53 protein-coding genes and 3 pseudogenes (1 of these 56 cut by a window edge) are annotated in these 56,506 nt (G+C 68.7%); 35 read left to right on the forward strand and 21 right to left on the reverse strand.

All coding sequences use genetic code 11. The features are described from left to right. The first annotated feature begins 57 nt into the window (after positions 1–57). From BM314_RS25115 to BM314_RS25150, 9 genes are all read left to right on the forward strand, one after another. On the forward strand, positions 58–1,278 hold the full coding sequence (locus tag BM314_RS25115) for an IS256 family transposase (RefSeq protein ID WP_091980982.1): 1,221 nt from the start codon (positions 58–60) through the stop codon (positions 1,276–1,278). Positions 1,279–1,434: 156 nt separating this feature from the next. Then, on the forward strand, positions 1,435–2,844 hold the full coding sequence (locus BM314_RS25120; protein WP_244540030.1) for a putative bifunctional diguanylate cyclase/phosphodiesterase: 1,410 nt from the start codon (positions 1,435–1,437) through the stop codon (positions 2,842–2,844). A gap of 143 nt (positions 2,845–2,987) precedes the next feature. After that, complete coding sequence (locus BM314_RS25125; RefSeq protein WP_091928006.1) at positions 2,988–4,685, forward strand: methyl-accepting chemotaxis protein; 1,698 nt, start codon at positions 2,988–2,990, stop codon at positions 4,683–4,685. A 138-nt stretch (positions 4,686–4,823) separates the two neighbouring features. Further along, entirely contained in the window at positions 4,824–5,144 is a 321-nt protein-coding gene (locus tag BM314_RS25130; protein ID WP_091980984.1) for a hypothetical protein, read from the forward strand. 440 nt (positions 5,145–5,584) lie between these two features. Next, positions 5,585–7,045, forward strand: coding sequence for a methyl-accepting chemotaxis protein (locus BM314_RS25135; RefSeq protein ID WP_091980986.1), 1,461 nt, complete (start codon positions 5,585–5,587; stop codon positions 7,043–7,045). 279 nt (positions 7,046–7,324) lie between these two features. After that, on the forward strand, positions 7,325–7,711 hold the full coding sequence (locus BM314_RS30275) for a hypothetical protein (RefSeq protein WP_139237877.1): 387 nt from the start codon (positions 7,325–7,327) through the stop codon (positions 7,709–7,711). 980 nt (positions 7,712–8,691) lie between these two features. Further along, positions 8,692–9,060, forward strand: a complete 369-nt coding sequence (locus BM314_RS25140) for an SPW repeat protein (protein WP_091980988.1) — start codon at positions 8,692–8,694, stop codon at positions 9,058–9,060. Between the two features lie 91 nt (positions 9,061–9,151). After that, on the forward strand, positions 9,152–9,373 hold the full coding sequence (locus BM314_RS25145) for a hypothetical protein (RefSeq protein WP_091980991.1): 222 nt from the start codon (positions 9,152–9,154) through the stop codon (positions 9,371–9,373). 121 nt (positions 9,374–9,494) lie between these two features. Then, entirely contained in the window at positions 9,495–10,187 is a 693-nt protein-coding gene (locus BM314_RS25150; RefSeq protein WP_091980994.1) for a helix-turn-helix domain-containing protein, read from the forward strand. Here BM314_RS25150 and BM314_RS25155 read toward each other — a convergent pair. Continuing rightward, a complete protein-coding gene (locus BM314_RS25155) occupies positions 10,144–11,091 on the reverse strand; it encodes a LysR substrate-binding domain-containing protein (protein ID WP_244540031.1) in 948 nt (315 codons plus the stop codon). The genes BM314_RS25150 and BM314_RS25155 overlap by 44 nt on opposite strands. A 336-nt stretch (positions 11,092–11,427) precedes the next feature. Here BM314_RS25155 and BM314_RS25160 point away from each other — a divergent pair, with 336 nt between their 5' ends. The 3 genes from BM314_RS25160 (at position 11,428) to BM314_RS25170 (ending at position 14,736) form a co-directional block, all read left to right on the forward strand. Then, entirely contained in the window at positions 11,428–11,706 is a 279-nt protein-coding gene (locus tag BM314_RS25160) for a hypothetical protein (RefSeq protein WP_091682933.1), read from the forward strand. 323 nt (positions 11,707–12,029) lie between these two features. Continuing rightward, a complete protein-coding gene (locus tag BM314_RS25165; RefSeq protein ID WP_091980996.1) occupies positions 12,030–13,730 on the forward strand; it encodes an ABC transporter transmembrane domain-containing protein in 1,701 nt (566 codons plus the stop codon). Continuing rightward, a complete protein-coding gene (locus BM314_RS25170; RefSeq protein WP_091980998.1) occupies positions 13,714–14,736 on the forward strand; it encodes an efflux RND transporter periplasmic adaptor subunit in 1,023 nt (340 codons plus the stop codon). The genes BM314_RS25165 and BM314_RS25170 overlap by 17 nt, the downstream gene beginning before the upstream one ends. Before the next feature lie 219 nt (positions 14,737–14,955). Here BM314_RS25170 and BM314_RS25175 read toward each other — a convergent pair. The 4 genes and pseudogenes from BM314_RS25175 to BM314_RS25190 all read right to left on the reverse strand — a co-directional run bounded on the left by BM314_RS25175 (position 14,956) and on the right by BM314_RS25190 (position 19,327). After that, positions 14,956–15,752 (reverse strand): annotated as a pseudogene (locus BM314_RS25175) (universal stress protein). Between the two features lie 115 nt (positions 15,753–15,867). After that, entirely contained in the window at positions 15,868–16,164 is a 297-nt protein-coding gene (locus tag BM314_RS25180) for a hypothetical protein (RefSeq protein WP_091682926.1), read from the reverse strand. Between the two features lie 51 nt (positions 16,165–16,215). Then, positions 16,216–18,840: a cation-translocating P-type ATPase gene (locus BM314_RS25185; RefSeq protein ID WP_091981096.1), complete on the reverse strand. Its 2,625-nt coding sequence runs from the start codon at positions 18,838–18,840 to the stop codon at positions 16,216–16,218. An 85-nt stretch (positions 18,841–18,925) separates the two neighbouring features. Further along, complete coding sequence (locus BM314_RS25190; RefSeq protein ID WP_091981000.1) at positions 18,926–19,327, reverse strand: DUF6455 family protein; 402 nt, start codon at positions 19,325–19,327, stop codon at positions 18,926–18,928. A 216-nt stretch (positions 19,328–19,543) separates the two neighbouring features. Here BM314_RS25190 and BM314_RS25195 point away from each other — a divergent pair, with 216 nt between their 5' ends. From BM314_RS25195 to BM314_RS25235, 9 genes are all read left to right on the forward strand, one after another. Next, complete coding sequence (locus BM314_RS25195) at positions 19,544–21,070, forward strand: bifunctional aminoglycoside phosphotransferase/ATP-binding protein (RefSeq protein WP_091981002.1); 1,527 nt, start codon at positions 19,544–19,546, stop codon at positions 21,068–21,070. A gap of 224 nt (positions 21,071–21,294) precedes the next feature. Further along, complete coding sequence (locus tag BM314_RS25200) at positions 21,295–22,584, forward strand: S41 family peptidase (RefSeq protein WP_244540032.1); 1,290 nt, start codon at positions 21,295–21,297, stop codon at positions 22,582–22,584. A gap of 38 nt (positions 22,585–22,622) precedes the next feature. Continuing rightward, entirely contained in the window at positions 22,623–25,226 is a 2,604-nt protein-coding gene (gene mgtA, locus BM314_RS25205; RefSeq protein WP_091981006.1) for a magnesium-translocating P-type ATPase, read from the forward strand. A gap of 89 nt (positions 25,227–25,315) precedes the next feature. Further along, positions 25,316–25,663 carry a DUF1476 domain-containing protein gene (locus BM314_RS25210; protein ID WP_091927979.1) on the forward strand — a complete coding sequence of 116 codons (348 nt, stop codon included), beginning with the start codon at positions 25,316–25,318 and terminating at the stop codon, positions 25,661–25,663. Positions 25,664–25,734: 71 nt separating this feature from the next. After that, positions 25,735–26,385 (forward strand): BON domain-containing protein, encoded by a 651-nt coding sequence (locus BM314_RS25215; RefSeq protein ID WP_091981098.1) that lies wholly within the window; start codon positions 25,735–25,737, stop codon positions 26,383–26,385. 11 nt (positions 26,386–26,396) lie between these two features. Then, positions 26,397–26,711 (forward strand): hypothetical protein, encoded by a 315-nt coding sequence (locus tag BM314_RS25220; RefSeq protein ID WP_091981008.1) that lies wholly within the window; start codon positions 26,397–26,399, stop codon positions 26,709–26,711. A gap of 112 nt (positions 26,712–26,823) precedes the next feature. Further along, entirely contained in the window at positions 26,824–27,300 is a 477-nt protein-coding gene (locus BM314_RS25225; RefSeq protein WP_170868180.1) for a hypothetical protein, read from the forward strand. Continuing rightward, a complete protein-coding gene (locus tag BM314_RS25230; RefSeq protein WP_091981010.1) occupies positions 27,297–27,539 on the forward strand; it encodes a hypothetical protein in 243 nt (80 codons plus the stop codon). The genes BM314_RS25225 and BM314_RS25230 overlap by 4 nt, the downstream gene beginning before the upstream one ends. 448 nt (positions 27,540–27,987) lie before the next feature. After that, a complete protein-coding gene (locus BM314_RS25235; protein ID WP_170868181.1) occupies positions 27,988–28,698 on the forward strand; it encodes a Crp/Fnr family transcriptional regulator in 711 nt (236 codons plus the stop codon). A 46-nt stretch (positions 28,699–28,744) separates the two neighbouring features. On the opposite strand, the gene BM314_RS25240 is transcribed toward BM314_RS25235, so the two are convergent. Both BM314_RS25240 and BM314_RS25245 read right to left on the reverse strand, forming a co-directional pair. Beyond that, positions 28,745–29,860 carry an acetate/propionate family kinase gene (locus tag BM314_RS25240; RefSeq protein WP_091981014.1) on the reverse strand — a complete coding sequence of 372 codons (1,116 nt, stop codon included), beginning with the start codon at positions 29,858–29,860 and terminating at the stop codon, positions 28,745–28,747. Positions 29,861–29,869: 9 nt separating this feature from the next. Next, positions 29,870–32,425: a phosphoketolase family protein gene (locus BM314_RS25245; protein WP_107353646.1), complete on the reverse strand. Its 2,556-nt coding sequence runs from the start codon at positions 32,423–32,425 to the stop codon at positions 29,870–29,872. A gap of 127 nt (positions 32,426–32,552) precedes the next feature. Between BM314_RS25245 and BM314_RS25250 the strand changes: the two genes are divergently transcribed. From BM314_RS25250 to BM314_RS25275, 6 genes are all read left to right on the forward strand, one after another. Beyond that, entirely contained in the window at positions 32,553–32,753 is a 201-nt protein-coding gene (locus BM314_RS25250) for a hypothetical protein (RefSeq protein WP_091981017.1), read from the forward strand. A 31-nt stretch (positions 32,754–32,784) separates the two neighbouring features. Next, positions 32,785–33,429: a BON domain-containing protein gene (locus BM314_RS25255; RefSeq protein ID WP_091981019.1), complete on the forward strand. Its 645-nt coding sequence runs from the start codon at positions 32,785–32,787 to the stop codon at positions 33,427–33,429. Between the two features lie 13 nt (positions 33,430–33,442). Beyond that, positions 33,443–34,426, forward strand: coding sequence for a zinc-dependent alcohol dehydrogenase family protein (locus BM314_RS25260; RefSeq protein ID WP_091981021.1), 984 nt, complete (start codon positions 33,443–33,445; stop codon positions 34,424–34,426). Positions 34,427–34,549: 123 nt separating this feature from the next. After that, positions 34,550–35,365 carry a universal stress protein gene (locus BM314_RS25265; RefSeq protein ID WP_091981023.1) on the forward strand — a complete coding sequence of 272 codons (816 nt, stop codon included), beginning with the start codon at positions 34,550–34,552 and terminating at the stop codon, positions 35,363–35,365. Beyond that, positions 35,365–35,700, forward strand: coding sequence for a c-type cytochrome (locus BM314_RS25270; protein ID WP_091981025.1), 336 nt, complete (start codon positions 35,365–35,367; stop codon positions 35,698–35,700). Before BM314_RS25265 ends, BM314_RS25270 begins: the two co-directional genes overlap by 1 nt. Positions 35,701–35,712: 12 nt before the next feature. After that, a complete protein-coding gene (locus BM314_RS25275) occupies positions 35,713–36,600 on the forward strand; it encodes a universal stress protein (protein WP_091981027.1) in 888 nt (295 codons plus the stop codon). Positions 36,601–36,665: 65 nt separating this feature from the next. Here BM314_RS25275 and BM314_RS31070 read toward each other — a convergent pair whose 3' ends face one another. From BM314_RS31070 to BM314_RS25315, 8 genes and pseudogenes are all read right to left on the reverse strand, one after another. Beyond that, complete coding sequence (locus BM314_RS31070) at positions 36,666–36,929, reverse strand: hypothetical protein (protein ID WP_091981104.1); 264 nt, start codon at positions 36,927–36,929, stop codon at positions 36,666–36,668. 11 nt (positions 36,930–36,940) lie between these two features. Continuing rightward, positions 36,941–37,750 carry a universal stress protein gene (locus BM314_RS25285; RefSeq protein ID WP_091981029.1) on the reverse strand — a complete coding sequence of 270 codons (810 nt, stop codon included), beginning with the start codon at positions 37,748–37,750 and terminating at the stop codon, positions 36,941–36,943. Positions 37,751–37,822: 72 nt separating this feature from the next. Further along, on the reverse strand, positions 37,823–38,470 hold the full coding sequence (locus BM314_RS25290) for a BON domain-containing protein (RefSeq protein WP_091981031.1): 648 nt from the start codon (positions 38,468–38,470) through the stop codon (positions 37,823–37,825). Positions 38,471–38,518: 48 nt separating this feature from the next. Next, positions 38,519–38,971, reverse strand: coding sequence for a response regulator (locus BM314_RS25295; RefSeq protein ID WP_091927965.1), 453 nt, complete (start codon positions 38,969–38,971; stop codon positions 38,519–38,521). A gap of 70 nt (positions 38,972–39,041) precedes the next feature. Next, positions 39,042–40,370, reverse strand: a complete 1,329-nt coding sequence (locus BM314_RS25300; RefSeq protein ID WP_091981033.1) for an NRAMP family divalent metal transporter — start codon at positions 40,368–40,370, stop codon at positions 39,042–39,044. Next, positions 40,367–40,618 (reverse strand): annotated as a pseudogene (locus BM314_RS25305) (hypothetical protein). Before BM314_RS25305 ends, BM314_RS25300 begins: the two are co-directional and overlap by 4 nt. Positions 40,619–40,628: 10 nt before the next feature. Next, positions 40,629–40,844, reverse strand: coding sequence for a hypothetical protein (locus tag BM314_RS25310; RefSeq protein ID WP_091981035.1), 216 nt, complete (start codon positions 40,842–40,844; stop codon positions 40,629–40,631). Positions 40,845–40,929: 85 nt separating this feature from the next. Then, on the reverse strand, positions 40,930–41,448 hold the full coding sequence (locus BM314_RS25315) for a potassium channel family protein (RefSeq protein WP_091981038.1): 519 nt from the start codon (positions 41,446–41,448) through the stop codon (positions 40,930–40,932). A 178-nt stretch (positions 41,449–41,626) separates the two neighbouring features. Here BM314_RS25315 and BM314_RS25320 point away from each other — a divergent pair, with 178 nt between their 5' ends. The 8 genes and pseudogenes from BM314_RS25320 to BM314_RS25360 all read left to right on the forward strand — a co-directional run bounded on the left by BM314_RS25320 (position 41,627) and on the right by BM314_RS25360 (position 47,273). After that, positions 41,627–41,866, forward strand: coding sequence for a biotin/lipoyl-containing protein (locus BM314_RS25320; protein WP_091928003.1), 240 nt, complete (start codon positions 41,627–41,629; stop codon positions 41,864–41,866). 17 nt (positions 41,867–41,883) lie between these two features. Further along, entirely contained in the window at positions 41,884–42,255 is a 372-nt protein-coding gene (locus tag BM314_RS25325) for an SPW repeat protein (RefSeq protein ID WP_091981041.1), read from the forward strand. Continuing rightward, positions 42,252–42,626: a c-type cytochrome gene (locus tag BM314_RS25330; RefSeq protein ID WP_091981043.1), complete on the forward strand. Its 375-nt coding sequence runs from the start codon at positions 42,252–42,254 to the stop codon at positions 42,624–42,626. Before BM314_RS25325 ends, BM314_RS25330 begins: the two co-directional genes overlap by 4 nt. A 2-nt stretch (positions 42,627–42,628) precedes the next feature. Then, positions 42,629–43,624 carry a glucokinase gene (locus BM314_RS25335; protein ID WP_091981045.1) on the forward strand — a complete coding sequence of 332 codons (996 nt, stop codon included), beginning with the start codon at positions 42,629–42,631 and terminating at the stop codon, positions 43,622–43,624. 70 nt (positions 43,625–43,694) lie between these two features. Then, positions 43,695–44,513: a universal stress protein gene (locus tag BM314_RS25340; RefSeq protein WP_091981047.1), complete on the forward strand. Its 819-nt coding sequence runs from the start codon at positions 43,695–43,697 to the stop codon at positions 44,511–44,513. Between the two features lie 292 nt (positions 44,514–44,805). Next, positions 44,806–45,485 (forward strand): annotated as a pseudogene (locus tag BM314_RS25350) (DDE-type integrase/transposase/recombinase); the annotation flags it as partial. A gap of 126 nt (positions 45,486–45,611) precedes the next feature. Further along, positions 45,612–46,076, forward strand: a complete 465-nt coding sequence (locus tag BM314_RS25355; RefSeq protein WP_244540033.1) for an MFS transporter — start codon at positions 45,612–45,614, stop codon at positions 46,074–46,076. Between the two features lie 15 nt (positions 46,077–46,091). Continuing rightward, positions 46,092–47,273, forward strand: a complete 1,182-nt coding sequence (locus BM314_RS25360) for an SRPBCC domain-containing protein (protein WP_091981051.1) — start codon at positions 46,092–46,094, stop codon at positions 47,271–47,273. 1,305 nt (positions 47,274–48,578) lie between these two features. Here BM314_RS25360 and BM314_RS25370 read toward each other — a convergent pair. From BM314_RS25370 to BM314_RS25395, 6 genes are all read right to left on the reverse strand, one after another. After that, positions 48,579–49,166, reverse strand: coding sequence for a TetR/AcrR family transcriptional regulator (locus BM314_RS25370; RefSeq protein ID WP_091981055.1), 588 nt, complete (start codon positions 49,164–49,166; stop codon positions 48,579–48,581). Beyond that, positions 49,163–49,627 (reverse strand): nuclear transport factor 2 family protein, encoded by a 465-nt coding sequence (locus BM314_RS25375; protein ID WP_091981057.1) that lies wholly within the window; start codon positions 49,625–49,627, stop codon positions 49,163–49,165. The genes BM314_RS25370 and BM314_RS25375 overlap by 4 nt, the downstream gene beginning before the upstream one ends. Before the next feature lie 244 nt (positions 49,628–49,871). After that, positions 49,872–53,015 carry an efflux RND transporter permease subunit gene (locus BM314_RS25380; protein ID WP_091981059.1) on the reverse strand — a complete coding sequence of 1,048 codons (3,144 nt, stop codon included), beginning with the start codon at positions 53,013–53,015 and terminating at the stop codon, positions 49,872–49,874. An 18-nt stretch (positions 53,016–53,033) separates the two neighbouring features. Then, positions 53,034–54,212, reverse strand: coding sequence for an efflux RND transporter periplasmic adaptor subunit (locus BM314_RS25385; protein WP_091981062.1), 1,179 nt, complete (start codon positions 54,210–54,212; stop codon positions 53,034–53,036). Between the two features lie 26 nt (positions 54,213–54,238). Next, entirely contained in the window at positions 54,239–56,047 is a 1,809-nt protein-coding gene (locus BM314_RS25390) for an ABC transporter ATP-binding protein (protein WP_091981064.1), read from the reverse strand. An 18-nt stretch (positions 56,048–56,065) separates the two neighbouring features. Further along, on the reverse strand, positions 56,066–56,506 hold the 3' portion of the coding sequence (locus BM314_RS25395; protein ID WP_020095780.1) for a TetR/AcrR family transcriptional regulator. Its footprint extends 156 nt past the window's final position; 441 of the gene's 597 nt are visible here — the last part of the coding sequence; the start codon falls outside the window, past its right edge; its stop codon occupies positions 56,066–56,068.

The raw sequence follows: 56,506 nt of genomic DNA on the forward strand, positions 1-56,506 counted from the left end.
GGGACTGTCAGGAATTTCGTGTGGGGGCGGCCATAGTGGACCCGAAGGAGGTTCCCGATGGCACGACGCAAAGCACCCCGCATCCCTGACGCGATCCTGGACCAGCTCCTGGCCGGGGCCGATCCGAAGACGGCCTTCGAGGCCGACGGTCTGTTGGACGAGCTGAAGAAGGCCCTGGCCGAGCGGGCGCTCAACGCAGAGATGGACCATCATCTGGCGGGCGAGGACGCCGGCAACACGCGCAACGGCTACGGTCGCAAGACGGTCACGACCGAGACGGGCCGGATCGAACTGGCGATCCCGCGCGATCGGCATGCGACGTTCGACCCGCAGCTGATCGCCCGCTACCAGCGCCGCTTCCCGGGCTTCGACGACAAGATCGTGTCGATGTATGCGCGTGGCATGAGCACCCGAGAGATCGCCGCGCACCTGCGCGAGCTCTACGGGATCGAGGTCTCACCCGACCTGATCAGCGCGGTGACCGACGCGGTCCTGGAGGAGGTCGCCGCCTGGCAAGCCCGGCCGCTGGAGCCGGTCTACCCGATCGTGTTCTTTGACGCCCTGCGGATCAAGGTGCGTGACGAGGGCGTGGTCCGCAACAAGGCCGTCCACATCGCGCTGGGCGTGCGCGCCGACGGCTCCAAGGAGATCCTCGGCCTCTGGCTGGAGCAGAACGAGGGCGCCAAGTTCTGGTTGCGGGTCATGAACGAGCTAAGGAACCGCGGCGTCGAGGACGTGCTGCTTGCCGTGGTCGATGGCCTGAAGGGCTTCCCCGATGCGATCCGGGCGGTGTTCCCCGAGGCGCTGGTCCAAACCTGCATCGTGCACCTGCTACGCCACAGCCTCGACTTCGTGTCCTACAAGGACCGCAAGCTCGTGGCGGGTGCGCTGAAGGACATCTACCGCGCGCTCGATGCCGCGGCTGGCGAGGCGGCGTTGGCGGCCTTCGAGACAAGCGAATGGGGTCGGCGCTACCCAGCCATCGCCCAGAGCTGGCGACGGGCCTGGGGCGAGGTGGTCCCGTTCTATGCCTTCCCCGGCGAGGTGCGCCGGATCCTGTACACGACCAACGCCATCGAGGCCCTGAACGCCACGCTGCGCCGGGCTGTGCGCGCCCGCGGTCACTTCCCGACCGACGAGGCCGCGCTGAAGCTGCTCTACCTGGTCTTGAACCGCTCCGAGAAGGCGTGGAAGATGGGGCCACGTGAGTGGGTCATGGCCAAGGCGCAGTTCGCCGTCATCTTCGGCGAGCGCTTCACACGGGCCATGGCGGCCTGATGTTCAACCCGCCGCCCGCACACGGAATTCCTGACAGTCCCCGCGCCTTTCCGCGATCGCACCATCCGGCTCCGTACCGCGGCCGGCACGCGCTGGATCACGCTCAACGGCAAGCCCGTCTTCGACGCGCAGGGAGCGTTCGCGGGCTATCGCGGCGTGGGCTCGGACGCCACCGAGAGCCGGGAGGCGCAGGCCCGCATCGCCTTCCTTGCGGGTCACGACAGCCTGACCGGACTGCCGAACCGCAGCGGTTTCCAGGACGCGCTGGGGACGCTCTGCCGCACGGTTCGCACGGCGGAGAGACCGAGTGCGCTGTTCTATCTCGACCTCGACGGCTTCAAGGCCGTCAACGACAGTCGCGGCCACCTTGTCGGCGACCGATTGCTGCGCGCGGTCACTGCACGCCTGCTCGCCATCGGTGAACCGCACAGCCTGTTCCGCCTCGGCGGCGACGAATTCGCGATGGTCGTCCGCGATCTCGGTCGGCCCGCGGCCGAGGCCCTCGCCGCCCGCGTGGTGGCCGAGCTGCGCCGCCCGTTCCAGATCGACGAGGCCCGGCTGGAGGTCGGTGTCAGCGTCGGCATCGCCTACATGCCGGACGACGCGATCGAGCCTGCCAGCCTGCTCATGCGCGCCGACCTCGCCCTCTACGCCGCCAAGGCGGACGGCAAGGGCTGCTGGCGGACCTTCGATCCGTCGCTGGAGGAGCGGGTCGTCCGTCAGCGGCAGTTCGACCTGGACATGCGCGCGGCCCTCGCGGCGGACGAGATGGAGCTGCACTACCAGCCCCTGGTGGACATGCGGAGCGGTCGTGTCGCCGGTTTCGAGGCGCTGCTGCGGTGGAACAAGCCCGGGTACGGCTGGGTCTCGCCGGGGGAGATCATCCCCATCGCCGAGGCGACCGGCTTCATCGTCGAGATCGGCCGCTGGGCCCTGCGCCGTGCCTGCACCGACGCCCGCACGTGGTCCGACCTGAAGATCGCGGTGAACATCTCCTCCATCCACGTGCGGATGCCGGGCTTCCACGCCGAGGTCGCGGCCGTTCTCCGCGAGACCGGCCTCGCGCCAGATCGGCTCGAGATCGAGATCACCGAGTCGGTGCTGCTCGACCACGGTCCGGAGGTTCTGGAGAACCTGAAGCGCCTGCGCGCGACGGGCGTGCGCATCGCGCTGGACGACTTCGGCACGGGCTACTCGAGCCTGAGCTACCTGACCGAATTCCCGTTCGACAAGGTGAAGGTCGACCGCTCCTTCGTGCGCGATCTGCAGGGTCGCCCCGAGAAGGTCGCTGTGGTCGAGGCCATCGCCCGAATGGCGCGGGCCCTGTCGATGAGCGTCACGGTGGAGGGCGTGGAGACCCGGCAGCAACTGGACGTCCTCCGGGACAAGCGCTGCGACATCGCGCAGGGCTTCCTCTACAGCCCGGCGCGCCCGGTCCACGAGGTCGCGGCGCTGATCGCGCGCATCGAGGGTGCTGCGCCGCCGCCAAGCGTGAGCGCCAGCGATCCGGACGGGAGCCCGACCGCCGATGCGCGCCCGGTCCTGTCGCTGGCCCGCGCCTCGTAGTTGACGGGCGGCGCATCGCGTCACCGCCGAAAGGCAGAAAATCTCTCTTGTCGCGCTGAGGACGCCCCCCAGAGCGCGATTGCCAAGCAACGCGTCTTTAAATGCGGCGACTTCAAAATTCCGAATTATTGGAGCATCAGTACATGTCGCGCCTGTCCGACCTCAAGATTGTTACTAAGGTGACGATCCCGCTGCTGCTGGTCGCCGCCGTCGCCGGCGGGCTCGTGTATCGCGCGCACGGCGTCTTCGATGAGTTGAACGAGAAGACGCAGCACATCGTCGATGTTCAGTCCGCGCGACTTGAGAATATCCTGACTGTTCGCACGAACGTCCTCGAGGCGACGGTTCAGAATCGGAACATTCTCATCGAGGACCGGCCGCCCGAGCAGGCCACGTACCGATCGCGCTACGACGAGGCCGTGAAACAGGCCTACGTGGCGGTCGACAGGCTGATCGCGCTGTCGAACTCGCCCGAGCGGCGGGCCGTCAATCAGAAGCTGCGAGAGGCCGTCGAGGCCTATTTCCACATCGTCGGGCGCGCGAACGCGGCGGCCCTCGACAGGGACGCCGAGACCGCGCGGACAATCGTGCTTTCCGAAGGTCTCGCGGCCCGCAACAAGGTCCGCGACCTCGTCCAGCCGCGCATCGACAATCTCGCGGCCGAGCTCGCCCAGGCGAAGGCGGAGGCCCAGGCGAGCGCGGAGCGGGCGACGACGGTCCTCGTCACGGCCGCGGTCGCCGGGCTGCTCGCGGCCCTGGCCATCGCGTTCGCCATCGTCCATTTCGGGCTGACGCGGCCCCTGACGCGGCTGGTCGCCGTTCTGCAGCGCATGGCCGAGGGCGATATCGATGCCGACATCGCGGAGGCCGCCCGTCGCGACGAGATCGGCCAGGTCGGCAAGGCCGTTGCGGACATCCGGGCCATGGTCGCGCGGAAGGCCGTCGAGGACACGGAGATGAAGCGCGCCGCCGACGCGGCGGCCGGCGCCGAGCGACGGCGCCTCATGATGGACCTCGCGAACGGCTTCGAGCGGGCCGTCGGAGGCATCGTCGGGATGGTCTCGGCCTCCGCGACGGAGTTGCAGGCCACGGCCGCGACGATGACGGCGACCGCGACCGAGACGGCCACGCAGTCCACGGCCGTGGCTGCGGCGGCCGATCAGGCAGCGTCGAACGTCGGCACCGTGGCGGCGGCCTCCGAGGAGCTCGGGAGCTCGGTTCAGGAGATTGGCCGTCAGGTACAGGGATCGGCATCCCTCGCCCAGGCCGCTGTCGGCGAGGCCGACCGGACGGCGCGGCTCGTCGAGGACCTCACGACGGCCGTCGCGAGAATCGGCGACGTCGTCGCGATGATCTCGGCCATCGCTGGCCAAACCAACCTCCTGGCGCTGAACGCGACCATCGAGGCGGCGCGGGCCGGCGAGGCCGGCAAAGGCTTCGCGGTCGTCGCAGCCGAGGTCAAGGAACTCGCTTCGCAGACGGCCCGGGCGACGGACGAGATCGGCGGCCATATCGGCCGCATCCAGGGCGTGACAGGCGAGGCCGTCTCGGCCATCGGCGCGATCACGGGGCGCATCCGCGAGATCAACACGGTGGCGGCCAGCATTGCCGCCGCCGTGGAGCAGCAGGGCGCGGCGACCCAGGAGATCGTGCGCAACGTCGCCCAGGCGGCGACGGGCACCGCGGAGGTGACCGGCAACATCGCCGGAGTCGCGTCAGCGTCGGAGGCTACCGGCGCGGCGGCGACCCAGGTGCTGGCGTCGTCCGGCGAGCTGTCGCGACACGCCGAGCAGCTAGCAGCGGAGATGACGCGCTTCCTCACCACCGTGCGCGCGGCCTGAGCCGATCCCGATGGCGTGCAGCACAGCCAGCGTCCCGGGCCTCGGGGCCAATCCCACGCTTCGGCCGGGTTGCCGGGGAGATGCCGCGGCGGGGCACCGGCGTTGCGGCCCGTACCGGGTCGGGCAGGCGTGATCGCCATGGCCGACATCATCCCTCTCGGCACCATCCCGGGCGCCGAGAGCGCCCGCGCGATACTTTTGGACCTGCGCCGGCGCCTCGATTCCGGCGAGGACATCGGTCCGCGGATCGCGCAGATCCGTCAGGCCGCGGCGTCGATGCGGGCACTGGCCGGCGGCCTCAGACGGGTCCTCAAAGCGCCGGACGAGAGGCTGGCCGCCGAGCCGGAGATGCTGGCCGCGGCCTGGAAAGTCCTCGCCTTGGCGGAGCGCAACGTCGCGAAGGTCGAGGAATTCCTTCGGCTCTCAGACGAAGAGGACTTGGAGCAGGCTTCGCGGTAGCCTTTGCCATAATCTCGCGAATGCGGGATAGGCGATCCGGATCACGGCTCTGTCCCAGACTGAGCGAGTTCCGTACACCGGACGGACGCTTCGGCGCGGATGAAGGCGCAGGTCAAGCGACCGGAAATACCACGTTCGACCTGACGCGCGGATCATGCCGTCGCCAGCCGTGCCACCGGGCGCAGCAGCTCCCGACGCGCGCGCTCGGACCGGCTCTGGTCATTTGACAACCGCTGTCCGCTCGCCGGCAGCAGCGAAGACTGAAGGCGAGGATCCATCTGACACGGAATAGCTCATGATCCGACCGATATCTGTATCAGGCTCCAAAAATTCCCCGAAATGAAACGTGGCGCTGCACGTTCCAGGCCGGATTCGGAGGTGCTGCTAAGTCCAGCTTATTGTCTCTATGTCACGATATGGCGTCCAATGAAAGTTGCGCCATGTTCCGTAAGTCTGCCTATAATGAAACCCAGGCCACCATCGACGCGCTGACGCGCTCATTGGCCATCATCGAGTTCGGTATGGATGGCACGATCCTGCGCGCCAACCCGAATTTTCTGGCCGTCGTGGGCTACGATCTGGCTTCCCTGCAGGGAAAACACCACCGGATCCTAGTCGGCGAGGAGATGGCCAGTAGTTCGGAATACGACGAATTCTGGTCGAAGCTGCGAGCCGGCGAGTTTGCGTCCGGCGAATTTCCCCGCCGCGCGCGGTCCGGCGCGAAGGTCTGGCTCGAAGCCACCTACAATCCGATCCTGGGCTCCGACGGCAAGCCGTTCAAGGTCATCAAGTTCGCCAGCGACATCACGGCCAAGAAGAGCGAGACCAACCGACTGCTGCGCATGATCGACGAGATGCCGGTCGCGGTCATGACCGCAGACCCGAAGAACGATTTCAAGATCAACTACATCAACAACACCTCGCGCAAGACACTGGAAGCTATCGAACGGTATCTGCCGATCAAGGTCTCCGAGATGATGGGTCAGTCCTTCGACGTGTTCCACAAGAATCCGCATCATCAGCGAAACATGCTGGCTGACGCGCGCCGACTGCCCCACCGCACCAAGATCAAGGTCGGACCCGAGACCCTCGACTTGCAGGTCTCCGCCATCACCGACGCGGATGGAGCCTATGTTGGGCCCATGTTGACTTGGTCGGTCATCACCGCACAGCTCGCCATGGCCGAGGACGTCGCTGGCGTCGTCGAGGCCCTCGGGACCGCAATCGGCGAGATGAAAGATTCGGCGGAGGGCCTGAACCGCTCGGCAGACGCGGCGAGCGAGCGCGCGAACTCCGTGGCGGCGGGATCCGAGGAGATGACCAGCTCGATCCACGAGATCTCGGGCCAGGTCGGGCGGGTCTCCGAACGCACCCAGCAGATCGCCAACCAAGCGACGGCGACGGACGCAACGGTGCGCAATCTCGCGGCCAACGCCGGCGAGGTCGACGCGGTGGTGGGAATGATCAAGTCGATCGCCGACCAGACCAACCTCCTCGCGCTCAACGCCACGATCGAGGCGGCGCGTGCAGGCGCGGCCGGGCGCGGCTTCGCGGTGGTGGCCACAGAGGTCAAGGAACTTGCCGGCCAGACGGCGCGGGCGACCGGCGAGATCACCCACAAGGTTCACGCCATCCAGAAGGCGACCGGCGAGGCCGTGACGGCGATCCGATTGATCACCGACGAGGTGGCCGAGCTCTCGAAACTCACGCTGGCCATGGCGAGCGCCGTCGAGGAGCAGGCCGCCTCGACACAGGAGATGTCGTCCAACATCACTGGTGTCTCGGCCGCGGCCGGAGAGACGGGACAACTCGCAGAGATGGTCCGGCGGATCTCCGACAAGCTCGAGGCGCATTCCGCCGGCCTCGGTGCCAGCATGGAGAAGTACCTCAAGGCGGGTTGATGAGAGGCATCAGGAGGCCAGTCCAGCTTTCCGCTTCAGGCTCCCCAAGGGCGGCCTGAAGCGAACGCTGCTCGATCGACCCTTCGTGAAGGCGCCGGCCCGGGCATGCTTTGCGGCGCGCCAGATTGAGATCGTGCACGGCAGGATGCGGCATTCGTCTCCGCTATTGCCGAGACGAGTCAGCTTCGAGCGAATCAATGACATCGCGGGACGCAGCGTCGTTTCAGATAGAGGGTCAAACGCTCTGTGATGATCAATTGCAGAACGCCTATAATCACTATGAGTGACGGCGAGGCGGTGATCAGACGCTCCGGCGAGCGGAGCGTCGAGGGATTATTGCAGGATCCTGCAACGCGGGAGGTGCGACGATCACATGCCGGCCTCCTTGTTCTCGATTCGGACCACCGGCGCAGACGAACTGGCCAAGCGGTGAGCGATCTATTGAAGAAGACACAAGGCGAGCGCCTCGCTTTGATCGGTGCACGCAACCGCGAGATGGCGGCCGATGATACGAGAAATCTCCTTCTGGAACGTCTGGGTCTTATCCAACGGATCGGAGGTCCGCGCCTGCATCATCTGCGCGGTAATTCCGTTGTTGAGTGGACCATCACAGAAGCAGGCATGACTGCCCTCTCTGAGTTCATGATTGCGATAAATTGGGTCTGACCCACTAGAAACCGAGAAGTTCGCCCAACGTATGCGCTACGGTGGGATCCATGTGCTGCTGGCCGCATCGCTCCCACTTGTGAGGTCAGATTGGGAGGACGTAGATGGCTGCCATGTTCGCTTTAGGCGGGGCACTCCGTATAGGCAATGGATAGAAGCTGACCCGTCGCTTGCAAACGGCGCTTGGAAGAGCTGTTCCGTAAAAGCTAGGTGCTGGTGCTATCCTTGGCGAGAACATTTTGCGTGCCAACAGCGCCTGACAATGATGATCTAATTTAGCCGTCGGTGATGAGCACCGAGGCAAATTAGCACTGCGACCATTTGAAAAGATTGCAACGATCGAGTATCGTGGCACTAAATCAGGTGATTTTATTCAATTTAATGAATACAGTAGGAGATCACTGATTGGCCGTAATGCGCGTATTACTGCCTCAGAGACAGCACTCGATGCGTCCGCTTCTGGGATCGACAAGGTCGCAGTTAATTGACTGTTGTGGGTCGGCAGCAGACCCAGGGTATGGGTTCCATCCATCAGAGTTCGACCACTAGCACGCGCTCGACCTGATCCTCGGGCCGTCTGTGACCATAGCTGGATTGCGCCAGTTCAAGGTCGTTTGGCGGCCTTCACGCCAGCCTGGAAGCCAGCCGGAACAGGGAAGGCACACGGGGTCCCTTCGACGTTGGGCCCTGGGCCGTTCCGCGTAAGCCACCGCGCCCGCGAAGTCCCGCGGCGGGCTGCACGCTTGGGGACCGTCAATCAATCATCTGATCAGGTACGGGCCGGGCCGCCAGCTCCACGCATGCCGAGTGCCTGCGGGCTAAGGCCACGGGAGCTCCTCGCTCATCTTGAGCCACATCAATGCTTCGAAGCGACATGGTCGGATGCTCGATCTCAGGAGGCGGCAGGCCGTCTGCCGCCCCGGGGCCCCGTGTTCAGTGTGTCCGGTCCCGGTTCTCCCCTCTTCCGTAAGGAGGCAACGATGCGAACCATGGAGAACCGAACCGAGGACATGATCCCAAACGCCCTCAATGCCTTGCTCGGCGTCGCTCTGCTCATGATGCCCTGGTACCTGAGCCTCGGAAGCGAGACCGCCGGGGCCCAAATCGCTTTCGTGTGCGGGATGGCCATCGCAATTATCGCGGTGCTCGCCCTCAGCAAGTCTTACGACTGGGAGAAGTACATAAACCTCGCCGTCGGCCTCTGGGTGTCCATTGCCCCGTGGGCGCTCGGCTTCGCGGACTCGGCCGTGCCAACGTGGACACACGTCGTGATCGGGCTCGCGGTCGCCGCCCTGGCCGCATTCGAGCTCTGGCGGCTGTTCGTGTCCCCCCAGGCGCGCTCGGTCTGACCGACCGTCCGTCGCCGAAGCGGCCGCGCCGGTACCTCGCCCGATGCGGCCGTGGTCGATCTCCCCAGAGCCCCCCTTCCCGGAGGCCGTCATGCCACTCGACCCAGTCGCGCTCGCCGACGCGACCTTCACGGCCGGCTGCGCCGGCATCCACGCCCTTCGCCGCCACGCCGACGTCGTCACGCTCGTCCTGAGCGGTCTGACGTACGAGCTCACCACCGCCATCGGCTGGATGCTCGCGGGACGCAGCGGTCTGCTCGGTTTGTCCGATCCCGTTCCCGCTTGGGCGCTCGTGGCGACCGCCAGCATCTGACCGCGGCCAACGACGCTACGTAGTTGCCCTTAAGCGGGCCCGCTTAAGAAGCCGACCGGAATTTCGTCGCTCCACGACCGACGCCAATCTCCTCTCATCGACGCAGGTGAGGAGCGAAGCGATGAGCACCGAGCACACGGCATGGACATCCACGCGGGTGCCGGTCGGCCATTTCGCTCCCGTACCGGACCTCAACGAAAGCGTCCTTTTCGCCGGTTGTCCCGAGGTTATCGGTACGCCTTACTCCTACACCCGCGAGGAGGAGGTCTACGGCGAGGGTGAGGAGGCCGAGTATGTCTACAAGGTCGTCGGCGGCGCGGTGCGCACACACAAGCTGCTGAGCGACGGCCGGCGGCAGATCACCGGCTTCCACTTGCCCGGCGACCTTTTCGGGTTTGAGCAGGGAGAAAGTCATCGCCACACCGCCGAGGCCCTGACCAATACCAAGGTGCTGATCTTCAAGCGCCGGCAGGTCGAGCGCGCCGCTACCGGCAGTGCCGAGGTCGCGTGCCAGCTCTGGGGCATGGCCACGAACGACCTGCGGCACGCCCAGGACCACATGCTGCTGCTCGGGCGCCGCTCGGCGGCGGAGCGCGTGGCGACCTTCCTCATCGAGGTGGACGAGCGCCTTGGCGGCTCCGGGACGTTCGCCTTACCGATGACCCGCCGCGACATCGCCGACTTCCTCGGCCTGACCATCGAGACCGTCTCGCGCACCCTCTCGCAGCTTGAGGAGGACGGCGCCCTGCAACGCGTCGGCGGCCGTCAGGTTAGCCTGAGGCGCGCCCGGCTCCGCCGCGTGGTCGAGGACTGAGCTGGCCTTCGAATAGACTTGCGCTGGGGACGGCGACCCGCCGCTCCAGCGCTGCGATGACCGTCGTCGATAGAAGCTCCGCTGCCGGCGGGACGTGGCCCGGAGCCTGGTAGAGGACGATCTCCGTATCGGGGAGCTTCGGCAACCCGAAGCGGCCCGAGATTGACACCATGTCCGCTGGGATCATCTCCGTCGGCAGCACCGTCACCCCGAGACCGGCCTGCACGGCAGCCTGCAATCCGGCCAGGCTTGGGCTGGTGTAGACGATGCGCCAATCCCGACCCGCGGCATCGAGGGCCGACAGTGCGCGCTTGCGATAGACGTCCGGCGCCGGTGATAGGACGAGCGGGATCGGGCCGCCGTCTCCCGCGACCAGACGCGGTGACGCGACCCAATCGAGCACCTCCCGCCAGACCTTCGTCCCGCCGGCTGGACCTTGCGGCTCTCGCTTGAACAGGATCAGGTCGTACCGGCCCTTTGAGAAGTCATCGAGCAGGTTGACCGTGAAGTCGCAGTTCACTTCGAGCGCGACCTGCGGGTGAGAGCGGGCGAAGCGCGCCAAAACCTCCGACAGGTGCGTGGTCGCGAAATCCTCTGGCGTTCCTAGCCTGACCACCCCCGTGAGTTCCGGAGTGACGATCCGCGAAAGGGCCTCGGCTCCCAGCTTGAGGATCTGCCGTGCATAGGTGAGCAGCACCTCGCCCTCGGGTGTCAGCTTGAGTCCCCGGCCGTCACGGTGGAACAGGCGACAGGTGAGGCCGTCTTCCAGGCGCTTGATCTGAAGCGACACGGTCGACTGTGTCAGGCGCAACCTGCTGGCCGCGCGCGTGAAGCTCCCATTGTCGACGATGGCGACAAAGGTGCGCAGCAGGTCGAGGTCGAAAGGCAACGATGGGCCGGGCATCGACCTCACGTCAGGTCGTCGGGGCCGGATCTCAAGCTCCCGGATCGAGCCTCCACAGGGTCGGACCGACTCTTGATGGCGCCATGTGACTCAACACACATCGGCTGCTCATTGGATGCTGCGAACGAGGATTAAACATCGAAAGGCCTTTTACAGCGCATTGAGTATCATTTGCTTTTGCAATGACTCCCATTGAAGTCTGGAAATTGTAGATCGTAGCTCATCGCTACAAATCAGTCGCGTGGATGAGGCGAGCGATATTGGTGAATGTGAATCCGCTCCAACCTTGATCCACGGGAAGGTCATAACGACCGCAAACCTGATTGGAGACGAGCGATGAAGGCGTCGAAGAAGTTATCCGTCGTGTCCGTCGCGGCCGCGCTCAGTGTCGCGCCGCTCTCCGCTGCGTTCGCCGATTTGCGCGTAGGCCCTGGATCGCGGCCCCTCCCGCAGACGACATGGGACGGCCTCTCAACCGGCTCGATCTTACCCGGTGAGGTCCTGACCCCCGCGGTCGGAGGCTGCCGCCGGAGTTCGGCCCAGGAAGGCAACGCCGACCAGCAGCACTTCCCTGTGCAGCAGTACGGCCAGACGTCGGGTGGCTACCGCTGCTGAAGCGGGTGCCCTGCCTTGACCCGATAGCCGTCCGGTTCACGGCAATAGCCGTTGCCAACGTGCTCCGCCGTGTCACCCGGTATGGCGGACCGCGCTTGCAATCCCTGCCTTCAGGGCATCCGCCGCACGCCCGGCGGCTGACCGCCTGTCTCTTCGATCCAAGCCCGTGAGAATCTAGCGTCGCCCAAGCCAGGCAGCCCGAGCCGGTTTCGCAATCCTGCACCACCACGATTTTCAGCGTTCTCCGAGGCCGCGCTCCGCACTTGGCCGGAATCGCCGTCCTCCTCGCACGCCCTCGTTCCAGGCTGGAAAGCTCTCGCCCCATGGATGCCACGCACCACACACCCCTGACGGTCGCGAAAGCCTGCGGGCTCATCTGCCGCCTTCTCAAGCCGGAGGCCGGCTTCGTCGGGACGGCGGTCGTCTACGGGATTGCCGTGGCGCTCCTGGGCCTCGCCGTGCCGGTGTCTGTGCAGCTTCTGATCAACTCGGTCGCGAACACGGCGCTGCCGGCGCCCCTGTTCGTCCTGTCCGGGCTACTCCTTGGCCTGTTGCTCACCGCCGCTCTGCTGAGCGCCGCGCGGATCTATGTCCTGGCGCTGTTCGAGCGGCGCGTGTTCGCGAGAACCGTGGCGGACATCACCCTTCGCGCCCTCCATGCCAGGAACTCACATTTCGACGATGCCCGCCGCAGCGACCTGTTCAATCGCTTCTTCGACCTCATGACGGTCCAGAAGGCGGTCCCACATCTTCTGGTCGGCGGCTTTGCGATCCTGCTGCAGTCCGGGATCGGTCTCGTCCTAACGAGCTTCTATCATCCGTTCTTCCTCGCCTTCAATCTGGTGGTTGCCGCCGTGCTCGTCGTCATCGCACTCCTCTGGGCGGGGCCGGCGGTCCGGTCCGGCGCGGCGCTGAGCCATGCCAAGCATGAGACGGCGTGCTGGCTTGAGAGCATCGGCAGTTCGAATGGCTTCTACAGGCACGGCGGCCGGCTCACGACCGCTCTGACCCGTTCCGAGGCGTTGACGGCCACCTACGCGAAGGTGCATCGCCGCCACTTCCGACACACCTTCGCACAGACCATCGGTTTCCTCTTGGTCTACGCGGTCGCGAGCGCCGGCCTCTTGGCAATGGGCGGTTGGCTGATCCTGCAAGGGCAGTTGTCGCTCGGACAACTCGTGGCCGCGGAACTCGTCCTGTCGAGTGCCTTCTACGGGATTTCGCAACTTGGCTCCCATGCGAGGACCTTCTACGACCTCGCCGCCGCGCTCCACGAGCTTTCGCTGTTCGAGGGTATCGAGCAAGTGGGCGGCGACGGATGGAACGGCCCGGGCCCCACCGACGGGAACCTGCGCCTGCGCGACGTCGAGCACGACGGCCTCCGCTTCGACTTCGCAGTCGAGAGCGGCGAGATCCTCGCCGTTGCCGCGGACGAGGGTGTCGAGCGGACGCTCGCGGCGCTCATTGAGCGGAGGGTCCGGCCGCAGCATGGATGGGTGATGGTCGGGGGAGCCGACATCGCGGCGTTCGGTGCGGAGCGGCTGCACTCGGAAATCGTCGTCCTGGACCGGCCGACGCTCGCAGAGATGACCATCCGCGAGTACCTGTCGGCCGGGAATGGGACGTGCCCCGCGAGGATCCACGAGTGCCTGGATCGTGTCGGATTGGCAGACCGCATCCGACGCCTGCTCTCCGGGCTCGACACCACCCTATCCGCGTCCAGCTCGCCGCTCTCGCCGGGCGAGGCCGTCGCGTTGAAACTGGCCGCCGTCCTGCTCCATCCCCCAAAGCTCGTCGTCCTTTCGGTGCTGTTCGACCTGCTGCCACCGGATCGCGTGGCGGCAGCGCTCGCAGGGTTCCGAGCGGTGGGCACGACGGTGCTGCACGTCACCGGCCGCCCCTTGCTGCCGATCCACGACGACCAGATCCGGCTGGGTCCCAACGGTTATGGTCGCTCCACCGAACGTGAGGCACCGCTCGATAAGGCGCTACCGAGGGAGAGGACGCATGCTGTCGCGGCCTGAACACATCCGTCATTTCCCAACCCTGACCGGGATCCGGCCTCCCCGCGCGGCGGTCGCCCTCGGGTGGATCATCGGTATGGGGACCGTTCTCGCGGTCCTGATCCTCCTCTACGTGCCCTGGGTTCAGACATCGGCTGGGATCGGGCGCATCATCGCGCCGAACCCAGCCGACCGGGTCCAGACGGTCACGGCTCTGGTCCAGGGCCGGGTTGAGCAATGGTACGTTGAGGATAGCCAGCGGGTTCGCGCCGGGGATCCCATCGCCCGTCTCGTCGACAACGATCCGTTCCTTCTCAAGCGGCTCGCCGCAGAACGGGAGCAGATCGAGGCCGAGATCGCGGCGGCCGATCAAGCCGTGAAGGTGGCGGAGAGCCAGGTCAGCCAGACGCGCGAGGCCGCCGAGAAGGGCTTCGTGACCCGGCGCAACTTCGAGTCCGCGCAGATCCGCGTGGCGGAGCAGCGCGCCAAGCTGGCCGGGGCCAAGGCCAAGCTCAGCCGCCTCGACGTGACAGTGAACCGCCAATCGGCGCAGCTCGTGCGCGCGCCGAGGGACGGTCGCATCTTGCACATCAACGCCGCCGCGGCCGGTACGCTGGTGAACGCGGGGGACACCCTGGCCACCCTCGCGCCGCACGCGCCGGAACGCGTCGTCGAGCTGATGGTCGACGGGCGAGACATCGCCCTGATCCGGCCTGGTCAGAGCGTGCGCCTCGCCTTCGAGGGCTGGCCCGCCATCCAGTTCAGCGGCTGGCCCTCGATAGCCCACGGCATGTTCGATGGGCGGGTCCGTGCTGTTGACCTCTCGGCGCAACAGAGCGGCTTGTTTCGCGTGCTGGTCGAGCAGGACCCCGAGCGACCCACATGGCCTGACGTTGATTTCATCCCGCTCGGAGCAAAGGCGCGGGGCTGGATTCGGATGGAGACGGTGTCGATGGGCTACGAGCTCTGGCGGGTGCTTAACAATTTCCCGCTGGAGTTTCCAAAGCAGCCCAGCGCTTCGTCCTGAAAGATCGCCCAAAAAGCGGAGCGGGGACGGAGCCCAGGCCGAATGGCTGTCCGGGGCCGAGCTGCCTCCTGTGCCGGGATAGGCCTTGCGGAGCGCGTGTGGCGCCGGACTATGGCGTGCCGGTGTCAGCGTCTGCGCGCCAGGGAGTCTTCCGACCCTCGCGAAGCTTTGGGCGCAGGTGCCGGAAAAGCCCGGGCGCGACACCCGGCGCGTGATCGTTCAATGGGCGAGGAACAGCGGTACCGGACTTCGGGTCAGGAGTGACCGGGTTGCGCCGCCGAGGAACCATTCCTGCAGGCGCGGGTGTTGGTAGGCTCCCATCACCAGCATGTCCGCGCGGAACAGTCCGACCTGGGCCCTCAACGTCTCCGCAACGTCATCGACGACAGGCAGGACGTTCACCGAAACGTTCACGCCGTGACGCGCGAGGTGCGGCGCGAATTCGGCGCCGGCGGCCGAGGCCGACAAGTCCTTCTCGCCGACCACCGATACGATCTCGACCGCCTCGGCAGCGCGCAGGAACGGCAGCGCGTCGTTTGCGGCCCGGGCAGCCTGTGCGCTTCCGTCCCAGGCGACGACGACCCGCCGCGCGGAGAACGCCGAGCGGCCCGCCGGCACGACGACGAGCGGACGACCGCTCCCGAACAGGACCCCGTCGATCAGGTCGCGGTCGAGATCCACCTCCCGCGACTCGGCATCCAGGACGGTCAGGTCGGCGAGCCGAGCGCGAGCGGTGACTCGTGCGATCAGGTCCGGATAGGCGAGCGCAGGCGCCTCGGCCCTACAGGTCACGCCCGCACTCGCGGCGTCCCCGGCTTGACGAACCCCAAACCCGCTCCGCCGACCATGGTCAAACGACGTGCAGCGGACTGCACGGTCAGGTGGGAGCCCGCCGTGGCGGCAAACGTGAGGCCATAGCCGAGCGCCGTCTCGGGCTCGTCGCCGCGGCCCTCCTCGGTGACGGCGACCAGAATGTCGCGGAACGCGGCGAAGGGGGAGGAGGACGGGAGGGACATGAGGGGTCCGGACTGCCTTGTCGCCCAAGTGTCCATCGTAGCGGCGGGCCCGCCTTGATCCAGCGCAACACCGGGACGTCCAACGACTGCGCCAGGTCATCTGCATCCGGCCCGATCATGGCTTCCGGAAGCGGGAAACGGCGCGCTCGACGGCCCTGGCGAGCGTCTCAAGCCGCGGCTTCAGCGACGGGATGTCCTCGCTCAAGAGGGCGAGGCCAAGGGGTAGCATCCAGAGGCCGAGGATGGGCAGGAACGACAGCAGGCCACCCCCGATCAGCGCGAGCGCCGCTGCAAGCCGCACCGGGCGCCGCGATGGCTTTCTCAGCCACGTGACCGCCTCGCGCAGGCGCACGGGAAGGCGGCCGGTCAGCCGCTCAACCCGTGCATCCCAATCGGCCGCAATCGGGTTCATCGCTATCCTGCTCCAGTTTGAAAGCTCGCAAGGATACCCACGTCGCCGGTGTCAACGACCGTCGGACCTCAAACGGTTCGGCCCTCGCGCGGACCGCTTGATTGCTCCTGCGACGAAGGTCCCGAATTGGACGACCAGCAGCGGCGCGAGGCTCGCCGGTAGTACGATTGCCCAGCCGTTCCAGCCGAGAGAGGCAAGGCCGAGCACGGCGCCGACGGGAGGAAGGTAGGCCGGTCCGACGAGCAGCGCCGTGCACAGAAGCAGCGCGGCCCAGACCCAGGGATTGCGCGTGACCTCGTTCCGGAAGTGCTTCGAACCGGAGGCACGCATGTTGAACACCTGCCAGAGCTGCGCGAAGGCGAGCGTCAGGAACGTGACCGTCACGATGGAGGCTCGGTCGAGGGCGAGCCAGAACTCGGCAACGGCCAAGGCGCCGAAGGTCGATGCCGTCATCGCGCCGGCATGCAGGACGATCCGGACCCATTGATTTCGCCCGAGGATGGGCTCCTTAGGGTCCCGCGGCGGCCGCTGTAGGATGTCGTCGCGACCCTCTCCCAACGCCAACGCGAATGCCGGGAAGACATCGGTGACGACGTTCAGGTAGAGGATCTGCAAAGGCAGGATCGGCAACGGCAAGGTCGACACGACCGCCAGCCCGACGACCATCACCTCGCTCAAGTTACAGGCTAGGAGGTAGGCGACGAACCGGCGGATGTTGTCGAAGATGACCCGTCCCTCTCGGATCGCGCCGACGATGGTCGGAAACGCGTCGTCGAGGAGGACCATGGCGGCTGCCTCGCGCGCCACGTCCGTCCCCCGCTGACCCATCGCGACACCGATGTCCGCCTGCCTCAGGGCCGGGGCGTCGTTGACGCCGTCGCCGGTCATGGCGACGACCTCACCCACGTCCTGGTAGGCACGCACCAACGCCAGCTTCTCGGCCGGGCTCACCCGCGCGAAGACCGCGATGTCCTCGTGCCCGTCCGGCAGGCCGCCAGCGGGAGCCCCTTCCGCAACCTTGTCCTCCGGTCGGGCGAGCCCGATTGCGCGCGCTATGCTCCGCGCCGTGACGGCGTGGTCGCCGGTGACCATTACGACGCGTATGCCGGCAGCGCGGCAGGCTGCCAGCGCCCCTGGAACGTCCTCCCGGGCGGGATCCTCCAACCCGACCAGCCCGAGGAACGTGAGCTCCTCGAACGGATGGATGTCCCTCTCGTCCGCCATCTTCTCGGCACAGGCGATGACCCGCAGGCCCCGTGCGCCGAGATCCTCGACGCGCCGCCGCCACAGGTGGCGGTCGACAGCGTCGAGCGGGCGGTCGCGCTTTCCATCGCCGGTACATCGCGAGGCGGCGAGCACGGCCTCCGGAGCGCCTTTGACCGCCACCAAGTAGCGCGGCCCCGAAGCGTGGACGGTCGCCATCATGCGGGTGTCCGCCTCGAAGGCGTGCTTCCCCACCTTCGGCCGGTCGTGCAGTAGGGCTTCGCGGTCGAGGCCCACGGACCGCCCCGCTCGCAGAAGCGCCTGTTCCATCGGGTCGCCGCTGCCCTCCCCGACGCCTGCTCCGAGGGCTGCATCGTTGCAGAGCACGGCGACGCGGAGCAGGCGTCGGGCTTCGCTGGACGGGTCGCACCCTCTCTCGGATACGGGCAGATCGCCCGAGGGCGACGACAAATGCCGCACCGTCATCCGGTTCTCGGTGAGCGTGCCCGTCTTGTCGGTCAGGATGAGGGTCGTGGCCCCGAGCGTCTCGACGGCCGAAAGGCGCTCGATGAGCGCGTTCCTGCGCGCCATCCTCCACATTCCGCGCGCGAGCGTCAGGGTCGCCACGATGGGCAGCCCTTCCGGAATGGCTGCGACCGCCAGTGCGATGCTGGCTTCGATCATCAGGCGGAGGTCCTTCCCGGTCGCCACGCCGACGCCGGCGAGGGAAACGACCACCATCAGGACGACCCAGACCATCTGCCGGGACAGGTGTTCCAGGCGACGCTCCAGTGGTGATCTCTCCGGCTCGGCCTGCTCCACGAGGCGGGAGACGCCGCCGAGCTCGGTTCCGGCGCCGGTCGCCACGACAACGCCGGTGGCACTTCCGCGGGTGACCAGCGTTCCCCGGAAGAGCATCGACGAGCGCTCGGACAGGAGCACGTCCGGAGCGACCGGGTCCGCCGACTTGTTCGCGGGCACGGATTCCCCCGTGAGCGTCGACTCGTCCGCGCCCAGGTTCGAAGTCTCGACCAGCCGGATGTCGGCCGGGACCGCATCCCCGCCTTCCACCAGCACGATGTCGCCCGGGACGAGATCCTCGGCCGCCAGCACCCGGACCTGCCCGTCACGACGGACGCGGGACGAGTGCGTCCCGAGCGCCCGCAATCCCTCGACGGACCGCACCGCCCTCAACTCGGTGAAGAAGCCGAGACCGGTGTTGACGGCCAGGACCGCGACGACGGCGACGACCTCCCGCCAATCGCCGAAGTAGAGCGAGAGCCCACCGGCCGCCGCCAGCAGGTAGACGACGGGGCTGCCAAGCTGGTGCAGGAACAGGACGAGCGCGCCGGTCGGCTCCTTCGTGGCGATTACGTTTCGACCCGCTCGGGCGAGCCTTTGCCGGACCTGCGCCTCCGTAAGGCCCATGTGCACGCTCGTCCCGAAGTGCCCGGGAACGTCCTCGACCGGCATGGCATGAGCCTGCCCCATAGCCGGCATGGCACGGTCGGTCGCCACCTGCGGGTCGGACGACAAGGGTTCGATGGCCGCTCCCGGTTCAAGCATGTCGTAACCGGTCGAGGCGAACGGCATTCGGGCAGTATTCCGGGTAGGCGTCGGACGCGGTTCCGGCCCAGAGCTCGCGCGCGCAACGGCTGCGTTCCGTACACTTCAGGCAGGCCGCTTCAAGCTCTCGCATGGCCCCGGACTGGTGCAGCCGGACAGCTTCGGGGTCGATGTTCAGGCTTCGCATGAGGTTTGCGATGTTGCGGACCTTCGCGGCGGCTTCCGGCGACAGGCCGATGGAAGATGAGGCGTCAGCCTCCGTCATCGCCTCCATCATCTCCTGGTCGATGTCTCTGAGTTCTCGGGCCGTCTTCAGCAAACAACACCATTCGTTCATTGAGGCGGCGACGCCGAACGGGTCGAACGGGTCGGTTTTGTCGGTTCGTGCGGCCATGGCGGCCTCCGCAAAGCCCCTGACTGCACCTCCCGGGCCGCGGCTCCCTTGATCCATCTCAAGGTCGATCAGGTGGTGCCGACGCAAGGCTCAACCGACGGGTGCCGGTCACCGGGCGACCGCGTCTCGCCAGTCGCACACGGAGCCCGAACGCCGATGCACGTCGACCTCGGCCTGCGCCGCGTCCAAGGTCGAGGCTCCCGAGGACCAACCCGCATGTCGCCCTTGGACCAGTCTTGTGTTGGCGAGTTCCTGAAGCAGGCCTTATCGCGCACGGGGACGGTAGACACGGCAACCACGCACATCTCCAGGCTGTTCCTGGCAGGGGACCGCGTATTCAAGCTCAAGCGCGCCGTGCGCTTTCCCTACCTCGATTTCTCCACGCCCGAGCGCCGGCTCGCGGCTTGTGAGGCAGAGGTGGCCCTCAACCGGCGCACGGCTCCTACGCTCTATCTCGGCGCCCGGCGGATCACGCGCGAACCGGGCGGGACACTGGCCTTCGACGGGTCCGGGGATCTCGTCGACGCCGTGGTGGAGATGCGGCGCTTCCCGGAGGCGGACCTGTTCGACGCCATGGCGCGCGATGGTCGCCTCGGGCCCAGCCATGTCGCGGAACTCGCGCAGGTCATCGCGAACTTCCATGCCAACGCGGAGATCCACCGCGACGGAGGCGGGGCCGCCGCCATGGCGACGCTCGTCGACATGAACGACGCCGCCCTCCGGGCGACGGGGCTCCTCACGGCCAAGGGGACGGAGGCTCTCACTGCTCGGTTCCGGTCGCACCTGACGCGGCACGCCTCTCTGCTGGATGCGCGCCGCACGGCAGGCAAGGTCCGCCGCTGCCACGGCGACATGACCTTGCGCAACATCTGCCTGTTCGAGGGAAGACCGACGCCGTTCGATTGCATCGAATTCAGCGAGACCATCGCGACGACTGATATCCTGTACGACCTCGCCTTCACCCTCATGGATCTCTGGCACCGCGAGCGCTTCGACCTCGCCAACCTCCTCCTCAACCGGTACCTCGATTTGGCGGACGAGACCGACGGGATCGGGTTGCTGCCGTTCCTGATGGCATTGCGCGCGGTGATCCGCGCCCACGTCACTGCGGCGCATGCGGCGGATGGAACCGGCGATGTCGCCGCCGCGAAGACGGCCGAGGCGCAAGCCTATCTGGCCCTCGCGGAGAGCCTGCTTACCGACAAGCCAGTCGTCGTCCTGGCGGTCGGCGGCTTCAGCGGTTCCGGCAAGTCGACCGTCGCGGTCGCAGTTGCCCCGTGGATCGGGGCGGTCCCGGGTGCCCGCATCCTGTCGAGCGACCGCATCCGCAAGCGCCTGCATGGCGTCGACGCCCTCACGCGGCTGCCGGCATCGGCCTATGCTCCCGCCGCGTCTCGTCGAGTCTACGAGATCCTGCGGTCGGAGGCGGCACGTGTCCTGGCCGCTGGCCATTGCGCCGTCGCCGATGCCGTCTTCGACCGCCCTGCGGAACGTGAAGGCATCGAGGCGGTCGCCCGGGACAACGATGCCAGGTTCCTCGGCGTTTGGCTGGAAGCGCCGGCCGCGACGCTCGCAAGCCGCATCGAGAAGCGTGTCGGTGACCCCTCGGACGCGACCGCGGCGGTCCTGACGGCCCAGGTCGCACGCGGTTGCGGCGCGCTCTCGTGGCATCGTCTCCAGTCAGACGTGCCGCTGGACATTCTGCGCTCGACTGTCCTGTCTCTTGACGGGCCGTCGCCGTGACGGGGCAGCCGACCGCCCGTCCTCCTCAGGCGGTCCCGAGATCCGGCCCGGGACGGTCGAGAGGGGCGCGCACCACGGCGTCCGTTGACGCACGTCAATGCGATGCCGGGTGCGCATAGCCACCCTGAAGGCGCATCAGCAATTCGGGCCAGACGATGCCGTTCAGATCGACCGAAGGCGAGCCGGCACGCGACCGGTCAACGCCCGGTCGCGGTCTCACGTGCTTGATCGTCGGGTTGGCCGGGTTAGCCGGGACGGTCGGCACGGTCCTGATGACGCCGGGCTCACCCGATGCCGGCACTTGGCCCGACCGATCGCGCGAGTCCTCGTATAGGAATCTGCTCGCCTTCGGGGCCGCGTTCCACGTCGTCCGAACACGAGCGGTCGACATCCCCACCGATGGCCGCTTGGTCGACGCGGCCATCGCCGGGATGGTCGCATCCCTGGACCGGCATTCACGCTACCTGACGGTGACCGAGTTTCGCCGGCTCGACGAGCAGAATACCGGGACCTACGCGGGCATCGGCCTGGAGGTCGAGGCAGGTGGGCGGGTTCGGAGCACGCTTCCAGGCGCCCCCGCGGCGCGAGCCGGCTTGAAGCCCGGGACCGTGATAGTGCGCATCGATGGCGACGCCGTAGAAGACCTCGGGGTCGACCAAGTCGCCGGCCACTTGCGGGGCGAGCCGGGCTCCACGGTGCGACTGCAGATCGTGCAAGCAGAGGCGCCAGCCCCGGTCGAGGTGATCATGACCCGGGAATGGCTACCGCTGCACCCGATCCGCATACGGGTCTTCGATGCCATCGCCTATATCGGTGTCGATCACTTCGACGAGTTCACCATCGGCAGGCTGGTCAGCGCGATCGCGACCCTGAAGGACCGCATTGGTCGGGACCGGCTCCGCGGCTTCGTGGTGGACCTACGCGGCAATCCAGGCGGCCTCGTGGTGCAGGCCGTTGCGGTGGCCGGAGCCTTCCTTGGGCACGGTGAGATCGTGCGCCTAGTCGGTCGCGGTCCCGACAAGGTCGAGCGGTTCGCGCTGGACGGGACCGGAGGTGACTTGATCGATGGACTTCCGCTCGTCCTGCTCGTGGATGGCGGCACGGCCTCCGCGGCCGAGATCGTCGCCGGAGCGCTCCAGGACCACCGACGCGCGACCGTCATCGGCACGCGCACCTACGGCAAGGGCGCCGTTCAGACCACCTACGCGCACCGGGACGGGCGCGGTCTGCGGCTGACCACGGCCTGGGTCGTCACGCCTGCAGGCCGCAGCGTGGAAGGCAACAGCATCGAGCCCGACCGCGAAGTGCAGCCTGACGGAATGGCGTCGGAAGATGGCGGAAGACCGCCGGAGAGGCCGTACGGGAACGGCAGGTCCTTGCAGGACGGCATCGTGGAGGATGGCCTGATCGACCCGACGCGGGACCGGCAGCTGACCGCCAGCCTGAGGTATCTGCGGGCAGCCGGCCAGGGCGGCGGCTTGATCCAGCGCAACGACCCCATCGCCCGCCGATGATGTCGTCCGCCACGAGCGGAAGGCGATGGACCTGCCCCATGGAAATGACAGCGGCTCCGGTCCTCGCCCGGGACATCTCCTCGCTGCCGGACCAGCCGTCATCCGTGTCCGCCGCGGCTTTCTGGACGCGCGGATCCGAGGCGCTCTGCTCCGAGCTCGGGTGCGGGTTCGACGGGCTCGATTCCGCCGAAGCGGCGCGCCGGCTCGAACGCTACGGGCCGAACAGCGATGCCGGCGCGCGGGCTGATGGCGCGCTGCGAGCTGTGCTGCGCCGCCTGCTCGAACCGCTCGCCTTGATCCTGTTCACGGCCGGGCTCGTGTCGGTTGCGACCGGAGACGTCGTCGGGGGCGCGATCATCGTCGCCATCCTGGGATTGTCCGTCGGTCTCGACACCGTGCAGGAGGGTCATGCGACGAGGGCGGCGGAGGCTCTGCGCCACGCGGTGGCGCTGAAGGCCGAGGTACGGCGCGACGGCCACTTCGTCGCCGTCCCGGTGGAACAGGTGGTCCCGGGCGACCTCCTGCGCGTTCGAGCAGGAGACATCGTTCCGGCAGACGCCGTCATCATCGAGAGCGATGCGTTCACGGCCGCCGAAGCCGCGCTGACCGGTGAGCCCTACCCGGTCGAGAAGCGCGTCGGACCTGTGACGGCCTCCGAGCCGGCCGAGGCCTCGAACGCCCTCTTCCGCGGCGCCGTCGCCCAGACGGGCGAGGCGACCGCCCTCGTCGTCGCGACCGGTCGCTCCACGATGTTCGGCGCGGCAGCCTCGGCGCTGGTCGAGGCTCAGGCATCTTCGCCCTTCCAGCGTGACCTGCACGCGTTTGGGCTCGTCGTCGCCCGGCTCACCATCGGCTTGGTGCTCTCCGTCCTGGCGTTCCGTGTCGTCCTCGGCCGGTCGGTGCTCGATTCGCTCCTGTTCGCCGTGGCCCTCGCGGTCGGGCTGACCCCGGAGCTTCTGCCGATGGTCACCACCGTGACGCTCTCCCGGGGCGCGCTGCGCATGGCGGCGCGCAAGGTCATCGTGAAACGCCTGGCCGCCATCCACGACCTCGGCGCGATGACCGTGCTCTGCACCGACAAGACCGGGACGTTGACCTCCGCCGAGATCGCGTTGGCGCGCAGCCTCGACCCGGCGGGCCGGGACAATGCGCGGCCGGCGCGGCTCGCGGCCGTCGCCGCCGACCTCGGCGGCGACCGTGGTTCGCTCGACGCCGCCTTGGCCAAAGCCCATCCGAACGCCGGGCAGGGGTGGGGCCTCTCCGGCCGGCGGGCGTTCGACTACGGGCGCCGCACCGGGTCGGTCATCGCGCAGGGACCGGAAGGGACGCTGCTGATCCTCAAGGGCGCCCCGGAAGCCGTCATCGCGCTGTGCACCGCGCGCCGTGCCGGCGAGCGGACGGAACTGATGACCCCGGCGGCGCGCGGCGAGGCCCTCGGGCAGGTCCGAACGCTGGCAGAAGACGGATTGCGCAGCATCGCCGTCGCCGCGCGGGTTTGGTCCGGGCACGTGACACCGCCCGGAGGCACGGACGAGGTCAACCTCGTCTTTGAGGGGTTCTGTGCCTTCGCCGATCCGCCGAAACCCACGGCGGCGGCCGCCATCGCGCGGCTCGCGCGGGCGGGCGTGCGCCTGAAGATCCTGTCCGGCGACGACCCTGTGGTCGTGCGCCGTCTCGCAGGTCTCGTCGGGCTGCATGCCGGCACGGTTTTGTCCGGCCCCGAGGTCGCGGCGCTCAGCGACGCGGCCCTCGCGGTGCGGGTCCGGAAGGTGGACGCCTTCGGGCGGCTGACGCCCGACCAGAAGGCGCGCGTCGTGCGGGCGCTCCAGGCCAAGGGCGCCGTAGTCGGCTTCCTGGGCGACGGCATCAACGACGCGCCCGGCCTCGCGCAGGCCGACATCGGCCTTTCGGTCGACGGCGCGACCGGTGTGGCCCAAGCCGCCGCCGACATGATCCTGCTCGCCTCCGACCTAGAGGTCGTCGCCGACGGCGTCGCGGAGGGACGGCGGACCTTTGCCAACATCCTCAAGTACGTCCGCATGGGGGCGAGCTCGAACTTCGGCAACATGCTCTCCATGGCGGTCGCCTCGGTGGCGCTGCCGTTCCTGCCGATGCTGCCGACGCAGATCCTCCTCAACAACCTGCTCTACGACCTCTCGGAGGTCGGCATCCCGTTCGACCGGGTGGCCTCGTCCGCGACCGCCCGGCCCCAGGTCTGGGACATGGCGAACGTACTCCGTTTCGCCGCGGTGATGGGGCCGCTGTCGTCGCTGTTCGACCTCCTGACCTTCGGTGTGCTGCTTCTCGTCTTCGGCGCCTCGGCCGAGGAGTTCCGCACGGCCTGGTTCCTGGAGTCGATGGCGACGCAGATCCTGGTGATCTTCGTCATCCGGACAAACGGGCATCCCTGGGAGGACCGTCCGAGCGCGGCGTTGGTTGGTTCATCGCTCGCAGCCCTCGGGGCCGCGTTAGCCCTTCCGTTCTCGCCGCTGGGGAGCTGGTTCGGCTTCCAGATCCCAGACCTGCCGACCCTGCTCGCCATCGGGCTGATCACCTTCGCGTACCTCGCGGCGGTCGAGGCCGTGAAATCATGGGTCGTCCGCCCGCGGCACCACGCGCAGGGCCGACGTCCGGGAGCTTGATCTGCCTCAAGGCTGGCCGCCGGGACCGGTCGAAAGATAGCTGATCGGCCGCCGGTCCGGTCCGGCGCTGCACCGGGTTGGAGGCTTCCATGACCACGACGTTCGACGAGCGCGAGCGGGCCGCCGAGCGCCGCTTCGTCCAGGAGGAGGAGGCGCGCTTTCACGCCCGCAACCGGCGCAACCGGCTCTTGGCGACCTGGGCCTGTGAACGGATGCGCCTGACCGGCACGGCGGCCGAGGGTTACGTCACGTCCTTCTCGGAGGGCGCGGTCGTCACCGACGACGACACGCTGATCGCGAGGCTTCAAACCGACCTGAAGGCGGCCGGCATCGAGGCGACGGTAGATCGCTTGAGCACGGAGATGACCCGGTGCGCCGCGCTGGCACAGGCCGAGCGGCGCGTCGGAGTTGCGCTGGATCAAGGCTCCTCCGGCTAGGCCGCGCAGGATCGACCCAACCATTCCTGCCACCCGGCACGAATCGGAGAGACGTCATGAGGAAGGACGCCATGACCGACAAGGATCTGCGCCGCGACGTGCTCGACGAGCTCGACTTCGACCCCAGCCTAGATGCCGGCGCCATCGGCGTCGCCGTCTCGGAAGGCGTGGTGACCCTGACCGGCCACGTCGGCAGCTACGCCGAGAAGGTCGAGGCCGAGCGCGCCGTTCGCCGGGTCAGGGGCGTGCGCGCCATCGCCCAGGAGATCGAGGTCCGCTACGCCGACGACAAGAAGGTCGCCGACGACCAGATCGCCGCGCGGGCGCTGGCCATCATCGACTGGTCGGTGCACCTCCCGAAGCAGGCCATTCAGGTGAAGGTCGCCGGCGGCTGGGTCACGCTGACTGGCACGGTGGACTGGCAGTACCAGATGGCGGGCGCCGAGGCGGCGGTGCGGAAGCTGTCGGGCGTCCACGGCGTGACCAACCTCGTCGACATCAGGCCGCGGGTTCCGCCGACGGCGGTCAAGGACAAGATCCTGGAGGCGTTCAGGCGCAGCGTCATGTTCGAGGCCGACGGGATCAAGGTCACCGTCTCGGGCGACAAGGTCACGTTGGAGGGCGCCGTATCGGCCTGGGCGGAGCGGGACGCCGCCGAGCGTGCGGCCTGGTCGGTCCCGGGCGTGCGTGCCGTCGAGGACCGCATCGTCGCCCTGAGTTGAGGAGAGCGGCCATGTTCCACGGCACGTGCTCGCGTGGTGGCTCCTGGAGGGAGACGAAGGCCACGGCGCTATCGCTCCCGCTGGGCGTCGCGGGGATCCTCCTTGGCTTTTGTGTCCCGCTGCCGGTGCTCGGACAAGACGCCGACGGCTCGGGATCGAACCGGGTTGCGTCGAGCCGCTCCGATTACGTGACCAAGAGCGGCGAGACGGTGCCGCGGCCGGACAAGCTCGACTTCGGGCCGGGCAGCGACATCCAGCGGCGGACGCCCGAACAGGAGCGCGACGATGCGGTCACGCGGGGCATCTGTGCCGGTTGCCTACGCTGACACCGGCCCTTCGTCCGCGCCACGGCGGCGGCGCCACATCGAGGATCCGCCTGACAGGTGCTCTGCGTCCGGTTTTCAGGACGCACATCGTTCTGAAACGAGGAGGCTCACAATGGCTCATGGAACGCATGGAGCGGACGCCATCGCCCCGGGTGTGGTACCGCGTACGGGCAAACCGAGCGCACCCGCCACGCTGCAGCGCGTGACCCTGACGCTGGCGCGCTGCCCGGAGCATCCGGACGGCAGCGGCGGACAGGGCTACGAGATCGTGGCACCACTCGGACCGGACGGCCACCTCGACGCGACGCTGTGGCGGGAAACCCGGGACCATTGCCGCGCTCGGCGGTTCTGGATCGGCGAGCGCGACCGGCATGGCCGGCTCGTGCACCGCGCCGGCGGCGAGGGCGGCGCGACCTGGCTGATCGACTATGATGACCGCACCGACGAGGACGACGAGCCCGGCTATCGTCTTGGAACCCATGCCTTCGTCGAGGGCGAATACGTCTCGATCCGCGATGCCGGTGACGGGACTGAGCGCACCTTCCGCGTCGCCCACGTCAGCCGCGTCGAGGCAAGGATCAAGTCATGACGCGAGGGTCGTCGGACCTTCCGGCGCGCCCTCCGTCCTCGGAGTTCGAGCTCGCCGGGAATGCCTTGCTGACGCTCTGGCGCACGTTCTGGCTCGACCTCCCGCTGGCCTGGGCAAGCGAAGTCGACCGGCTTCTGTACCGATGGATACAGCCAGCGGATATCGAGGACCGTCTTCTCGGCCTCGATGTCGGAGACGCAGATCGTATTGACGAGGTCCGAGACAGCCAGCGTCAGTGACTGCCGATCCTGGTTCCGAACTCGGTCAGGCTATGCAAACGACATTGATCGTCAAGCCAACCCGCGGAGGTGTCCAGCATAGTGTGGAGGGTCGGGAAAGCCTTGCGCACCCATGATGGCCTGCTTCGGCCTGCCCCGACGGATATCCAACCGGCATTGGACCGGCCGAGGCGGATGGTGCTCCCGACCATGATTTTTTGATTCATCGCAAGGCGCTAGGGCATCGCGCCGCCAACCTGCCATCCGTCCTGTGGAACCGGGGGCGCACATGTCCAATACCGATGGGGATACGCATTCGAGGCCGGGCCAAGCGGCGGCACCGGACAGAGGTGATGCCGCGCAATCGACTCCAGCCTCGACGCGCCCACCGACAGTCTTGCGAGACCCGCAATCGCGCAACGGTAAGACGGCAAGCGAACGTGCCCGCGCGTCAGGCGTGGATTGGACCTTGAGCCTCAGGCGCAGGCTGGACCGGTGCGGTGTCTCGGCCCCGGAGATCGACGCCCTCGCCGCGTCCGTATCCCGGGTCGCAACAATCGAGGCCGACCGGGAGATATTACGCGAGGACGACGTTACGGCTCAATGCCGGATTCTTCTGGATGGCTGGACTTGTAAGTACATCCCCCTGAATACCTTCAGGCCGCAGATCCTGAGCCTACAAATCCCGGGCGACTTCCTGGACCTGCAGGGCCTTTTTCGACGGCGGATGGATCACGTGGTCGCTTCGCTCACGCCATGTCGCATCGGCGTCATCCCGCATGATGCCTTCAAACGCCTGATGGAGCGGCATCCGCGCATCGGCCGCATGGTGCAGCTCGAAGCAGTCGTCGAGTTGGCCACGGCCCGTCGCTGGCTCCTGAACGCCGGCCATCGCCAAGCGTACGAGGGGATGGCGCACCTGATCTGCGAGCTCTTCACGCGGGCGGCAGCCGCCGGCTTGGCCGAGGCGTCCCGATTCCCCATGCCGTTGACGCAGACGGAACTCGGCAGCGCCCTCGGACTGACGTCGGTCCATGCCAACCGTATCGTGAGAAGGCTTGCCTCGGCCAAGCTCGTGTCGTGGCGAGGCCGGTGGATCACCATAGAAGACTGGGATGGGTTGACGGAGGTCGCCGAGTTCGACCCCGCCTACCTCAAGCCGGAGAACGCGGAGCTCTGATCGAAGAGGTCGGGGTCCACCGACGATGCGTCGGCGAGAGGCGCGCTCACAGCGGCCCGAGCGCATCGGTCACCGACAGGGCGATCTCGCGCTCCTCGTTCGCGGGCGCGATGCGAACTGAGACCGCCGAGCCGGACGCCTCGATCATCGCCTCGCCGCCGGCATTGGCTTCTTCGTCGAGGGCGACGCCAGCGAAGGACAGCCCGCGGCAGACGGCGGCGCGAACCTGCACGGCGTGCTCGCCGATGCCGCCCGTGAAGACCAGGGTGTCGACGCCGCCGAGGGTGGCGATGAGCGAGCCTGCCTCCCGCACGATCCGGTAGGTGAACAGATCCAGGGCCTCGCGCGCGGCCGAAGCGTCGCTCGCCTCCAATACCCGCACGTCGTCGCTTATGCCGGAGACACCGAGGAGGCCCGACCGCTCGTTCAGGAGATCGGCCACCGCGTCGGCTGACAGGCCGCGCTCCCGGATCAGGTACAGAACGAGGCCCGGGTCGACCGCCCCGCTGCGGGTGCCCATCATCAGCCCGTCGAGCGTGGTGAAGCCCATCGTCGTGGCGACGCTTCGCCCGTCCCGGATCGCGCACAGGCTCGCCCCGTGCCCGAGATGGGCGGCCAGGATCCGCCCGTGCGGAAGCGTTCGGGCGAGATGGGCGTAGGACAGTCCGTGGAAGCCGAAGCGCACGAGCCCCTCGTCGATAAGGGCGCGCGGCAGCGGGTAGAGTTGGGCCAACCGGTCCTGCGTCCGATGGAAGGCGGTGTCGAAGCAGGCGACCTGCGGCAGATCCGGCCACACCTCCCCGACCGCGCGGATGCAGGCGAGCGCCTGCGGCTGGTGCGCGGGCGCGAGCGGAATAAGCCCTTCAAGCGCCGCGAGGATCTCCGCGTCGAGCCGCACCGGCGCTGCGAGATGCAAGCCGCCATGGACGACGCGGTGTCCCACCGCGGTCGGTGCCGCGGGAAGTCGCACGAACAGCCAGCGGGCGACGGCGGCATGGTCGCCCGCCGGTGGGCGCTCACCCCCGACGGCGGCGCCGTCGACGGAGAGCCTTGGATCATGCCCGATCTCTGCGACGTGCGCTCGCCACGCCGGCTCGTCGGCGCCCGGCCGGAAAAGGGCGCAGCGCAGGCTGGAGGAACCGGCGTTGAGCACGAGGATCATCGCCCGGCCTCAGGTCACGACCGTCCACCCGTCCACCGTCCCCGCCTGCCCAGGCTTGGCCGTGTCGGTCGGGCCGCACTGCATGATGTCGCCCTCGATCCGGCGGTCGTGATCCTCGGGGGCGTGCCGTTCCGGCCAGACCCAATCCCGCACTTCAGGCAGGTCGTCGCCGGTTCGGCGAACATGCTCGCGATGGGTGGCCAGCGCCTCGCGAAGCGCCTCCTCGGCGTGCTCGGCCCGGGCGCCCAGTCGCGGGACGGCCCGGATCGCGGCCTGGGCGAGATGATAGCGGTCGAGCCGGTTCAACACGCACATGTCGAAGGGCGTCGTGGTCGTGCCCTCCTCAATGAAGCCATGGACGTGGAAGTTGCCGTGGTTCGTCCGCTTGTAGGTCAGCCGGTGAATGAGCCACGGATAGCCGTGGTAGGCGAACACCACCGGCCGGTCGCGCGTGAACAGGCTGTCGAAGATCGGGTCGTCGAGACCGTGCGGATGCGTCTCGGGCGCCGGCAGCGTCATCAGGTCGACCACGTTTACGACCCGGACCCTGAGTTCCGGGACGTGCCGGCGCAGCCAATCCACCGCGGCGAGCGTTTCCATCGTCGGCACGTCGCCCGCGCAGGCCATCACAACGTCGGGCTCCGTGTCCCCCTCGTTCGAGGCCCAGTCCCAAATGTCGATGCCGGCCGCGCAGTGCGTGACGGCCTCGTCCAGGGTCAGCCACTGCAGCGCCGGCTGCTTGCCGGCCACGACGACGTTGATGCGGTCATAGGTTCGCAGGCAGTGATCCGTGACGCACAGCAGGGTGTTCGCGTCCGGCGGCAGGTAGATCCGCGCCGTATCCCCGCGCTTGTTCGCCACGAAGTCGATGAAGCCCGGATCCTGGTGGCTGAAGCCGTTGTGGTCCTGCCGCCAGACGTGGGACGAGAGCAAGATGTTCAGGGATGGCACCGGTCGTCGCCAGGGCAGGTCGCGCGAGGACTTGAGCCACTTGGCGTGCTGGTTCACCATCGAATCGACGACGTGGGCGAAGGCCTCGTAGGTCGCGAACAGGCCGTGCCGGCCCGTGAGCAGGTAGCCTTCGAGCCAGCCCTCGCAGAGGTGCTCGCTCAGCACCTCCATGACCCGGCCGTCGCGCTGAAGGTGGTCGTCGCCCGGCAGGGTCGCCTCCTGCCAGACGCGCCCCGTCACGTCGAACACCGCGTCAAGCCGGTTCGAGGTGGTCTCATCGGGACCCATGATCCGGAAGTTGCGGGCGTCCTTGTTCAGGGACAGGACCTCCCGCAGGTAGCTGCCGAGCGTGCGGGTGGCCTCGGCTCGGGAGCGGCCAGGTCCCGGCACGGAGACGGCGAAGTCCATGACGTCCGGCAGCCGCAAGGGCGCGCTCTTATGCGCGTTGGCGTGCGGGTTGGCCGAGATGCGCCGCGGCCCCTTCGGCGCCAGGGTGGCGAGTTCCGGAACGAGCGAGCCGTCCTCGTCGAACAGCTCCTCCGGTCGGTAGGAGCGCATCCAGGCTTCCAGGATCGCGCGGTGCTCCGGGTTCTCCCGCGTGGCCGCGACGGGAACCTGATGCGAGCGCCAAGTTCCCTCGACCGGCTTGCCGTCAACGGCCTTCGGTCCCGTCCAACCCTTGGGGCTGCGCAGCACGATCATCGGCCAGCGCGGTCGCCGGGCCTCGCCGCAGCGCGCGGAGTGCCGGATGGCTGCGATCTCGTCGAGGACCGCGTCGAGGGCCGTCGCCATGGCCTGGTGCATGCCGGCCGGCTCGTCGCCCTCGACGAAGGTCGGCTCGTAGCCGTACCCGACGAGGAGGCTGCGAAGCTCATCCGCGGGCATCCGGGCGAGGAGCGTCGGGTTGGCGATCTTATAGCCGTTGAGGTGCAGGATCGGCAGTACGGCTCCATCGGTGGTCGGATTCAGGAACTTGTTGGAGTGCCACGACGCGGCGAGCGGCCCCGTCTCCGCCTCGCCGTCGCCGACCACGCAGGCGACGATCAGGCCGGGGTTGTCCAGGGCAGCGCCGAACGCATGAGCCAAGGAATAGCCGAGCTCGCCGCCCTCGTGGATGGAGCCGGGCAGCTCCGGCGAGGCGTGGCTCGGTATGCCCCCGGGAAACGAGAACTGCCGGAACAGGCGCTCCATCCCCTCCGCGTCCCGCGCAACGTCGGGGTAGATCTCGCTGTAGGTGCCCTCCAGGTAGGCGTTGGCGACGAGCCCCGGCGCGCCGTGACCCGGCCCCCACACCGCGATCATGTCGAGGTCGCGCTGCCGGATGACCCGGTTCAGGTGGACGTAGATGAAGTTGAGGCCCGGTGTCGTGCCCCAGTGGCCGAGAAGCCTTGGCTTGACGTGCTCGGGCCTGAGCGGTTCGCGCAGGAGCGGGTTGGCCATGAGGTAGATCTGGCCGACCGACAGGTAGTTCGCAGCCCGCCAGTAGCTGTCGATCCGCCTGATGCTGTCGGGCCCGAGCGGCCCCGGCACGAAGGCCAGGTCGTGACCGCCGTCCGCACGGCCGCCGTCGCGGCGTTCCTCGTGGGTCTTCGTCGGCTGGCGCCTCGCGTCCATGTCTGCCTCCCGGTTGCGGATCCCGGACGACCGTGCAGGCAGCCGAGGCTAACGGCGTTGAGCTGGATCAAGGCGGCTCCCCGGAAGGCCGGCAGGATGCCTTCCGTCAGCAGGACGGGAGCGAACGATGGCCCTGGTGCTTCGAACCACCTTCATCACGACGGTACGCCGCGCGCGGGTGCCGGTCATGCTGGCACCGACGAACGACGCCGAACCCCGGGTCGTCACGGACGCGGCGCGCTACCGATCCATCGGCAGCCTGCAGGCGCTGGCGCTCGCCATCGCGGCCTCGGTGGTGACGCCCGCGCTGCTTTGGCTGGCTCTCTGAAAGAAATCCCGGCGAATCGAGGAGACCCGCGATGGACGACATCACCGTACGCCGTCACGTGCTCGACGAATTGGAATACGCCCCCATGGTCGACGCGGCGCAGATCGGCGTCGCGGTCGACGACGGCGTCGTGACGCTGACCGGCCACGTCCGGAACTACGCCGAGAAGAGCATCGCCGAGCGCGTCACGCTCCGGGTGCGCGGCGTCCGGGCCGTGATCGAGCGGATTGAGGTGCGGTATCCGGAAAATCCGCGCGTCGGCGACGAGGCCCTGGCCGAGCGGTGCGCCCGGGTTCTGGAGTGGGACGTGCAGATCCCGGAGCGGTCGGTCTCGCTCAAGGTCGAGAAGGGCTGCGTCACGCTCGAAGGATGCGTGCCGCACTACCACCAGAAGGCGGCGGTCGATAAGGCGCTGCGGCGGCTCGCCGGCGTCACCGACATCGTCAACCTCATCGCGGTGAAGCCGCATGTCCGACCCACCGAGGTCAAGGACAGGATCCTCGCCGCCCTGAGGCGCAGCGCCCGGGATCCCGACACCATCCGCGTCCACGTGGACGGTGACAAGGTGATCCTGGACGGCTGCGTCGACGTCTGGAGCGAGCGCAAGCTCGCCGAGCGTGCCGCGTGGTCGGCGCCCGGCGTCCGCGCCGTCGAGGACCGCCTGACGCTCGCATGACGGGGAGTTGCCGATGCTGGCGATGGTCCTGCAGGAGATCGGCGGTCCCCTCGTGATGGAGGAGAGGCCCGATCCAATTCCCGGCCCCGGCGAGGTCCGCATCCGGGTTGAGGCCTGCGCGGTCTGCCGGACCGACCTCCACGTCATCGACGGCGAGCTTCAGCAGGCCGTCTACCCCATCGTGCCCGGCCACCAGGTCGTCGGCATCGTCGAGGCTATCGGCGAAGGCGTGACCGATCCGGCTCCGGGTCAACGCGTCGGGGTGCCCTGGCTCGGGCACGCCTGCGGCCACTGCCGCTACTGTAAAACCGACCGGGAGAACCTGTGCGATGCCCCCGGCTTCACCGGCTGCACCCGCGACGGCGGGTTCGCCACCCATCTCTTGGCCGAGGCCGCCTTCACCATCCCGCTCGACACAAGCCTGGACCCGGTCGCGACAGCGCCGCTCCTCTGCGCAGGGCTGATCGGCTGGCGCACGCTGCGGATGGCGGAGGACGCCGACACTGTGGGGCTCTACGGCTTCGGGGCGGCCGCGCACATCGTCGCCCAGGTCTGCCGGTGGCAGGGCCGCCGCGTGTTCGCGCTCACCCGACCCGGCGACCGGAAAGCCCAGGATTTCGCCCGCTCCCTTGGGGCGGAATGGGCCGGCGGGTCGGACGAGGCGCCGCCCGAGCCGCTGGACGGGGCCTTGATCTTCGCACCCGACGGCCGGCTGGTGCCGACCGCACTCGCGGAGTTGCGCAGGGGCGGATGCGTGGTCTGTGGCGGTGTCCACATGAGCGACATCCCGCGCTTCCCCTACGAACTGCTCTGGGAGGAGCGGTCGGTGCGCTCGGTGGCGAACCTCACCCGCGCGGATGCGCGCGGCTTCTTCGAGGTCGTGCCGCGGGCCGGCATCGTCACCCGCACGCGCACGTTCCCGCTCGTCCAGGCCAACGCGGCGATCGCCGCCCACCGGTCCGGCGCCCTCCAGGGCGCCGCCGTTCTCGTACCCTGAACCGGTCTCGTCCGCTGCATTTCAACTGCCCATCGAGTGCCCTTGCGATGGATCAAGGTCGTCCCCGCGAACCGGGGCCAGAGTACCTCCATCGCGCCGGCAGCCCGGCCAAGGGAGGTGGTCATGAAGATCTCCAACATCATGGTCTCGGTCGACCTCGGGCCCACGGCGGCGGACCGAGTCCAATTGGCGGCCGGCCTCGCCCAACAGTTCGGGTCCAAGCTGACCGGCGTCGCCGCACGTCCGGTCCTCGGCCCCATGCCGGTCGGCGACATGCTGGAGGTCGAGCGTGTCTGGGCCCTTGAGGAGCGCCTGACCGATGAGCAGCTCGCGGAGGCCAAAGCGCTTTTCGAGCGCGAGGCCGGGCAGGCGCCTAAGACGAGCTGGCGCTCCGCACCGACCGATCCGTTGGCTTTCCTCGGTGCGCAGGCGCGCACTGCCGACCTCGTGGTCGTCGGCCGGCAGGGACCTGCGGACGGTGATGCCGGTCCGATGGCGGTCTCCACCGGGGGGCTGCTGATGGAGGTGGGGCGTCCGGTGCTGGTGGTCCCGCCGGGCATCGAGAACCTCGCGGTCAAGCGGGTCGTGGTGGCTTGGAAGGATACGCCCGAGGCCCGTCGAGCCCTTCACGACGCTTTACCGTTCTTGAGACAGCCCGAGCAGGTTTGCGTGGTGGCCGTGGGACCGGACGCGCAGCACGTGGGCGCCGAGGGCGCGGCCGAGTACCTGTCCGGGCACGGAATCAAGGCCACGACCCACCTGCTGCGCAAGCCGGAGATCGGCCCCGCCGACGAAATCCTTCGGTTCGCCGGGCGGGAGGACGCGGACCTCATCGTGATGGGCGCCTACGGGCATAGCCGGCTGCGCGAGTGGGCCTTCGGCGGCGCCACCCGCGAAGTCCTGCAATCGACCCCCGTCTGCTGCCTGATGAGCCACTGATGCCCTCGGCGACCACCATCCACGCGGGCGCTCTGGTGCTGCTGTCCATCCTTATCGGCACCGGCTCCGCCCAGGCCTGGGACCGGCAGGTCAAGCAGGGCGAGTCCCTCGCCAGGACCAACTGTGCCCGCTGCCACGCCGTCGGGCGTGTCGGGGCGAGCCCGCTGCGCGCCGCGCCTCCCTTCCGCGAACTGCACAAGCGCTACCCGGTCGAGGATCTCGGCGAGGCGCTCACGGAAGGCATCCGCACCGGTCATCCGAGCATGCCCGAGTTCCGGTTCGACCCTGACCAGGCGCAGGACCTGATCGCCTACATGAAGTCGCTCGAACGCTGAGGAAGAGCCTCGATGTACCTCCGCTGTCTTCTCGTCCCCACAGCCCCAGGCATCGATGTCACCCACCGCCTGGACGCAGCCCTTCGCCTTGGGCGGCGCCTGCACGCGCACATTGCGGTCGCCTTCATGGCGCCGGACCCGGGTTATGTCATGGCCAGCATGGCCGGCATGGTCGGCATCGCCAGTTTGGCCAGCGTCATGCCGATGGACTGCGCGACCATCGAGGCCATCGAGCGGGGCGTGCGCGAGGCCGCGGCCGAAGGCAAGGCGGCCCTGGAAGCCTGGTGCGGACGCGAGGGCGTTCCGCTGGTCGCCAAGACCGAGCGCCTGGACGCCACTTTCGCGACCTGGACGGAGCTGTCGGGCGAGGTCGAGCCGCTCGTGACGCTGGCCGGGCGAGTGAACGACTTGATCATCGTCGACCGACCCGATCCGGCGCGCTCGTTCACCGGGAGGGCGCTCGACACGGCCCTGTTCTCGGTCGGACGACCGACGCTGATGGTTGGCGAGGTAGTCCCGTACGACCTCCTCGAACACGTCGTGATCGCCTGGAACGGCAGTCTCGAAGCGGCACGCCTGATCGGGCAATCCATCACGCTGCTGCACGAGGCCGCCCGCGTCACGGTCGTGCATGCGAGGACGGAACGCTTCGAGGAAACGCGGGCCGCGGACCTGTGCGCCTACCTGCGCTGGCACGGCATCGTGGCCGAGGCCGTCACCCTGCCGGTCGGGGATGGGATCTCGGTCGGCGCGGCCATCCTGGACGAGGCCGAGCGCCGGAACGCCTCCTTGCTGGCGATAGGTGCCTACACCCACAGCCGCGTGCGCGAGTTCCTGCTCGGTGGCGTCACCCGGCATGTGGTCGAGCACGCGCGCATCCCGGTACTCATGGCCCACTGACGTATCGCGCTTGCAGGACGGCCTTTCCGGGGTTGTCCCGTCGCGAGACCTCGGCGGCCCCGCTCTCAACGCATCGGGTCGTGGCAGTGCATGCGAGGAGGCGCCGTGCCGCAATCCAGGCTGCAAGTCTGGTGGGGCTTGCAGAACCACTGCAGGGCCCCGCTTCTCAGGCAGGACCCTGCGCAATGCCGATGGGGCGCGTTTGCAGGCTCGACGAACGTCCCTTTCGCATCAGGCGAGCCGGCCGTCGGTCGCGCCTGAGTTGGCGACGCGCTTACCACGACCGCGGCGAGAACCAAGACGGCTGCACATGACGTGGTGCTCCGCATGATGCCGGGCATCAATGGCTCATCAGGCAGCAGAGGGGGGCATAGGCCAGCAACTCCCGAGTGACGCCGCCGAACGCCCACTCGCGGAGGCGCCCGTGACCGTAGGCGCCCGCGACGATCAGGTCGGCCCCGTGCTCGGTGGCCGCTTCGACGAGTGCCTCGGAGGTCGAGGCACCCAGGGCATCGTGTCTGACGCGGATGGCTGAGACGCCGTGCGCCTGGAGGAGACGAAGGGTGTCCTGACCCTCGGAGCCGGCGCCATCGTCGACCGAGACGACGAGCACCTCGGACGCCCGCTTCAGGAACGGCAGCGCGTCCAGCACCGCGCGGCGCGCCTCGCGGGTGTTCTTCCAGCCGACCACGACGCGCTTGGCGTCGAGATGATCGACGCCCGGCGGCACCACCAATACCGGGCGCCCAAGATGCATGACCGCGTCGGCCGGATCGACCGCTAACAGCGAGGGCCCGGGGTCCGTCCCTCGGCCGACCACCACGAGGTCGGCGGCCGCCGCCTGGGCGACCAGGAACGCCAGCGGGAAATCCAGGTTGGAGCGCCACTCGACGCGGCTGCGTCCGCCGGCGGCTTCCTCGAAGGCCTCGTGGGCCACCCGGAGGTCGTTCAGGACCGCCTCCTGGATCGAGGGGATGCCGAACGACCCTCCCGGCGTCGGGCCGGCCGGAGCCCAGCTATAATCCGGCATCTCCGCCGCGACGCCGGTCAAACGGGCGTGGAAGTCGTCGGCAAGGTGCGCGGCCAGGCGCACGCGGCTTCGCGCCCCGTCCGTCAGGTCCACGGCGACCATGATGCTCGCGTAGGTCATGGAACGTCTCCGGGTCGGCAGGCGATGGAACGGGTGCGGGCGGCCCTTGCGGCCTCGCCCACTCCGATGGTTTCAGCCAAGCGTGAGGTGGTCCTTGACGGCGCGCACGCCCGGAGCCGACCACGCGGCGATCTCGGCGAGACGTCGCTCGTGCCAAGCGTTGACCCTGCCCTCCAGGACGACCCTGGCGTCCCTGACCGTCACCTTGATGGCGTCGGCCTCCAGTTCGGCGTTCCGCTTGAGCGCCGCCAAGATCTTCGCGCGAACGTCGGGCGCGCTTGCCTTCGGCGCCACCTCGATGTTGTTGATGATGCCGGTCACGCCGGCGAGCCGCTTGATCGACCGGTAGGCCTCTTCCTTCTGGTACTGCCAGTCGACCTTTCCGGAGAGCGTCACCCAGCCGGTCTGGACCTTCACCTGCACGGCATCCTTGGGCACCGTCGCGGACCAATCGAGCATCTGCACCGCGCGTTGCGCCAGGTCCTCGTCACGCGGCGGGGTCTCGCCGGCGAAGCGCACCGTGATCTTCTCGACGACGCCGCGGACGCCGCGCACCTTCTGCGCGGCCTTCTCTGCGGTCACACGTTCCGCATAGTTGGCGACGTGACCAGTCAGGGTGACGATGCCATTCTCTACGGCGACACCGATGTGGGCGGCGTCGATGCTGGGGTCGAAGTCGAGCTCGTCGATGACGTTCTGGCGGATCAGCTTGTCGCCCATCGTAAGTCTCCTCGATGAGGTCCAGGTCGCGCCTGGCCGAGCCCGAGGCTATGCGCGGCAGGCGGTCGGACATTGATCCAGCGCAAGCTCTTGCCCGGCCGTGATACGACCCAGCATCGGGCATGCCCGGGGGCAGCCCGGGACGGCGCAGCCGGCGGTCACGGCGGAGACCATGTCCCGGGCATCGAATAACCGGCCGAGCAGCGGCACGTCCGCGAAGGCCTTCGGGACCCGGGCGTTCCCGGCAATCAGGGCGAAGGGGATGCCCCTCCGGCGCAGGGCGCAGGCCAGCGGGAAGCACGGCCCCTCGTTCAGGTCGACGCTGACCACGGCGAAGTCCGGACGTTTCGTGTCGAGGCTTCCAATAGCATCGCCGCCGGTTCCGTAGGGGCCGCTCACCGCACAGCCGGCGTCCGCGAGGGAGTCCTCCAGCCACATGCCCGGCAGCGCCTGCGGCTCGGCGACCAGCACGACCGGCCGCCCCTCCGTTCCGTTCTCCATCGCCCGATTCCCATTTCCGGTTGCGATGGGGCGAGGATGGATCGGTCGGATCCGTCCGCTTTGCGCTGGGTCAAAGCAGCGTGACCGTGCCGAACATGGCCAGGACAGCGAGCAGCATACAGGCGGTAGCTGTCCATCCGAGCAGCCGCAGCGGCCCACGCACGGCGAAGGTGCCCATGATGTCGGAGCGGGACGCGGCCAGCATCATCACGGCCATGACAGGCACCGCGATGATGCCGTTGACCACCGCGCTCCAGTAGAGCGCCCGGATCGGATCGACAGCGCCCAGGCTGATGACCATGCCCACCAGGGTGGCGAGCGCCACCGTCCCGTAGAAGGCGCGTGCCTCAAGGATGCGTCGGCCGAAGCCCACCGGCCAGCGCCGCGCTTCCCCGACCGCGTAGGCCGCCGAGCCCGCAAGCACCGGAACCGCCAGAAGTCCGGTCCCGACGATGCCGAGCGCGAAGACCGTCGCGGACAACGGGCCGGCCAGCGGGCGGAGCGCCTCCGCGGCCTGGGCCGAGGTCTGAATGTCGATGATGCCGCGCGGGTGCAGCACGGCGGCGGTGGTGACCATGATGGCGAGCGCCACGAGGTTCGAGAAGGCCATGCCGACGAGCGTGTCGACCCCGATGCGGCGGAGCGCGGCGCCACCCTGCTCGGGTGCGTGCAGGAGGTCGCGCCGGCGCGGGAAGGCGTTCAGGTCCTCGGCTTCCTCCGCAGCCTGCCAGAAGAACAGGTATGGGCTGATCGTGGTCCCGAACAGGGCCACGAGAGTAGTCAGGCCGGTGCCGCTGAAGTCGACCCTTGGTACCGCCAGGGCCAAGCCGAGATCCCACCAAGAGACGCGGGCAAAGATCACCACGCCGAGATAGGCGAACAGGCTGAGCGTCAGCCATTTCAGGATGGCGACGTAGCGCGTGTACTGCAGGACGAGTTGCATGAAGGCGCAGACGGCGGCGAAGAGCACGACGTAGAGCCAGCGTGGCCCCGGGAGGAGCAGGTCGAGCGCGTCCGCCATTGCGCCGAGATCGGCCCCCAGATTCAGGACGTTGGCGGTGAGCAGGAGGAACACCACGGCCTGGAGCAGGCTGTCCGGGTAGTGCTCGCGCAGCACGCCGGCGATGCCATGGCCGGTGGTCCGCCCGATCCGGGCGGAGACCATCTGCACCGCCGCCATCAACGGCAGGGTGTAGATCATGGTCCAGCACAGGCCGTAGCCGAGCTGCGCCCCGGCCTGGCCGTAGGTGGCGATGCCGCTGGGATCGTCGTCGGAGGCGCCGGTGATCAGGCCGGGCCCGAGCACCCGCAGTAGGCGCGGCTTCGAGGGACCGACGGCGGTGCACGCCACCTCCGGATCATCGACCTCCCTGGCCGCGGCACGTGACGAGTTGCTCATGCCGCCGGCTTCACGCCGGCTTCTTCGCCCCGCAGGGCGCGCGCGACCCTCAGGGCCGCGTCCAGGTCGTTGCGATCCGTCCCGTAGCGCCGCCATAGACCGTCCAACTATTCCGGCCGTCCGGCCTCGGCGTCCGGGATCTCGGAGAACGGAATGTGGTACATGCCGTCGAGCGCCTCGATGCCGTAGCCAGTGACGGCCCATTGCCGCCCTTCCCAGCGCACGGGTTCGGTGAGTCCGTGGCTCATTTCCGCCTCCTCACGCCGCCTGCCCGTCGAGCTCGGCCACCTCGCAGGTGTCGGCCCGCATGCGCCAGTCGACGATACCCGCCGTCTGACAGTACAGCGCCTGGGCCGCGCAGGCGGCGGCAGCCTCCGAGTGGGCGGAGACGACGGTCTGCCGCTGGATGGCGGTGTGTTCGTGGCCGATGTCGTCCGGCACGACCTTGTGGAAGGTGACCAGGTACTTGTGCATGGCGCGCCTCGTATTGCGATATTGCGGAGACGGTGGGCGCCCGCGGGAGCGGCGGCCTTGATCCAGCGCAAGGCTCGACAAGCGATCAGGCCCCTGGTGCCGGCGGGAAGAGGCGTTCCCGACCCGGTTCGGGCCCGTTGTCGTGGCCTGTCCGCGCGGTTCGATGCGCGTGCGCCTTGCCGTGCAGCGGCCAGTATCGCTCCATCGCCAGGTAGGTGAACGACGCGGACCAGCCGATCAGGAGCAGGCCGTTGAGCGCCTCGACGCCGGCGAGCAGCCGGGTATGGGAGGTCGGGAAGTGGTCGCCGAAGCCGAGCGAGGTGTAAGCCACCACCGAGAAGTACAGGCAGTCCTCGAAGGACGTGACCGGCGCGCCCGCGAAGGCGCCGACGCCGAGGCGGAGCACGAGAAGCCAGTAGGCGCCGGCGTAGATCCAGACCGCGACGGTGTGCCCGACGAAGGTCATCAGCACCACGGCGAGGATCCGGGCGCGGGGCGGGACCGGCAGCTCGGACAGGTGCTCCGAGGTCAGCCGCAATGTCTCGTAGAGCACCAGGATCGTGGTCGTGACGAGGACGACGCTGGCCGTCATGGCGAGGAGCATGCGCGGCCCCGGGTGAGCGTGGCGGCCCGAGCCTGCCTGATAAGGCGAGCGCGTCCTTGGCCTAGCGCTAATGGGCAGGGGTTGAGGCGCCTTTGACCGAGATCAACGCCGTCCCTCACGGAACGGCATTTCCTCACCGGAGCGCCGCGAACCAGGCGCCGGGATCTCGGAGGTGACCATGGCCGACGTGCATGTTGCCGAGGAGCTCTGGTCAACGGGGATGCAGCCCGAAGGCATTCTGGAGCGGTGGTTCGTGGCGGACGGGGCGCTTGTGCGGGCCGGAGAGGCCGTGGCGGCCGTGCGCATCGGCGAGGCCTTGCACGACATCGCCTCGCCGACCAGCGGCCGCCTCACGGTCCTGGCGCCCGTCAACGAGGTCATCGACCCCGGCTGCATCATCGCCGAGGTCCACGCGTGACATCCGGGAGGCAGACCATGTCTCAACTCGACGCGGCCACGTCATCACCGACTTGGCGGACGCAAGAGATCCTGATCGGCGGCCTTCAGCACGCCGCCGGCGTCACGCTGGTGCTGACGGCGTGGGTGCTGGTGTTCACCGATCATGCCCGCGCGGCCGGGTCCGCGCTCGTGCCGGGCTTGCTCATCGTCACGCTCTACGGCGCCAATCAGATCCGCTTCCGGGCGGTGCTCGAAAAAGCTGTGCTGATCGTCGGGGCCTGGACGCTCGTCGCGCCCTGGGCGCTCGGGTTCGTGGCGAACGACGGCGCGACCTGGGCGCACGTCTCGCTCGGTGGCGTGGCCATCGCGACCGCCGTTGCACTGCCCCGCATCGCGAGGCGGCCATGACGCTTCAGCCGGCCGCCACCCGCGCGGCCGTTCTGGCCGCCCTCCTGGCGGCTTGCATCGGCGCTTCGGTCGCCGGTCCCGAGGATGACCATCGCGTCCGTGGGCGGGCCATCGCCGCGCAGCTCTGCAGCGAGTGCCACGTCATCGGCCGCGCCTCGCAGTCCGGCGCGTTCGCTGGCCCGGCCTTTCTGCGGGTCGCCAACATGCCGTCGACGACCGGTCCGGCGCTCGCGGTGTTCCTGCAGAGCCATCACCAGCGGATGCCGAGCCTGCGACTCGACCGGGACGAGATGGACGCGGTCATCGACTACATCCTCAGCCTCAAGGCCCGAACGGCCGCGACGCCTCCGGGCATCACCTCGGAGGATTGAGGGTGACGCTGCCGCATCCCGTGCTGCTGGCCGATATCGGCGGCACCTACGCCCGCTTCACAATCCTTCCGGAGCCAGGAGGACGTCCAGGCCCGATCCGGAAGGTGCCGACGGCCGGCTTCCCCGGCCCGGTCGACGCCATTCGGGCCTATGTCGACCGACAGGACGCGGTCCGGCCGCGCTCGGCCTTCCTCGCCGTCGCGGGGCGGATTACGCCTGGCATCACGCGTCTGACCAACGCGCCGTGGCAATTCGACCCTGGCGGGATCGGCGAGGCGTTCGGCTTGGAAGCGGTGCGGCTGGTCAACGATTACGTGCCGCTCGCCGCCGCCGTCACCGTCCTCGACCCGGACGACCCGGCCGAATTGGCGCGGATCGGGCCGGCTGTCGAAGGGGTCGGGCCACGGCTCGTCCTGGGGCCGGGCACGGGCCTGGGCGCGGCCGTCCTGATCCCGGCGGGCGACCGCCTCCTGATTCAGACGACCGAGGCCGGGCACATCGGGTTCGGCCCCTGCGAGCCCGACGACAAGATGCCCTGGTCGGCCCTGATGGCCGCCGAGGGCAGGCTCACGGCCGAGACCCTTCTGTCGGGTCCGGGTCTCGTCAGGCTCGTGCGGGCCCTCGCGGCGACGCGCGGTGCCGCCGTCGGCTGGAGCTCGCCGCCCGAGGTCCTCGAAGGCGCGAGGTCGGACCCGGTCGCTAGGGAAGCGGTCCATCAGTTCGCCCGCCTCCTCGGCAGGTTCGCGGGCGACATGGCGCTGGTGTTCTCGGCCACGGGCGGCGTCTCCCTCGCCGGCGGGATCGCGCCACGCATCGTCGACGTCCTGCGGGGCGAACCGTTCAGTCAGGCCTTCGAGGACAAGGCCCCGTTCCGCGACGCGATGCTGGCGCTCCCACGCGCCGTGATCCTGCATCCGGAGCCGGCCATCGACGGTCTCGCGGCGCTCTTGGCCGACGAGGACCGCTTCCTGTTCCCGGCCCAGGACTGGCGGGCTTGAGCCAGGTCAAGGCCGGTCAGTCCATGCCCCCGCACGGTGACGGCCGGAGATTCGATCCGAGGAGGTCACCATGTCCTATGCCAGCATCATGGTCGCGGCCGATGACGGGCGTCACGCGCCGGCGCGGGTGCGTCTCGCCGCGGAACTGGCGCATCGTCTCGGCGCGCGTCTCGTCGGCGCCGCCGCCTGCCTACCGGACTATCCTCGGGGCTATGGCGAGACCGCCGTGCCCATGGGCATGGTCATCGAGGAGATCCGCCAGGCAGCGTTGGGTCGTCTCGCGGGCGTCGAGCAGGTTTTTCGCCATGCCTCCTGCCTGAACGACCGCGTCGAGTGGCGCTCGGACCTCGCGCCACCAGCCTCGTTTTTCGAAAGCCAGTCGCGGGCGGCGGACCTCGTCGTGGTCGGGCGCTACGCGGATGACGAGGGTGTGACGGTCGGCATGGCCGTCGATGCCGGCGACGTCCTGATGCGGTTGGGGAAGCCCGTCCTGGTAGTCCCGGCCGGCGTCGAGCACCTGGAGGCCAGGCGCGTGCTGGTCGGCTGGAAGAACACCCCGCAAACGCGACGGGGCGTGTCTGACGCCCTGCCCATGCTCAGGCGTGCGGAGGCGGTGCAGGTGTTCCGCGTCTCGGACGGCGACGACCGGGCCGAGGTCGAGGACGTAGCCCGCTACTTGGCGCTGCACGACGTAAACGCGACCGCGCATCTGGCCAAGCCATCGGGCTGGACCGTCGCCGACGACGTCCGGAAGGCGACGCGCGATTTCGACGCCGACCTGATCGTGACAGGCGCCTACGGCTACAGCCGCCTGCGCGAGTGGTTCTTCGGCGGGGTCACGCGGGACCTGCTGGCGCAGGCGTCCGTCTGCTGCCTGCTGTCCCACTGATCGGAGGGCGTTTCGATGGCCAACCCAGGCAATCTTGACCGGGGCGAACCGGGCTTCTCGCCGCCTTCGCCCACGCGTCCCACGGACCAGGGTCAAGACCCCCTACCCGACCCGGTCGGGGTGCCCATGCTCGGACAGGACGACATGCCGCCGATGAACGAGCCCCCGGGGCGGCCGGGAGGCATGCGACAGATTGAGGCCGTTCACGAACGGAGGATGTCTGGTTCATCGTAGCCTCAGGAGCGTAGATGAAGCAGACATCCGGGCCGGCTCGGAAGCCGGCAGAGACCGTTCGGAGGCGAGCGTCTACCGCCTGCTCAAGGCCCAGGACCTGATCACCAGCCCGGCCGACATCGTGATCAAAGCCGCCGACGAGTTCCGGGACAAGACCACCGCGTCCACTCAACTCCGGCAGACTGACTTCACCTATCTGAAGGTGATCGGCTGAGGCTGGTACGACCTCTCGACCGTGCTGGATGACTTCTCGCGCTACATCGTGGCGTGGAAGCTGTGCGCGACGATGCAGGCCAGCGAGGTCACCGCCACGCTCGACCGCGCGCTGGCAGACGCCGGGCTCGACCACGTGCACGTGGTCAGCGGCCTCGGCGGCTCTCCGACAACGGGCCGAGCTACGTCGCGGGGGATCTCGCCGACTGGCTCGGCAGCCGGGGCATGACCCACATCCGCGGTGCGCCCCGCCATCCTCAGACGCAGGGTCAGATCGAGCCTTGGCACCCGACGCTCAAGAACCGCATCCGGCTCGAACACGCCGACCTGCCCGGCGAGCTGGAGGCGCGGGTTGCCGCCTTCGTCGAGCCTTACAACCAAGCTCGGGTTCACGAGAGCCTGGGCGACCTCACTCCCGTCGACGTCTACTTCGGCCGCGGCGAGGCCATCCTGCAGGAGCGGGCGCGGATCAAGCGCCAGACCCTTATGAACCGCCGCTTGCGCCACCACGCGCAGGCTGCCTAACCTCTCAACCCAGGTGGACCAAAGCCTCCCTTCCTGAGCGTCCCAAATCGTCTCAAATCATCTGACGACGGACAGGCCAAGCTCGGCATCCCCTATGCGACGCGCGATCTGCCGGTCGGCAGCCCGGTGCGGATCGAGATCGGCGAGGCGAGTCTCGCCTCCTTCGACGGGACCGGGCTCGACAAGGCGACGCTCGGGGCACGGACAGCCGAGTTCGGCAAAGCCCTGTCGAGCGCCGTCGCGGCCGCGGGCTACCCGGCCAGGGCCGATCCGGCCAAGACGAACCTGCCGGCGCTGATCGCGCTCCTCAGCCTCCTCAACGTGTTCGTGGCCCTGGCCTCGGCCCCGCTCGCGGCCTGGATGATCGAGCTGTTTCCGACGCGCATCCGAACCACGGCGCTGTCCGTGCCCTACGCCGTCGGCGGCTGGTTCGGCGGATTCCTGCCGGCCATCGCCTTCTCGGCCTTCACGGCGACGGGGAACATCTATGCCGGCCTCTGGTACGCGCTGACCGTCCTCGCCGTCGCCTTCCTCGTCGCGGCGCTGTGCCTGCACGAGACGCGGGGCCGTGCCCTCGACGCCATCGCCTGACGGATCGCCCACGCCATGTCCGACACCGCGCCCGACACCGCGCCCGACGCCGCGTCCGGCCCCCCGCGGATCGCCATCGCCCTGGTCCGGCAGCTCGATGCCGCCGCGGCCCTGGTGTTCGAGGCCTGCACCGACCCGCGCCGCCTCGCCCGCTGGCTCACGCCGGGGGCCGGCGAGGTCCGCGACGCGAGCTGCGACCTGCGGGTCGGCGGCCGCTTCAGCCTCGAAGGCTGCAATCCGGACGGGCGCACCTACGCGGTGTCCGGCGAGTACCTGGAGATCGTGCCGCCGCGGCGCCTCGCGATGACGTGGCACTTCGCCGGCGACGGACCGCTCGCCGGACCGCCGTCGCGCGTCGAGATCGACCTGCGTCCCCTCGGGGTCGACGAGACCGAGCTGACGCTCTCTCATACGCGGCTCGACCGGCAGGACACCGCCGACCGGTACAGGGCGGCCTGGGCGATCTGCCTCGAACGCCTGCGCTGGAGCACCGCGCCGAAACCCGACGCGGCCGTGTTCGCGCCGCCTCTGGGCGCGATCAGCAACCTCTACGGTCCCCGTCACCGGGTCTTCCAAGAGGCGTTCGAGACGGGCAACCTCGCGAACCGGCTGCGCAGCCTGTCGGTCACGAGCGAACTCACCGCGACCCAGCAGGCCTTCATCGCGCGCCAGGATCTGGTCTTCATCACCTCCGTCGACCATCGGGGATTTCCGACCTGCTCGTACAAGGGCGGTGCGCGGGGCTTCGTGCGCGTGGCGGGCCCGCGCGTCATCGAGCTGCCGAGCTACGACGGCAACGGCATGTACCTCACGGCCGGGAATCTCGCGGCCAACCCGAAGCTCGGCCTGCTGTTCATCGACTTCGAGACGCCGCACCGCCTGCGCCTCCACGGCACGGCGCGGATCGCCAGCGACGCGAGGGACCTGGAACGTCATCCTGGCGCCGAGCTGGTGCTCAAGATCGACATCGCCGAGGTGTTCGTGAACTGCCCGCGCTACATCCACCGGTACCGTCGGGAGGCTACGTCAGGCTTCGTGCCGGGGCGGGCACGAGCGGGCGAGCTCCCGGCCTGGAAGAGGATCGATCTGTTTGCGGATGTCCTGCCTGACCGCGATCGGCGAGCGATCGACCCGCGCGACACCGGGACAATGACTCTGGCCGATTACCGCCTGCTGTTGGAGCGTGGGGAAACCTGACCCTGTACGGCCGCGGCTCGCTTACGGGCCGGAACGTCTCGACCGTCTGCGACGGGTCGCCAGCCCATCCTCTCGATCGGTCCCGTCCGGAGCTCGCTCGTCAGCCCTGACCCATCGATCCGCAGGATGCGCGATCTGCTGGATCAGCCTCCGACAAGGCGTGAGGCGCCCACGGCCTTACCAAGTTTCCGGTTCGCGCCCTCGTCACTGGCGGCGCTCCGAGAGAGCCACCGCCCGTCACGCCACGACCCGGGTCTCAACTGCACGGCAGCGGCGACGGGCGAAAGATCCGAGCCTCACCACGCCTGCTCGAGGACGAAGCGTCCGTGATCCTGCTCGCGCCGGGATGGCTCCTGATCGTTCCGACGATCATCGATGCTGACGATCACGGTCCCCCGGCGATCTTTGCCAATCCAGAGCTTCCCCGAGGGGCCTCGGAAGCCCGCATAACCGTTCGCACAAGAGACGGTCCCTGCACTCTCCGTACACAGCTGGGCTACGGCGGCCGGTCCCGCCGAAAACAGCGAGGGGGCGAAGGCGACGGCGGACCCCGCAGAGAGCAACACGGAGGCGAGGCCAATGGCGGATGTGGCGCGCATAGCCGCAGATTATGCAGCCTGTGGTTGAGTATCAAGACAACTACGCAACCTGACCCCGGAGCTTCCCAGGACATCGAACGGCTTGGTAAATATCGGTCGGCTGTCGAGTCGATCGAGGGACCGGCACCCGGCGGCCGCGATCGCTTTACCACGCCGGATTTCCCGAGACAGTTTGGTTCAGGTTGCGAGCCGCGACACGGCTCCGTGCGGCCTGGACGTCGGCCCGATCGAGCCGGGCAGATGGCGACCGCGGCCATCCCCGAGATTTCGGAAGATCGGGGCGCCTGCGGAACGAAGTCGTCCGCTCCGATGCCCCTGCAGCTCGGAAACGGAACGGCAGAGATTCACCCGTCGGAGACGCTCGCGCAGGCGGTCTGCGGCGGCCGATGCTGGCGGAAGCCGTGATCGGCTCGGAAGGCCGGCTGCCGGAAGAGAGGACGGACGCCTCGCGATCCAGCCCAGCCATTCCGGCCTGTTCAGCGGCATCCCCGAACCGGACATTCGGATGCAAGCAGCCGTGTCACCGTCTCATTTGCCCAGCCAGGTGCACGACGAGAAATGCGGACTTGATCGCGGTGGAGACGGATCGTCGCCGGGCACACTTGATCGGGCGAACAATTCGTCGCGAACTTCAAGTGTTACAATTCAGACCGATCGTTGAATGGGTAATTGTCATGGCAGGCCACTGCGAATGATCAGACCTCTATCACTCTGCACTAGGATTGGCGATTGCATCGATCAAGACGGAACGCTGTCGGTGAACCACCCGGAGAAAGACGGCGTCGTCCTCTAAGGCTCGCGCCAGCACGATCGCGCCCTGTATCCCCGAAACCGCCTCCTCAGCGAGTTGCGTGGCTTGCGGTTCGTGAACGCCGCCGGCTCTCAGGCACCGGGCCAGAGCCGATATCCAGCGCGCGAAGTAGCTCCTTATCCGCTCCGCGAAAACGGCTCCGGAGGCATTCAGGCCAATGCAGCCGACGAGACAGACTCTCCTGCCGGATCGGAAGTATTCCGTCACATCGTCGATCATGGACGTGACGGCCGCTGTCGGATCGCGCGCATGCTCCAACGTCGAGAAGATGACCTTCTCGAACCAAGCGTCTATGTCGGCGAGAACCGCCTCCATCATCTCTTCCTTCCCGCCGGGAAAGAAGTTGTAGAGGCTGCCCTTGCCGAGGCCGGTCGCCTTCGACAGCACCGACAGGCTCGCGCCCTCGAACCCGTGCTCGCGGAACGCTTCCGCGAGTGCCGGCACGGCACCGGCCCGTTCGGTGAGGACGCGCTTCGTGCTCAAAGGCCCAGGTCACTCAGCGAGGGGTGATCGTCGGGTCTGCGCCCGAGCGGCCAACGGAACTTCCGTTCCGCCTCGGTGATCGGCATCTCGTTGATGCTGGCATGACGGTGCGCCATCAATCCGTCTTCGGCGAACTCCCAGTTCTCATTGCCGTAGGCGCGGAACCAGTGCCCGCCGTCGTCGCGATACTCGTAGGCATAGCGCACCGCGATACGGTTGCCGGCGAAGGCCCACAACTGCTTGATCAGTCTGTATTCGTGCTCCTTGTTCCACTTCCGAGTGAGGAAAGCTTGCGCCTCCTCGCGATTGGTCGCGAACTCGACGCGGTTCCGCCAGCGCGTGTCGGGCGTATAGGCCTGCGCGACCTTGGCCGCATCGCGCGTGTTCCAGCCATCCTCGGCAAGACGCACCTTCTGGATCGCGGATTCCTCGGTGAACGGGGGAAGCGGGGGTCGGGACATCGGGATCACCTCTCAGAACCATGTTGTACCGTTCGGTACAACATGGGCGCCAATAGATCAAGCGCCCTGAGAGCCCTCCGGCTCTCGGTCGGGAAATCTGCAAGCGGCGAAGGGCATCTTTTCCGGAGTGCCGTTCCCGAAGCGGACCCGCGGAAGCCCACCCGACCCCGTCGGTCACCTGCGGCTGCGCGGCTCGCGTCAGCGAAGGGATGTCCCGCCGCGCCCCTGGCAAGGACGAGCACCCTCAGGGCACCGGGATGCCGCGCCGGACGGGACCGGCCTCCGGCTGGCCGGCCGCCGCGGAACCGAAGACCCGCGCGATCAGGACGTAGAAGAGCGGCGTGACGAAGACGGCGAGCACCGTCGCGGTGACCATGCCGCCGAGCACGCCCGTGCCGATGGCGCGCTGGCTGTTCATGCTGGCCCCCGTCGCGACGGCGAGCGGCACGACGCCGAGGATGAAGGCGAACGAGGTCATGACGATGGGCCGGAAGCGCAGCTCGCACGCCTCCAGCGCCGCCTCCCGGACGGGCACGCCCCTGGCCACGAAGTCCTTGGCCACCTCGATGATCAGGATGGCGTTCTTCGCGGTCAGGCCGATCACCGTGATCAGGCCGACCTTGAAGTAGACGTCGTTCGGCATGTCCCGCATCAGCATCGCGAAGACCGCGCCGACCACGCCGGTCGGCACCACGAGCAGCACGGCGAGGGGGATCGACCAGCTCTCGTAGAGCGCGGCGAGGCAGAGGAAAACGCAGAACAGCGCCAGCGCCAGCAGATAGACCGCCTGGGAGCCCGACAGCTTCTCCTGCAGCGATTGCCCGGTCCAGGCGAAGTCGAAGCCCGGCGGCAACTGCCCTGCCAGCCGCTCCATCTCGGCCATGGCGTCGCCGCTGGCGTAGCCGGGGGCGGCGCTGCCGGAGATCTTGATGCTCGGGTAGCCGTTGAAGCCCACGACCTGCGACGGGCCCATCGTCCATTGCACCCGGGCGAAGGACTGGAACGGCACCATCTGCCCCTTGGCGTTGCGGACGTTCAGATCGAGCAGATCCTCCGCCTTCATGCGCCGGGCCGCCTCGGCCTGGACGATCACCCGCTGCATCCGCGCCTGGTTCGGGAAGTCGTTGACGTAGGCCGAACCCAGGCTCGTGGAGAGGGCGTCGTTGATGTCGGCGAAGGTGACACCCAGCGCGCTGGCCTTCTGCCGGTCGAGGACGAGCTCGATCTGCGGCGCGGTCGGCAGGCCCTCGACGTAGACGCCCTGCAGGATCGGGCTCTGGGACACCGCCTTGACGAGCTGGTCGCGCGCGGCCGCCAGCGCCGCGTGGCCCTGCTGCGCCTTGTCCTGGAGGCGGAAGGCGAAGCCGCTCGAATTGCCGAGCGAGTCGATGGCCGGCGGCGAGAGCGACATGGCGATGGCGTCGGGCAGGCCGCCGAGGGCGGCGTTGGCGCGGGCCGTGATGGCGTCGGCGCTGTCCTGCGGCCCGCGCTCGCCCCAGGGCTTCAGTCCGACGAAGTTGATGGCCGCGTTCTGCCCCTGGCCCGAGAAGCCGAACCCGAGGAGCAGCGTCTGGCTGTCGATGCCGGGCTCCTTGGCGAAGTGCTCCTCGATGCGCTTGGCCACGTCGAGCGTGCGGCCGGTGGCGGATTCCGGCGGGGTCTGCGCGTCGACGATGACGTAGCCCTGGTCCTCGATGGGCAGGAAGCTCGACGGCATGCGCCAGTAGCCCCAGCCGAGCGCGGCCACGAGGAGGCCGTACACCAGGAGCGCCCGAACGGGCCGGCGCAGCACGCCCGCCACGCCGGACCGGTAGGCCCCCGTGCCGGCGTGGAAGCGGCGGTTGAACCAGCCGAAGAAGCCGCCCTTGGCATGATGGTGGCCCTTCTCGACCGGCTTCAGCAGCGTGGCGCAGAGCGCGGGCGTCAGCGAGAGGGCCAGGAAAGCCGAGAAGGCGATCGAGGTCGCCATGCTGACGGCGAACTGCCGGTAGATCACCCCGACCGAGCCGGGGAAGAAGGCGAGCGGCACGAACACCGCGACCAGCACCGAGGTGATGCCGACGATGGCGCCGGTGATCTGGCCCATCGCCTTGGCGGTGGCCTCCCTCGGCGGGAGCCCCTCCTCGCCCATGATGCGCTCGACGTTCTCGACCACCACGATGGCGTCGTCGACGAGGATGCCGATGGCCAGCACCATGCCGAACATGGTCAGCACGTTGATCGAGAAGCCGGCGAGCAGCAGCGCGCCGCAGGTGCCGAGCAGCGCCACCGGCACCACGATGGTCGGGATGAGGGTGTAGCGGACGTTCTGCAGGAACAGGAACATCACCGCGAAGACGAGGGCCATCGCCTCGGCGAGCGTCATCAGCACCTTCCGGATCGACACCTCGACGAAGGGCGTGGTGTCGTAGGGCACCGTCACCCGGACGTTGGCGGGCAGCGTGCGCTGGAGCTGGGCGAGCTTCGCCTTGACGCCGCCGGCGGCCGCGAGCGCGTTCGCGCCCGGGGCGAGCTGGATGCCGATGCCGGCGGCCGGGCGCCCGTCGAGGCGGGTCTGCATCGTGTAGGACTGGCCGCCCAACTCGACCTCGGCCACGTCGCGCAGGCGCACGAGCGACCCGTCGGGGTTGGCGCGCAGCACGATCTCCGCGAACTCGGCGGGCGTGGTCAGCTGCCCTTTCACAAGCACGTTCGCGGCGATGCGCTGGCCCTCGGCCGCGGGCTGCGCGCCGACGGTCCCTGAAGCGACCTGCGCGTTCTGCGCACCCACCGCGGCCGTGACGTCGCCCGGCGTCATCCCGAACCCGACGAGCTTGACCGGGTCGATCCAGATGCGCAGCGCCTTCTCGGACGAGAACAGGGTGGCCCGGCCGACGCCCGGCACCCGCCGCAACTCGCCGAGGAGACGGCGGGCGGCGATGTCGCCGAGGTCGGTCTCGCTCAAGGAGCCGTCCTTCGAGGAGACGGTGACGAACTGCAGGAAGCTGGTGCTGGCCTCCTCGACGATGACGCCCTGCTGCGTGACCGCCCGGGGCAGGCGCGCCTCGATGCGCTTGATCCGGTTCTGCACCGCCACCGTCGCCTTCGACGGGTCCGAGCCCGGCGCGAAGGACGCCATGATCTGCGCCATGCCGGACGTGTCGCTGGTGCTCTCGAAGTACATCAGCCCGGGGATGCCGTTCAGCTCCTCCTCGATGATGCGCGTGACCCCGTCGTAGAGCCGCTCGGGCGGAGAACCGGGATAGGTCGCGCTCACCTGGATCGTGACGGGCGCCACGTCCGGGTATTGCGACACCGGCAGGAACGCGAGGGAGATCGCCCCCACCAGCACGATGAAGATGGAGATCGCCCAGGCGAAGATCGGGCGCGCGATGAAGAAGCGGGTCATGGTGCGGTCCCGGCGCGGTCAGGGCTTCGCGGAGGCGGAGGACGTCCGGGGGCCCTGCCAGGGCGCCGGGTTCACCGCCATGCCGGGCTGTATCCGCTGGAAACCCTCGACCACGACGGTCTCGCCGGCCTTGAGCCCGTCCTCGACGATCCAGCCCGCATCCGTCAGCGCCCCCGCCCGCACGGGGCGCAGCGCGACAATCCTGTCCTCCCCGACCACGAAGACCTGCGCGACGCCGGCGCTCGACCGCTGGATGGCCTGTGCCGGGACGACGACCGCGCCCGGCACCGTCCCCTGCGCGAGGCGGATACGGACATAGGTGCCCGGCAGCAGGACGACCTTCGGGTTCGGGAACGTGGCCCTGAGCGACACCTGCCCGGTGCCGGGGTCGACGCTCACATCCGTGAACAGCAGACGCCCGGCATCGGCGTGGAGCGCGCCGTCGGGCGAGACGAGGCGGACCGCCGTCTCCTCCTTGCCCGTGGCCCGCTCCGCCAGCCGGCCCGGATCGGCCGCGGGGGCATTGAAATCGGCGAAGATCGGATCGACCTGCTGGATCAGCGCGAGCTTGGTCGCCTCGCCCTGGCCCACGAGGGCGCCCTCCGTGACGAGGGCCCGGCCGATGCGGCCGGCGATGGGCGCGCGCACGGTCGCGTAGTCGAGGTCGATCCGGGCGCGGGCGAGCTGCGCCTTCGCGCTCGCGACGTCGGCCTCGGCTTGGCGCAGGGCGGCGATCGTGAGGTCGTGCTGGGCGGTGCTGGCTGCCTGACGCTCCAGAAGGGTCTCGGTGCGCTCGGATTGCTTCAGCGCCTGCACCCGCGTGGCCTCGGCCCGGTCGAGGGCCGCGGACTTGGCATCGACCTCGGCCCGGTAGACGGCGGGGTCGATGCGGAAGAGGACATCGCCCTTCCGGACGAGGCTGCCTTCCTCGAAAGCGCGCTCCTGGATGATGCCGGCGACCTGGGCCCGGACCTCGGCGACCCGCGTGGAGGTGAGGCGACCCGGCAGGTCGAGGGTGCGGGGCACCGTCCCGGGCTCGGCTCGAGCGGTCGAGACGTCGGGCGGCGAGCCCGCCGATCCGGGACCGCCCGGTGCCTGACCGTCCGCCCCGGGCTTGCAGCCCTGCAGGGCGAGCGCCGCGACGAGGCCGAGGGCGGCGAGGGTCGGCGACCGCCGGGCCGGTGCGTGTGAAGGCATGGAGATCCGTCCTGGAATCGTGGTCGTCAGGCCGCCTTGCGCACGAGGCGCGCGTAGGCGCCTCCGCGGGCGAGCAGGGCTTCGTGCGTGCCGCATTCGACCACGCGCCCCCGATCGAGCACGACGATCTGGTCGGCCCGGCGGACGGTCGAGAGGCGGTGGGCGACGGTGATGGTCGTGCGGGGCTTGCCTGGACGGGCAAGGGCCTCGACCATCGCCCGCTCCGTCGCCGTGTCGAGGGCGCTCGTCGCCTCGTCGAGCAGCAGCACGCGCGGGTCGCGCAGGATGGTCCGTGCCAGCGAGAGGCGCTGCCGCTCGCCGCCCGAGAAGCGGTGCCCGCGCTCGCCCACCAGCGTGTCGTACCCGTCCGGCAGGGCGGCGACCATGTCGTGCAACTGGGCCGTCCGGGCCGCCGCGACCATCTCCGCGACCGTCGCATCCGGCCGGGCGAAGAGCAGGTTCTCGGCCACGCTGGCATGGAGGAGGAACGGGTCCTGCGTCACGACCCCGAGCACCTGGGAGAGGGAGGCGAGACTCAGGTCGCGCACGTCGACGCCGTCGTAGAGCACGGCGCCGCCATCGACGTCGTAGAGCCGGGCCAGGAGATGGCCGAGGGTGGACTTGCCCGAGCCGGTCGCGCCGACGATGGCGGTGTGCGACCCGGCCGGGATATCGAGCGTGACGCCGGCGATCGTGGCGGGGCCGGCTCGGTCGTAGGAGAACGTCACGCCGTCGAGGCGCACGTGGCCGGCGACCTCGGCGGGGTCGAGGGTGACGGGGTCGGGCCGCTCGGTGATGCCGACCGGCTTGTCGAGGTACTCGAAGATGCGCGCGAACAGGGCCCGCGTCTTCCGGGCCTCGACGCCCGTGCGCAGGACCTCTTCCAGCGGGAACAGCATCTGCTCCTGCAGCGCGATCATCGCGACGAGGGTGCCGATGGTCATGGTCGTCCCGGCGCCCGCCATCCAGCCGCCGAGGAACAGGGTCAGGGCCGGCAGGGCTTGCAGCACGAGGTCGATGACCGACCACTGCCACTGCCCGGCCGTGTGGGACCGGACCTCCAGGTTCGCCACCGCGCGCGAGGCCCGCGCGAAGCGCTCCGCGAGATGGGGGACGCGGCCCATCGTGCGGGCGAGGACGATGCCGGAGACCGAGAGGGATTCCTGCACCGCGGACGTCATCTCGGCGATGCGTTCCTGCTGCGCGTAGGTTGTCTCCTCGCGCAGCCGGCCGACGCGGACACTGATCCAGGTCGCCGGCGGCAGGACCAGGAACGAGAACAGGGCGAGCCGCCATTCCAGCAGCAGCATGGCCGCGGCGGTCATCACCACCGCGCTGGCGTTGCGCGTGGCCTCACCCGCCGTGTGGGTGACCAGCGCCTGGAGGGCGCCGATGTCGCTCGCGATGCGGGACTGGATGTCGCCGGAGCGGGTCGCCGTGAAGAACCCGAGCGGAAGCGACTGCAGGTGCGCGTACACGCGGACCCGGAGGTCGTGCATGAGGGCCTGCCCGACCTTCGCGGTGACGAGGGCCTGCAGCACGCCGATGCCCGCCCCGAGCGCGGCGAGGCCGACCATGCCGGCGGCGAGCCGGCCGAGCAGTCCGAGGTCGGCACGCGGCAGCGCGACGTCGACGATCTCGCGGAGCAGGAACGGGGCGGCGAGCCCCGCGGCGGAGGCAAGCGCGATCAGCCCGATGACGAGCGCGATCCGGCTCGCGTAGGGGCGGAACAGGGTGAGGATCCGAGCGACGGAGACGTGCCGCGCGGCCAGGTCGCCGTATTCCGCGGCATCGCCCGGCCCGTCCGCGCCGCGGGCGGGGGCGAACCCATCCATCGAGGTCGATCCCATGGCTCAGTCCCGGTCGCCGCCCGGGTGCGCGGACGGTTCAGCCAATGTCATCGCGACGAGGCGGTCGCGGAGCGCGTCGAGGGCGGGGACCGGGTCGCTCGGCTTCTCGCGCACGAGGTAGGCGAGCCACGCGCCGTCGGCGGCGAGCCGGACGAACTCGAGGTCGGCGCTCCCGTCGGTGTCGCGGTGGCGGTGCAGGCGCTCCGCGAACCAGGCCGACACCATGCGGCGCAGGGGCGGCTCGGCGAGGATCGAGATGTGGAGAGCGGCCCACTGGCTGCCCTCGGTCATCATCGGGTCGTGCAGCGTGATGTCGACGTAGGCGCGGGTGTACCGGCCGTACGGCCGGGGATCCTTCGCCATCGCCGCGTCGATCTCCGCGTCGAGCTGCGCGATCAGGTCGGCGACGACGCCCTCGACCAGGGCCTGCTTGCTCGGGAAGTG

The organism is Methylobacterium sp. 13MFTsu3.1M2, assembly GCF_900112625.1.
Lineage (GTDB): Bacteria > Pseudomonadota > Alphaproteobacteria > Rhizobiales > Beijerinckiaceae > Methylobacterium.

Bases quoted from the DNA above. Each gene is read 5' to 3' on its own strand.
- BM314_RS25115 (WP_091980982.1), top strand. From the start codon at position 58: ATGGCACGACGCAAAGCACCCCGCATCCCTGACGCGATCCTGGACCAG.
- BM314_RS25125 (WP_091928006.1), top strand. From the start codon at position 2,988: ATGTCGCGCCTGTCCGACCTCAAGATTGTTACTAAGGTGACGATCCCG.
- BM314_RS25130 (WP_091980984.1), top strand. From the start codon at position 4,824: ATGGCCGACATCATCCCTCTCGGCACCATCCCGGGCGCCGAGAGCGCC.
- BM314_RS25135 (WP_091980986.1), top strand. From the start codon at position 5,585: ATGTTCCGTAAGTCTGCCTATAATGAAACCCAGGCCACCATCGACGCG.
- BM314_RS30275 (WP_139237877.1), top strand. From the start codon at position 7,325: ATGAGTGACGGCGAGGCGGTGATCAGACGCTCCGGCGAGCGGAGCGTC.
- BM314_RS25140 (WP_091980988.1), top strand. From the start codon at position 8,692: ATGCGAACCATGGAGAACCGAACCGAGGACATGATCCCAAACGCCCTC.
- BM314_RS25145 (WP_091980991.1), top strand. From the start codon at position 9,152: ATGCCACTCGACCCAGTCGCGCTCGCCGACGCGACCTTCACGGCCGGC.
- BM314_RS25150 (WP_091980994.1), top strand. From the start codon at position 9,495: ATGAGCACCGAGCACACGGCATGGACATCCACGCGGGTGCCGGTCGGC.
- BM314_RS25155 (WP_244540031.1), bottom strand. From the start codon at position 11,091: ATGCCCGGCCCATCGTTGCCTTTCGACCTCGACCTGCTGCGCACCTTT.
- BM314_RS25160 (WP_091682933.1), top strand. From the start codon at position 11,428: ATGAAGGCGTCGAAGAAGTTATCCGTCGTGTCCGTCGCGGCCGCGCTC.
- BM314_RS25165 (WP_091980996.1), top strand. From the start codon at position 12,030: ATGGATGCCACGCACCACACACCCCTGACGGTCGCGAAAGCCTGCGGG.
- BM314_RS25170 (WP_091980998.1), top strand. From the start codon at position 13,714: ATGCTGTCGCGGCCTGAACACATCCGTCATTTCCCAACCCTGACCGGG.
- BM314_RS25180 (WP_091682926.1), bottom strand. From the start codon at position 16,164: ATGAACCCGATTGCGGCCGATTGGGATGCACGGGTTGAGCGGCTGACC.
- BM314_RS25185 (WP_091981096.1), bottom strand. From the start codon at position 18,840: ATGCCGGTCGAGGACGTTCCCGGGCACTTCGGGACGAGCGTGCACATG.
- BM314_RS25190 (WP_091981000.1), bottom strand. From the start codon at position 19,327: ATGGCCGCACGAACCGACAAAACCGACCCGTTCGACCCGTTCGGCGTC.
- BM314_RS25195 (WP_091981002.1), top strand. From the start codon at position 19,544: ATGTCGCCCTTGGACCAGTCTTGTGTTGGCGAGTTCCTGAAGCAGGCC.
- mgtA (WP_091981006.1), top strand. From the start codon at position 22,623: ATGGAAATGACAGCGGCTCCGGTCCTCGCCCGGGACATCTCCTCGCTG.
- BM314_RS25210 (WP_091927979.1), top strand. From the start codon at position 25,316: ATGACCACGACGTTCGACGAGCGCGAGCGGGCCGCCGAGCGCCGCTTC.
- BM314_RS25215 (WP_091981098.1), top strand. From the start codon at position 25,735: ATGACCGACAAGGATCTGCGCCGCGACGTGCTCGACGAGCTCGACTTC.
- BM314_RS25220 (WP_091981008.1), top strand. From the start codon at position 26,397: ATGTTCCACGGCACGTGCTCGCGTGGTGGCTCCTGGAGGGAGACGAAG.
- BM314_RS25225 (WP_170868180.1), top strand. From the start codon at position 26,824: ATGGCTCATGGAACGCATGGAGCGGACGCCATCGCCCCGGGTGTGGTA.
- BM314_RS25230 (WP_091981010.1), top strand. From the start codon at position 27,297: ATGACGCGAGGGTCGTCGGACCTTCCGGCGCGCCCTCCGTCCTCGGAG.
- BM314_RS25240 (WP_091981014.1), bottom strand. From the start codon at position 29,860: ATGATCCTCGTGCTCAACGCCGGTTCCTCCAGCCTGCGCTGCGCCCTT.
- BM314_RS25245 (WP_107353646.1), bottom strand. From the start codon at position 32,425: ATGGACGCGAGGCGCCAGCCGACGAAGACCCACGAGGAACGCCGCGAC.
- BM314_RS25250 (WP_091981017.1), top strand. From the start codon at position 32,553: ATGGCCCTGGTGCTTCGAACCACCTTCATCACGACGGTACGCCGCGCG.
- BM314_RS25255 (WP_091981019.1), top strand. From the start codon at position 32,785: ATGGACGACATCACCGTACGCCGTCACGTGCTCGACGAATTGGAATAC.
- BM314_RS25260 (WP_091981021.1), top strand. From the start codon at position 33,443: ATGCTGGCGATGGTCCTGCAGGAGATCGGCGGTCCCCTCGTGATGGAG.
- BM314_RS25265 (WP_091981023.1), top strand. From the start codon at position 34,550: ATGAAGATCTCCAACATCATGGTCTCGGTCGACCTCGGGCCCACGGCG.
- BM314_RS25270 (WP_091981025.1), top strand. From the start codon at position 35,365: ATGCCCTCGGCGACCACCATCCACGCGGGCGCTCTGGTGCTGCTGTCC.
- BM314_RS25275 (WP_091981027.1), top strand. From the start codon at position 35,713: ATGTACCTCCGCTGTCTTCTCGTCCCCACAGCCCCAGGCATCGATGTC.
- BM314_RS31070 (WP_091981104.1), bottom strand. From the start codon at position 36,929: ATGCGGAGCACCACGTCATGTGCAGCCGTCTTGGTTCTCGCCGCGGTC.
- BM314_RS25285 (WP_091981029.1), bottom strand. From the start codon at position 37,750: ATGACCTACGCGAGCATCATGGTCGCCGTGGACCTGACGGACGGGGCG.
- BM314_RS25290 (WP_091981031.1), bottom strand. From the start codon at position 38,470: ATGGGCGACAAGCTGATCCGCCAGAACGTCATCGACGAGCTCGACTTC.
- BM314_RS25295 (WP_091927965.1), bottom strand. From the start codon at position 38,971: ATGGAGAACGGAACGGAGGGGCGGCCGGTCGTGCTGGTCGCCGAGCCG.
- BM314_RS25300 (WP_091981033.1), bottom strand. From the start codon at position 40,370: ATGAGCAACTCGTCACGTGCCGCGGCCAGGGAGGTCGATGATCCGGAG.
- BM314_RS25310 (WP_091981035.1), bottom strand. From the start codon at position 40,844: ATGCACAAGTACCTGGTCACCTTCCACAAGGTCGTGCCGGACGACATC.
- BM314_RS25315 (WP_091981038.1), bottom strand. From the start codon at position 41,448: ATGCTCCTCGCCATGACGGCCAGCGTCGTCCTCGTCACGACCACGATC.
- BM314_RS25320 (WP_091928003.1), top strand. From the start codon at position 41,627: ATGGCCGACGTGCATGTTGCCGAGGAGCTCTGGTCAACGGGGATGCAG.
- BM314_RS25325 (WP_091981041.1), top strand. From the start codon at position 41,884: ATGTCTCAACTCGACGCGGCCACGTCATCACCGACTTGGCGGACGCAA.
- BM314_RS25330 (WP_091981043.1), top strand. From the start codon at position 42,252: ATGACGCTTCAGCCGGCCGCCACCCGCGCGGCCGTTCTGGCCGCCCTC.
- BM314_RS25340 (WP_091981047.1), top strand. From the start codon at position 43,695: ATGTCCTATGCCAGCATCATGGTCGCGGCCGATGACGGGCGTCACGCG.
- BM314_RS25360 (WP_091981051.1), top strand. From the start codon at position 46,092: ATGTCCGACACCGCGCCCGACACCGCGCCCGACGCCGCGTCCGGCCCC.
- BM314_RS25375 (WP_091981057.1), bottom strand. From the start codon at position 49,627: ATGTCCCGACCCCCGCTTCCCCCGTTCACCGAGGAATCCGCGATCCAG.
- BM314_RS25380 (WP_091981059.1), bottom strand. From the start codon at position 53,015: ATGACCCGCTTCTTCATCGCGCGCCCGATCTTCGCCTGGGCGATCTCC.
- BM314_RS25385 (WP_091981062.1), bottom strand. From the start codon at position 54,212: ATGCCTTCACACGCACCGGCCCGGCGGTCGCCGACCCTCGCCGCCCTC.
- BM314_RS25390 (WP_091981064.1), bottom strand. From the start codon at position 56,047: ATGGATGGGTTCGCCCCCGCCCGCGGCGCGGACGGGCCGGGCGATGCC.